This window comes from Enterovibrio norvegicus, from assembly GCF_002876705.1.
Taxonomy (GTDB): domain Bacteria; phylum Pseudomonadota; class Gammaproteobacteria; order Enterobacterales; family Vibrionaceae; genus Enterovibrio; species Enterovibrio norvegicus_B.
The window spans coordinates 1-57,671 of the sequence record NZ_MDAG01000027.1 but is presented as its reverse complement, the minus strand read 5'-3'; the positions used below and the strand labels follow the sequence as shown (position 1 = coordinate 57,671).

The following is a 57,671-nucleotide window of genomic DNA, read 5'->3' as shown; positions in this document are numbered from 1 at the left end:
TCGGGGAGTCGAACAGCCAATCCATCTTGAAATCCAATGTGAGTTTATGACGTTATGATAACGGGTTGTGCTGCCTGTCTCTATCCTCTTATTCACTGAATTTAAACATCTATCGAATGTTTGTAGCGTTGACGTGAATAAAAGAACTGCAGGACTGGGATGTTTACCCCATGACGTTCATGAGATCGAACATAGGTAGGTACATGGCAACAACCAAAGAGCCGATCAATAGACCCAATGTCACGATGATCAGAGGTTCGAGGATTTTACCAAGATTATCAACGGTGTTGTCGACATCAGATTCATAGATCACCGCCACTTTGTTGAGCATGTCATCCAATGCCCCCGACTCCTCCCCGATCATGACCATTTGAGTCATCATGTCCGGAAAGGCGTTTGTTTCTTTGATGGCGCGATATAAAGGTCGTCCGCCTGCGGTTTGTTGATGAACACGCTCGATGACATGCGTGAAGTAGATGTTATTGGTTGTTTTACCTGCAGCGGCTAGCCCGCTTAGGAGGGGAATACCTGCGCTAAAGGTTATCGCAAGTGTTCGGGTAAATCGAGATAGGGTCGCTTTGGTCAACACATCGCCAATGATGGGGATATGCAGAGAGAATTTACTGACTTTCAGTTTAAACGCATCACTCTTGTTGTAACTGGTTTTGAAAGCCAGCACTGACAGTACGGTGACAAGAAAGAGATAATGGCCATAGTTCTGAAGTGCATCAGACACGCTGAGGACCTTCAATGTAAACCAAGGCAGTTCGGCATTAAAGGATGAGAACACATCTTTAAATTGCGGAATAACGAAGATCAACATACCAATGGTTACCAGCAGCGCAATCACGGAAACGATACCGGGGTAGATCATGGCTTTGACCACTTTGGCTCGAGTGGCTTCGCTTTTCTCTCGGTAGACGCAAATTCGCACGAAGATTTGCTCTAAGCGGCCTGTCTGTTCGCCCGTCGCCACGAGGTCGCAATAAAATTGATCAAACAGAGGTGAGCTGTTTTTCATCGCCTGAGATAGCGATGAACCCGCCTCAATGTGTTGGTAGATCTGATTGATGATCAGCCCTAATTCTGCTTTCTTTGCACTTGATTTCAATAGTTTCAGCGTTTCAGTGAGTGGTAGCCCTGCTTCCAACATGGTGGCCATTTGGCGGGTAAACAAGGTGATGTCTTTGTGGTTGGCGGTATTACGACGTTTCACCCAAGACGATGGTGAACGTTGCTTGATTTTTTCGATGCGAATTTGTTGTGCTGCAAGCATGTTTCTCGCTTCGTCTTCACGATACGCCAATAACTGTCCTTTGACTTTTGCGCCTTTGCTTGTGTATCCACGCCAATGGTAAGCGCGAAGCTGCGCTGCTTTCTCGGCCATCCACTGTCCTTCTTATATGCTGATAACGCGTTGTAATTCTCGTAAGCTCGTGACACCTGTATTGAGTTTTTCAATGCCTGAGGTTTGAAGCGTCGACATGCCGTTCTCGACGGCAAGGTACTCTAATTCGGAAGCGCTTGCCCCTTTGCCAATTGCTTCAGCAATCTTGCGTGTGATGGGCATGACTTCATAAATACCGACGCGCCCTATGTAGCCATGGTTGCAATGGTCACACCCTTCAGGGCGTGCATCGAATACGTGATCCATTTTTAGAGAGGGGTAGTGCTGAGCAAGGCTGAGTAAGCGGTGATCATCATTGTCATGGGGGATTTTGCAATGTTGGCAAAGTCGTCGCGCTAAGCGCTGCGCAATAATAAGCGACAACGAGGAGGCAAGGTTGTATGTCGCCACCCCCATGTTGGCCAAGCGCGTGATACTTTCTGCGGCAGAGTTGGTGTGTAGCGTAGAAAGCACCAAATGGCCGGTTTGAGAGGCTTTGATGCCTATCTCTGCGGTTTCCAAATCGCGAATCTCTCCCACCATGACCACATCTGGATCTTGACGCAAAAATGCCCGCAATGCGGTGGCGAACGACAAGCTAATGTCATTGTTCACGCTAACTTGATTAATGCCCGGGAGGTTAATTTCTACTGGGTCTTCGGCGGTGGAGATATTGCGCTCTGGCGTATTGAGGTACTTCAAACCTGTATACAGGGAAACGGTTTTTCCGCTCCCTGTTGGCCCTGTCATCAATATCATGCCTTGAGGTCTATCCAGCGCCGTCAAGTAATCGCGTTTTTGCTGTTCGTTATAACCGAGCGCATCAATGTCTAGCGCGACACTGCCACCATCCAATATCCGAAGCACGACTTTTTCACCAAACAGCGTCGGCAGCGTTGAAACACGCATATCAATCGAGCGTCCATCACCTAAGGCGAGTTTCATGCGGCCATCCAGCGGAATACGACGCTCGGCGATGTTGAGCTTTGACAGAATCTTCAAACGCGTAGAAAGACGGCGAGAGATACCCGCAGGAGGTGAACTGTGCAGTTGCAATATGCCATCAAGTCGAAAACGAATCTGGTAGCTGTGCTCAAACGGTTCGAAATGAATATCCGAGGCTTGCTTACGAACGGCATCTAACAACACTTGTTGGATATAGCGGCTGACGGGGGCATCGTCATTAAGCGCTGCGTCAGATTCTTCATTGTCATCAAGCACCGCGAGAGAGGCCAAATCATCGTCGGAGACGGATTGCGAATCGGATTGATTGCTGGAAATGTGTTTGCCGTAAAGTTTTCGAATAGCACCAGTGAGTTGTTGGTGATCAACGAGAACGGGTTTTATTTGGTAGCCAGTTGCGAAGCGGAAGTCGTCTTGAGCTTCAAGGTTAGCAGGATCACTGACTGCTAACGTTAAAACACTGTTGCTGTATTCGATGGGTAAGACTTGATGAAGAAGTACTAGCTCTCTTCTATTGTTTTGCTTATTAACTTCCTCAAATGGGAAGTTATAAAGAGATTCAATCGGCTCACCAAACAGCTGGCTTAACAAATGAGCTAATTCTTCGCTAGAGTATATCTTCGAATCAATGATGGCAGCAGGTAAAGACAAACCTGTTTTTACCTGCTGTTTATTGATCACTTCGAGTTGCGCATCATTGATATATTTTGCGCGATGAAGCAATAGAAGAGAGTTATTCAAAGGGCTAAGTTATGAAGAAGGCGGAATAGTAAGATCTGTGTCTACTGCGCAGTTACCTACCTTTTCATCAAAGTTTGCAGCATTGTAAGTACATGTCCATTTGCCTGTTGCAGCTCTTGCATAATTAGTAATAAAGATATTCTCTTTAGTTACTTTAAGTGACCCATCGTTTTTTGCAGCACCTGCCGTTACCGTTACTTGGTCGGCAGTAATACCGTATTCACTCGATAGTAAAGCTTGAGTTACGAAACCTTTCCCATCGAGAATATCTGAGTCGATAACGGATTGAAGGTTCTTCATTGTTCCTATTGCCGCTACAACTTCACTTTTTTCTTGGAACTTTTGATACGTCGGCACAGCAATCGCCGTCAATGCACCAATAATCCCTACAACAATCAATAGCTCGATCAAGCTAAAGCCTTTTTGCTTTTTCATTTTGAATCCTCTTCGTTATGCATCTAGGTGCGTTTAAGTGGTCTCAAAATACGACTAATGAAAACAGGGGGATATAGCGATATGTACGAGTTTCGAGTAAAGGTTCAAATTACATGTAACAGTATTGTAAAGTCTTATAGTTCCTGTGATTTCAGGGTCAAAAAAAGCAGGCGATCGCCTGCTTAGCAAATGTTAATTTGCCCTTATTTCAAGGCATTACTTTAAGCGCATTGAGAGGTCCATCGCACGAATATGTTTGGTGAGTGCACCGACGGAAATGAAATCGACACCTGTTTCAGCGTATTCTCTCAGTGTGTCTAGCGTTACGTTGCCGGATACTTCCAATGCAATGCGGCCTTGGTTGAGCGCAACCGCTTCACGCATCATGTCCGTGGTGAAGTTATCCAGCATCACGATGTCTGCACCCGCATCAATCGCTTGTTGCAATTCGTCTAAGCTCTCGGTTTCAACTTCCACAGGTTTCCCTGGGTTAAGCTGTTTTGCGGTTTGCACGGCTTGCTGAATACCGCCACAGGCAATGATGTGGTTCTCTTTTATTAAGTACGCATCATAAACACCGATACGGTGGTTGTAGCCACCACCGCATGACACGGCATATTTCAGTGCGTTACGTAGACCTGGAATGGTTTTGCGTGTATCTAACAGGCGCGTCTTTGTGCCGACGAGCTTTTCGACATAAGTTGCTGTTTCTGTCGCACAACCCGAGAGGGTCTGGATGAAGTTCATGGCGTTGCGCTCACCCGTTAACAGCGTACGGGCAGGGCCGTCTAATTCACACAAGACTTGGTTAGATGCAACCTTGTCGCCATCTTTCACTTTCCACGAAATAGACACCTGATTACCTAACTGACGGAACACCTCATCAGCAAACAACTGACCACAAAAAACGCCATGCTCACGCGTGATGATGGTAGCGGTCGCCATTGAATCTGCTGGGATCAAGCTGGCGGTAATGTCTTGGTCTGCATCCAGCACGCCACCGAGGTCTTCTTTTAGTGCATCGCTAACACAACGCACAACGTCATGTTTTAAATGTTCTTTTAATAGAGAGAGACGTGCGTGGCTATCGTGGATTTGCGGTGTGTTCTGGTGTTCAGACATGGTGGTTCCATCACGGTTTGAGTCAAAGTGTGTTCAGGCAATGCCTGACGCAATTGGCTGCAAGTTTACATGGCACAAATCAAGAATGCGAGGAGAGGCAAGCGTAGATCTTTCAGCCATTCCTCTCTTTATTAGATGCGCTGGTAGATACGCAGGTGTGAACAAGGCATGAAGGAAAGAATGTCGGTTCGCGTTTTTTAGAAAAGAGATCGTGGCCTTTGTCATGGGGGTACGGCGAGAAATCGGCTAACATAATCGCATCCTCGTGATTACAAAACGATAAACGCTATGCTGACGATTTCAGATCACCGCATTGACGGTGCAACCTTTCTTCCTTCTCCTCACTTTAATGAGCGTCCCGAATGTAATGATGTTTCATTGTTGGTTATTCACAACATTAGTTTGCCGCCGGGTGAGTTTGGTGGCCCCTACATCACGCAATTCTTTCAAGGTGAACTAACCTCAAAGGCGCATCCATTTTTCGATGAAATTCGCAGTATGCAAGTGTCTGCGCATTGCTTGATCCGAAGGGATGGCAGCGTGATTCAGTTTGTCCCTTTTGATAAAAGGGCATGGCATGCGGGTGTGTCCTGTTTTGAAGGGCGCGAGCAGTGCAACGATTTCTCGATTGGTATTGAGCTTGAAGGGACAGATGATCTTCCTTACACCGATGCGCAATATCAAACACTGAGTGCGGTGACGGACGCGATTATCCAGGCTTATCCCGCCATCAATATGGCAAGAATTGCGGGCCATGATGAGATTGCACCGGGGAGAAAAACCGACCCAGGGCGCGCGTTTAATTGGTCTAAATTCCGAGCTCTGGTCAGTCCACTTAAAACATCGTAATTCTTGTAACGTACTGATCTGTATGGTTGCAATCGTGATTTCTTTCCGAGAGGAATGTGCCTCGAAGGTTTTCCCTTCGTGATAAAAATGTGATTAAATTAAATGGTCTGACCATTGAGACCCTGCGCGCTGTTTATGCGTCCAACATCTGACTGTAATTTCTATGACGCAAATCAAGTTTACGGTAGACACTTGAGTCACTTAACGGTAAACTTTTAGGTGTTTGGTTATTGGTCTTACCAATTTACAAGGACCAATATTTGGGACAGGACGCGCAGGAATTCCGGCGCCACAAAATAAAGAATAACAATGGCTATACAACGGATCCGTCAACCCAAACTATCAGATGTTATCGAGAAAGAGCTTGAGAGCTTGATTTTGGAAGGGACGCTATCTCCGGGGCAAAAACTTCCCCCTGAAAGAGAGTTAGCAAAACAATTTGATGTTTCCCGCCCGTCAGTTCGTGAAGCTATTCAGCGTTTAGAAGCCAAGAAACTACTGAACCGCAAACAAGGTGGTGGCACCTTTGTTAGCGAGCGTTTATGGCAACGTTTTTCTGAACCTTTGATTGAGTTGCTCGCGGAGCACCCTGAATCTCAATTGGATTTACTGGAGTCTCGTCACGCGTTGGAAGGCATTTCTTCCTACTTCGCGGCGCTACGGGGCACAGATGAAGATTTAACTCGAGTGTGCAAGTGTCACGATAACATTCGAGAAGCTCAGCAACTGGGTGATATAGAAGCCGAAGCCAGTGCCGTCATGAAGTACTTGATTGCGGTGACTGAGGCATCACACAACGTGGTACTGCTGCACATTATGCGCAGTTTGGCCCCCTTGCTTGAGCAAAACATTTTACAAAACTTTGAATTACTCAATCGTCGTGTAGATGTGGTTGAGAAGGTGAGTAAACACAGAGCTAACATTGTGCAGGCGATAACTGCTGGGGAACCTGAACAGGCCCGTCAGGCATCACATGCGCATTTAGCTTTTATTGAGGAAACCTTGCTCGATTTGGGTCGAGAGGCCAGCCGCCGAGAGCGCTCGCTTCGCCGAATTCAGCAACGCAAGGACGAGTTGGAATAACGCTTCCTGACAGCTCATTTACGTATTAGAGCTGTCAGGATGCGTTTTTTTCAGCTGCGACAACATTAGTTTTGTACGAATCAATCAACGAAAGGATAGATCGCCATGTCTGAAGTCATGAAAAATGACGTGGACGCACTTGAAACTCAAGAGTGGTTAGAAGCTCTTGCATCAGTCGTCCGTGAAGAAGGTGTAGAGCGTGCCCAGTTCCTACTTGAAGAAGTGATGGAAAAGGCGCGTCTTGATGGTGTAGATATGCCAACAGGCATCACCACCAACTACGTAAATACCATCCCTGCGGATAAAGAACCTGCATACCCTGGTGATGTAAACCTAGAACGTCGCATTCGTTCTATCATTCGTTGGAACGCGATCATGATCGTGTTGCGCGCATCTAAGAAAGATTTGGATCTGGGTGGCCACATGGCGTCATACCAGTCTGCATCTGCTTTCTATGAAGTTTGTTTTAACCATTTCTTCCGCGCACCTAACGAGGTGGATGGCGGTGATTTGGTTTACTACCAAGGCCACATCTCTCCGGGTATTTACTCGCGTGCGTTTGTTGAAGGTCGCTTGACTGAAGAGCAACTGGATAACTTCCGCCAAGAAGTCGATGGCAAAGGTATTCCTTCATACCCACACCCTAAATTGATGCCTGAATTCTGGCAGTTCCCTACCGTTTCTATGGGTCTGGGTCCTATCTCTGCTATCTATCAAGCTCGCTTCCTGAAATACCTGGAAGGCCGTGGCTTGAAAGAAACTGGCGCACAGCGCGTTTACGCGTTCTTGGGCGACGGTGAGATGGATGAGCCAGAATCACGCGGTGCGATTTCATTCGCTGCTCGTGAAAAACTGGGCAACCTATGTTTCCTCATCAACTGTAACCTTCAGCGCCTCGACGGCCCAGTAATGGGTAACGGCAAGATCATCCAAGAATTGGAAGGTCTGTTCAAAGGTGCTGGCTGGAACGTTGTTAAGGTCGTTTGGGGTAGTGGCTGGGATAAACTGCTGGCAAAAGACACCACCGGTAAGCTTCTTCAGCTAATGAACGAAACTATCGACGGTGACTACCAAACATTCAAATCTAAAGACGGTGCTTACGTACGTGAGAACTTCTTTGGCAAATACCCAGAAACAGCGGCGCTTGTTGCTGACATGACTGATGAAGAGATCTTCGCGCTGAAACGCGGTGGTCACGAGTCTTCTAAACTGTTTGCTGCATTCAAGAACGCACAAGACAACCAAGACCGTCCAACCGTTATCCTGGCTAAAACTGTTAAAGGTTACGGCATGGGTGAAGCGGCGGAAGGTAAAAACATCGCGCACGGTGTGAAGAAAATGGACATGACCCATGTTCAACACCTACGTGACCGTCTTGGCCTGCAAGATCTTGTTTCTGATGAAGACATGAAAGCTCTTCCATATTTGAAATTGGAAGAAGGTTCGGCTGAATACGAATACATGCATGCGCGTCGTAACGCATTGCACGGCTACACGCCACAGCGTCTGCCTAAGTTCACCGAAGAGCTGACTATTCCAGAAGTGGAAGAGTTCAAACCTCTGCTTGATGAGCAGAAGCGTGACATCTCTACCACCATGGCGTTTGTTCGTACGCTGAACATTCTGCTTAAGAACAAAGGCATTGGTAAGAACATCGTTCCTATCATTGCGGACGAAGCACGTACTTTCGGTATGGAAGGTTTGTTCCGTCAAATTGGTATTTACAACCCATCGGGCCAGGAATACACCCCTGAAGACCGTAGCGTTGTTTCTTACTACAAAGAAGCGACCTCTGGTCAGGTTCTGCAAGAAGGTATCAACGAACTGGGCGCAATGTCGTCTTGGGTCGCTGCTGCAACGTCTTACAGCACCAACAACTTGCCAATGATCCCGTTCTACATCTACTACTCAATGTTTGGCTTCCAACGTGTGGGCGACATGGCGTGGATGGCTGGCGACCAACAAGCGCGTGGCTTCCTATTGGGTGCAACGGCGGGTCGTACAACGCTGAACGGTGAAGGTCTACAGCACGAAGATGGTCACAGCCACATTCAGGCGAACACCATCCCTAACTGTATTTCTTACGACCCGACGTTCGCGTACGAGTTAGCGGTAATCATGCAAGACGGTATCCGTCGCATGTACGGTCCAGAACAAGAAAACGTGTTCTACTACCTAACGCTGATGAACGAGAACTACGCAATGCCTGCAATGCCAGAAGGCGCTGAAGAAGGCATTCGTAAGGGTATCTACAAACTTGAGTCTTACGCTGGTGCGAACAAAGTTCAGCTGATGAGCTCAGGCACCATCATGAATGAAGTGCGTAAAGCGGCTCAAATCCTAAGTGATGAGTACGGCGTAGCGTCTGATATTTACTCTGTGACCTCGTTCAACGAGCTAACACGTGAAGGTCAAGATGCTGAGCGCTTCAACATGCTGAACCCAGCAGCAGAGCCTAAAGTGCCTTACATCACGCAAGTGATGGGTTCTGAGCCTGCAATCGCTGCGACTGACTACATGAAGAACTACGCAGAACAAGTGCGTGCGTTCATGCCTTCTGAGTCTTTCAAAGTGCTGGGTACTGATGGCTTTGGTCGTTCAGACAGCCGTGAGAATCTGCGTCGTCACTTCGAAGTGAACGCAGGCTACGTTGTTGTTGCTGCACTAAGCGAGCTAGCAAAACGTGGTGATATCGAGAAATCTGTCGTGGTTGAAGCGATTCAAAAATTCGATATCGATACTCAGAAAGTGAACCCACTGTACGCGTAAGAGGCAGAAATCAATGGCAATCGAAATTAATGTTCCAGACATCGGTGCCGATGAGGTTGAAGTAACAGAAATCCTCGTCAGCGTTGGTGACAAAGTTGAAGAAGAGCAGTCGCTGATCACCGTTGAAGGTGACAAAGCGTCTATGGAAGTACCCGCATCACAAGCGGGTGTGGTGAAAGAAATCAAAGTTGCTGAAGGCGACACGGTTTCTACCGGTTCTTTGATCATGATCTTCGAAGCGGAAGGCGCAGCTGCTCCAGCACCAGTGGCAGAAGCACCTGCTGCAGCGGCTCCGGCTGCTGCACCTGCGGCCGCTGAACTGAAAGAAGTTCACGTTCCTGATATCGGTGGTGACGAAGTTGAAGTCACTGAAATCATGGTGGCAGTTGGCGACAGCATCGAAGAAGAGCAATCTCTTCTGACCGTTGAAGGCGACAAAGCGTCAATGGAAGTGCCAGCACCTTTCGCTGGCGTGCTGAAAGAAATCAAAGTAGCAGCGGGCGATAAAGTATCGACTGGCTCATTGATCATGGTCTTCGAAATCGCGGGTTCTGGCGCTGCTCCTGTAGCTGCCGCTCCTGCAGCTGAAGCACCTGCGGCGGCACCAGCTGTTGCGGCAATGAAAGAAGTTCACGTTCCTGATATTGGTGGCGACGAAGTTGAAGTCACTGAAATCATGGTTGCGGTTGGCGACAGCATTGAAGAAGAGCAATCTTTGATCACTGTTGAAGGTGACAAGGCGTCTATGGAAGTGCCTGCACCGTTTGCTGGCGTACTGAAAGAAATCAAAATCGCTGCTGGTGACAAAGTGTCTACGGGCTCGTTGATCATGGTCTTCGAAGTGGCAGGCTCGCCTGTTGCGGGCGCAGCACCGGCTGCTCCTGTTGCTGCGGCACCTGCTCCAGCAGCAGCGCCAGCACAAGCAGCGACTCCTGCACCAGCGGCTCAAGCAGCACCTGCAGCCGCTGATTTCGTTGAAAACAACGAATATGCACATGCATCTCCAGTCGTTCGTCGTCTGGCGCGTGAGTTTGGCGTTAACCTCTCTAAGGTGAAGGGTTCTGGTCGTAAGAGCCGTATCCAGAAAGAAGACGTTCAAAACTACGTGAAAGAAGCGCTTAAGCGTCTTGAGTCTGGCGCAGCAGCGTCTGCTTCAGGCAAAGGCGATGGCGCAGCACTTGGTTTGCTACCTTGGCCGAAAGTTGATTTCAGCAAGTTTGGTGAGACTGAAACCAAGCCGCTATCTCGCATCAAGAAGATTTCTGGCGCTAACCTGCACCGTAACTGGGTAATGATCCCGCATGTTACACAGTGGGATAACGCAGACATCACTGAACTTGAAGCTTTCCGTAAAGAGCAAAATGCGGTTGAAGCGAAGAAAGACACTGGCATGAAGATCACCCCATTGGTGTTCATCATGAAAGCCGCTGCAAAAGCACTTGAAGCATTCCCTTCATTCAACTCTTCTCTGTCGGATGACGGTGAGAGCTTGATCTTGAAGAAATACGTGAACATCGGTATCGCGGTGGATACACCAAATGGCTTGGTTGTTCCTGTATTCCGTGACGTTAACAAGAAAGGCATCTACGAGTTGTCGGCTGAGCTAATGGAAGTGTCTAAGAAGGCACGTTCAGGCAAGCTAACAGCATCTGATATGCAGGGCGGCTGCTTTACTATCTCTAGCCTAGGTGGCTTGGGTGGTACTGCGTTTACCCCAATTGTTAATGCACCAGAAGTTGGCATCTTGGGCGTATCTAAATCGGAAATGAAACCGGTTTGGAATGGTAAGGACTTCGTTCCTCGCCTTATGTTGCCGCTGTCATTGTCATACGACCACCGTGTTGTTGATGGTGCAGAAGGCGCACGTTTTATTACTTACTTGAACGAGTGTCTTTCTGACATTCGCCGTCTAGTACTGTAAGACGACACCCAGTCAGTGCCTGCCTGCATATGGCAGGTACTGATTTGATGTATAGCTCACAGGCTATGGGTTTTTATTTTTCAGCTTGTTAACACAGTTGTAAAATGTCAGACCAATAATGTGACTCCCTAAGGGGGGACATATCGTGAAACACTATTGTTCCGCTATAAAAATAAACTCTTAGCCTGTCAGGGATATAAGACTACAACGAGGTCAGAATGAGTAAAGAAATCAAAACCCAAGTCGTGGTACTGGGTTCAGGTCCTGCTGGTTATTCAGCCGCTTTCCGTTGCGCAGACTTGGGTCTGGAAACTGTTCTGGTAGAAAAATACAGCACGCTAGGCGGTGTATGCCTAAACGTGGGCTGTATCCCATCGAAAGCCCTACTCCACGTTGCTAAAGTGATTGAAGAAGCTAAAGCAATGGCTGAACACGGTGTTGTCTTTGGTGAGCCAACAACAGACATCGACAAGATTCGTGTTTGGAAAGACAAAGTTGTCACCCAGCTAACTGGCGGTCTTGGCGGTATGGCTAAGATGCGTAAAGTTAACGTGGTTAACGGTTACGGTAAATTTACTGGCCCGAACACCATCGTGGTTGAAGGCGCTGATGGCCCAACAACCATCACCTTTGACAATGCAATCATTGCGGCGGGTTCTCGTCCAATCGAATTGCCATTCATCCCGCATGAAGATCCACGCATCTGGGATTCAACTGACGCACTAGAGCTGAAAGAAGTTCCAGAGAAGCTGTTGGTGATGGGCGGCGGTATTATCGGTCTAGAAATGGGTACCGTATATGACGCACTGGGTTCACAAATCGACGTGGTTGAAATGTTCGACCAAGTTATCCCAGCAGCCGACAAAGACATCGTAAAAGTCTTCACTAAGCGCATCAGCAAGAAGTTTAACTTGATGCTTGAAACCAAAGTGACTGCGGTTGAAGCGAAAGAAGACGGCATCTACGTAACGATGGAAGGCAAAAAAGCACCTGCTGAGCCAACACGTTACGATGCAGTACTGGTTGCGATTGGTCGTGTACCAAACGGTAAGCTTCTGGATGCAGAAAAAGCAGGCGTTGAAGTTGATGAGCGTGGCTTTATCAACGTTGATAAACAACTGCGTACTAACGTTGCTCACATCCACGCGATTGGCGACGTTGTTGGTCAACCAATGCTTGCGCACAAAGGTGTGCATGAAGGTCACGTAGCGGCAGAAGTGATTTCTGGTAAGAAACATTACTTCGATCCTAAAGTGATTCCTTCAATTGCGTACACTGAGCCAGAAGTTGCCTGGGTTGGTAAGACCGAGAAAGAAGCGAAAGCAGAAGGCCTCAACTACGAAGTTGCTACCTTCCCGTGGGCTGCTTCTGGTCGTGCAATCGCCTCTGACTGTTCAGACGGTATGACGAAGATGATTTTCGACAAAGACACTCACCGTGTAATCGGTGGTGCGGTTGTCGGTACTAACGGTGGTGAACTGCTGGGCGAAATCGGTCTAGCTATCGAGATGGGTTGTGATGCGGAAGATATCGCATTGACTATCCACGCTCACCCAACGCTGCACGAATCAGTAGGTCTTGCTGCTGAAGTGTTTGAAGGTTCAATTACTGACCTACCAAACGCAAAAGCGATGAAGAAGAAAAAGTAATTCTTCTGACTGTTTAGTATGAAAAACGCCTCTTTTCAGAGGCGTTTTTTTATGCCTGAAAGGTAAGGAATTGTTCTAGGTCGAAACGTTTGAATAAGTAGGAATCCAGATCAATAAAGTACACCGTTCTTTTTGACTTTAACGTTAAAAATAAGCGTAAATACACTGCTTCAATCCGTTGGCTGCGCTAAGGCTTGGCTCGGCTCGGAGACACAAAGTATCAATGACTTAACATGTTTGGTGGTGAAAGCATTTCTTATGACATTCCTTTCTCGCCCCGGCTTTTAGTCTTGCTCCCGAATCATCTTTCAATCGCATATGAGGGAAGTCATGCGCTTGCTTAATCAACTTTCTTTTCGAACCAAATTGTTTCTGCCGCTTATTTTTGTCTGCTCAGTTTTCACCTTTGTATTGGCCATGTCGTATCAAACGTTTGAACGTCAGGTTGCATCTACAAACATTCTTAACAACGTTATTGATCCCGCCATTTCTAATTTTGATGATGCTTACCGGGATCTCTATCAAGTCATGTCTTCTGCCCAAGGGTTAATTGCTGTTGGTGTGACACCTGAGAACATCAATAAACAGAGAGCGATCTTTGAAGATGATTCAAGTAAGGCGTTGCCTCGTTTGAGAGAGATGCAGTCGCTGATTGATGCAGGTTTATTGCCGCTAAGTCAGCAGTCCAAACTCAATGGTTTGTTGTCTCGTTCAGAGCGCTGGATTGGCGATGTTTCCGTGATGTTTGATGCACCTACCAATGCTCAAGCGTATTTCGATAATAACCACGATAAAATAGATCGTGACTTCGCGCTTATTCGTGAAGATATCGTGTCAATGTTGGACGCTGCTCGCGATGCAGGAACCGTTATTTCTAATGAGTTAACGGCATCGACGATCCTTGCTGAGCGCATCATTGTTGGTGGTACGCTCACTGCGCTTTTAATGGCGTTAGCGGGTGGTGCTTTACTGGCAAAACTTCTGCTGCTGCCTATTCGAGAAATGGGTGATGCTCTGAATGATATCGCGTCTGGTGGTGGCGATTTAACGCAGCGTTTAACTGTGCGTTCTGACGATGAAATTGGCCAGTTGGGGTATTCCTTTAATTTGTTTGTCGACAAAATCCAAACCAGCATTAAAGGTGTTGTCGACGCTGCAAATCATCTACGCCTTCAAACAGAGCATATTGAATCCGCCATAAAGAACAGCGTGTCTGATTCAGAAGGTCAACAACGTGAGAGTGATTTGATTGCCACTGCGGTGCAGGAAATGAGTGCGAGTAGCATGCAAGTGAGCCAAAACGCGGGTGATGCTGCTAACGCCACGAAGAGTGCGACGAAAGAAGTGAGTTCTGCACAAAATAGCATCGCGGATACTGTGGGCGCGATGTCAGGCTTGCGTACGCGTATCGACCAATCCCAAGACATGATCACCGCGTTAAACAAGGATGTAGAGCGTATCGCGTCAATCATTGGCGTTATTCGTGGTATTGCAGAGCAAACCAACTTGTTGGCACTGAATGCGGCCATTGAAGCGGCGCGAGCTGGTGAGCAAGGCCGAGGTTTCGCCGTGGTTGCCGATGAAGTGCGCGTGTTAGCCAATAAGACGCAGCAGAGCACAGAAGAGATCCAAGACATGATTGCGCGTTTAGAAGAAGGAACGCAAAAAGCAGTGTCGTCGATGAATGAAAGCACAGAGGCGAGCAATGAAACCGTGGTTCGCGTTCAGCAAACGTCTGAATACCTCGATGGGGTGTCGAACATGATCATTACCATTAATGACATGAACACCCAGATTGCAGCGGCATCATCGCAACAGAATACGGTCTCGGAAGAGATTAACCGTAACATCCACGGTATTGTGGAGAACGGCGCAAGCATTTTCCAAAACCTTGGCAGCGTGCAAAATGCCTGTCAGGAGCTGGCAGCGAAGAGCCGTCAGCTTGATCAAGTCGTGGGTGGTTTCCGCGTGTAGCGTGGAAGTGGGTAACCTATTCGACATAAAAAACGCCTCTTTTTAGAGGCGTTTTTTCGTTTCGTTAACCGCGTATACCCAGGTGCGGTATTTATAGCGTGAAGCGTTTGACCAAGGTATCAAGTGCATTGGACAACTCACGCAATTCAGCACTGGCGCGCGCCATTTGTTCGGCGGTGTCAGCGGTGTTTTGGGTGGTCTCGTTAATGTCTTCAATGTTGCGGTTGATGTCGGCCACCACGGTGGATTGTTCTTCGGTTGCGGTCGCGACTTGCGTGTTGATGTCTGAAATTCGCACGATCTGATCGTTGATCTGCGCCAAAGCGGCAGAGGCATTTTCAGACGCATTTGCGCCTTCAACCGTGAGAGATTGGCTGGTTTCCATGGCGTCGACGGCGTTTTGCGCTTCTTGTTGAAGCTTGTCGATCATGGTTTGGATCTCATTGGTTGATTCCGCTGTGCGGCTAGCAAGGCTGCGCACTTCATCGGCAACCACAGCAAAGCCTCGACCTTGCTCACCCGCGCGAGCCGCTTCAATGGCCGCGTTTAGCGCCAATAAGTTTGTCTGCTCGGACACACCACGGATCACATCCAAAATACCGCCAATGTGCTGAGTATTATCGGCAAGGTTACGGATGATCTCCGCCATGCCGTTCATGTCTGTCGCGAGTTGATTAATGGTGCGATGGGCGGATGCCACAACGTCTTGGCCAACCGCTGTTTCGTTAGCAGCATGGTTTGCAGAATCGGCTGCGTGTGCCGCATTGCCCGCTATCTCATTAACGGTCGCCCCCATTTGATTAATGGCTGCAACAACTTGCAAGGTTCTGTCGCGCTGAGAAAGGCTATTGTCTTGTGTGGTTTTTGCATGTTCAGCAACGGAGTTCGCTGAATGACTGAGCGAATCATTGGTGGTTGCAACGTCGCTCACAACGCTGTGGATCTTGCTGACAAAACCGTTAAAACCTTGTGCTAATTGACCGATTTCATCTTGACTAGAGGCATCCAGACGCTGACGTAGATCGCCATCACCTTCACCGAGATCGCGGAATACTTTTGCAAGATCAGAAATAGGGCGGGTGATGGTAGAGGCAAGAAACACTGCGCCAACTGCAAATAGAGCACAAACAATGACGGAGATAATGATGAGTTGCTGCGCGGTATTGGTGAGTTCGTCGTACACCTCACCTGACGGTACTTCTGCGACAACAAACCAATTAAGAGAAGGAATGTAGCTAGAGGCCAGCAACACATCGCGTTCTTTTGTTTTGGTGAAGACCAAGTTGAAATCACGTTGATTTAACAAGGATTGGATATTTCCTTGATACATTTGTGAGAGGTTAGTGCCACCCATGTGTTGTGCGTTTCGATGGAGTTGGACTTTTCCATCTGGCGACACCATGTAAACAAAGCCGCTTTGTTCAATTTTAAACTGGTTGAGAAATTGCACCATGTTATCCATTGAACGTGATAAGCCCGCAAGGGTTGCGCCGTTGAGATCTTGGTAGTTCACGAAAAGCTTCAGGTCGCCATTGTCTTCTCGATAAACACTTGTTGTGCGGGCTTTTCCACTATTCACGAGTTTAAAAAACCATGAGCTGTCTTCGGGTTTCAATTGACGAAGAAAACCATCTTGGTTCCAGTAGTCGCCTGTTTTGCGGTTCGCCAATGACGCATCCGTGAGTTGGTATTGTCGTTTTAATGCCACGAGTGTTGCGACGATTTCTTGCTTGCTTTGTGGTTCTGCATCTTCTGTGACGGCAGCAATCGTGAGTGGATTGTTTGCTAATTGTTCTGCTGCTGATGTAAGTTGTTGAACAGATTGTTCTACTTCATTTCGGATGTTTGAGAGCAGAATAGGAAGTTCATTGTCGAGCAAGCGGTGCTCTACCATTGCGTGTGCTTTGGTCAAGCTTTGATAACTGATGATGGCCGTGGAAGCGATAACTGCGGTGATCATCGCCATGATGAGCTTTTGTTTAATGGTTAACTGCATGGGTTTCGTACTTCTTCCGTTGCGCCGCTGATTGTTGCGGATGTGACTTTTGCGCTTAAAACATCAAATTTGCAAGGCAGCAGAAATGTTAATAAGGCTTATTACAGGCAGGTTGGTAACTGCAGTACTGGTTGTGTCGGCAGTACTGTCCAGTTCTTTAGTGATCGCACAAGAAAAGTCTTCTCGACCCACCGTTGGATTGGTGCTTGGCGGCGGCGGTGCAAAAGGCGCTGCCCATGTTGGTGTACTTAAAGCACTGGAAGATTTAAAAATTCCTGTCGATTACATCGCGGGAACCAGTATGGGCGCGTATGTAGGTGGCCTGTATGCCGCAGGCATGAGTGCGGGCGAAATTGAAGCCATGATGGAATCCATTGATTGGAACGCGGGCTATCAAGATCGCGTTTATCGTGGTGATCGTCGTGTAAGAGAGAAAGCGCACGAAGACAAATACAACATTTCCACCAACCTTGGGTTTGATTTTAAAAGCCTCAAAACGCCACAAGGGATCGTGCAAGGCCAAAACATGATCCGCATTCTTCGTGATTCCACGGGGAACATGCCCGCGTTTCCTACCTTTGATAACCTTGTGATCCCTTTTCGCGCGGTGGCGACAGATATTGAGCAATTGGTGCCCGTGGTGATTGGTGATGGCCAGTTAACCGAAGCCATGCTTGCCAGTATGTCTGTGCCTGGCGCGCTGCCGCCTGTTGAGCTTAACGGGGCATTCTTGGTTGATGGCGGTGCCGTGAACAACATGCCCGTCGATGTTGCCAAAGCATTGGGCGCTGACATCGTCATTGCCGTCGATATCAGTACCGATTACAGCCCAGCAGAAGAGCTGGGATCGTATTTATCGGTAATGAACCAGTTGGTGAACTTCATGGTGCGTAACAGTACCCGCCAACAGATCGCCAATATGTCGGATGATGATGTGTTGCTGACCCCTGATGTTGGTGACATGGAGACCACTGAGTTTGACCGAATGCCTGAAGCATTTGATGAAGGTTACTCCATTACGCTCCAGTCAAGAGACAAGCTTGCAGGCTTGGTGATGACTTCTGGCGAATACCAAGAATACATCGAGCAAAAACAGCTTCGCCGCCGCACACTGCGCTACGGTGATCAGATGGCAGTAGACCGTATCATCCTCAATAACGACACCAGTTTTGCGGATGAAGTGCTAGAGAAACGCCTCGCGCTTGAACCTGGGCAGATGGATTCCAAACTGCTTGAGCAATCAGTGCAAAATCTCTATGCGTTAGATCGCTTTGAAACCGTGCGCTACCACCTAGAAAGCATTGGCAAAGAAACCGTGCTGGTCGTGGATGTGAAAGAGAAAAGCTGGGGGCCAAACTTCATCGATTTCCGCTTTGCCATTGAAGATAACTTTGACTCTCAAACTGACATGTCGGTGGGGTTGAGCATTAATACCACGGGTATATCTGATTACGGTGCAGAACTGCGTACAACCATTGAAGGTGGTAATGACCGATTAGTGCAATCGGAGTTGTACCTGCCGTATACCGCAGACCAACAATTCTTTACCACGTTACGCGGCGCGTATGAAGTGAGAGATCGTGTGAGCTTCGGCGGTGAGCCTACCATTGAAAATTCAGGTATCCGTGCCAATGTCAGACGAAGTGAATGGCAGGGGGAAGTCTCGTTCGGTTGGCAGCCTCAATTGTGGAGTGAGTTTAAAGTCGGGTATAAATATGTTGATGGGCATGAGGACTTACTCGGCAATTTCAATCAAACGGCTTATACACGATCTATTCCATATGCTTCGGTGACTTTAGATACGTTGGACAGCCATGTTTTCCCGAGTTCTGGTAGCTTCTTTGAAACCTCTTTTGGTTTTAATAGAGACACCGCCCTGAATGAAACGTCGGGGGCATCCAATGAGCAGAAAACCCATTCAACACAGTTTGATCTTGAAGCATTGCATGCGTCGAGTTGGGGCAAACACACGGTTTATGGCAAATTACGCTATGGCGAATTGCACCATGAAATTGATGGGTTCGTTATCGCCCCCAAGGAGCTTGGTGGCTTCTTGAACCTTTCTGGTGTACCTAAGAATTCACTGTCTGGCAATAACTTAGCCTTTGGTGCGATGGTGTATCGCTACCGATTGCTTGATAACGATTTTGGCCTGTTCCAATCACCTGTTTATATCGGCGCATCATTGGAATACGGCGGAGTGTGGAATGACCCAGATTTTTCACTCAAAAATGTGCCGCTTTATGCTGCGGGAAGTATATTTGCTGGGATCGACTCCCCATTGGGGCCTATTATCGCCGCGTATGGCCGCACGGAAAGTGACCATGACGCAGTGTATCTAATTGTCGGATCGCCCTTTTAAAATGTTAACCAGACGCGGTCACAGGCCGCATCTTGTTTATGAAGTTGATGTTTCATCCCATGGCCGTAATTTAAAATTTGGTTAAAAAGTGATAACATAACCGCCTCGTCATGCAGGGCACTCTGGAAGATAACGCATCCCTACACGTCATCTTGTGTCCGCACGCTGAGCTTTATTCCAAGGATGTCTGGCCGTGATGGTTGGACCGCAATATGAGGAAACACGTCGTGCTTGAAGCCTACCGTAAACACGTCGAAGAACGTGCTGCTCAGGGGATTGTCCCTAAACCGCTTGACGCGGAACAAGCCGCAAGTCTTGTTGAACTGCTCAAGAACCCGCCTGCTGGTGAAGAAGAAATCCTGATTGATTTGCTAGAGAATCGCATCCCTCCAGGTGTTGATGAAGCTGCATATGTTAAAGCTTGTTTTTTGGCCGCGGTTGCCAAAGGCGAAGCGAACTCTCCACTGGTTAGCAAAGAGAAAGCTGTCGAATTGCTAGGCACCATGCAAGGTGGCTACAACATCGAATCGCTGATTGGTTTGTTGGAAGACGAAGCGCTAGCGCCAATTGCTGCAAAAGCGTTGTCTCATACGCTGTTGATGTTTGATTCTTTCTATGATGTGGAAGAAAAAGCGAAAGCGGGCAATGTCCACGCGAAGCAAATCATGCAGTCTTGGGCAGATGCTGAATGGTTCCTGTCTAAGCCAAACGTGCCAGAAAAAGTCACGCTAACTGTATTTAAAGTCACTGGTGAAACCAATACCGATGACTTGTCACCAGCACCTGATGCATGGTCTCGCCCTGATATTCCTCTGCACGCACTGGCGATGTTGAAGAATGCTCGCGATGGTATCGAACCAGACCAGCCCGGTGTGATTGGCTCTATCAAGCAAATTGAAGCGCTGAAAGAAAAAGGTCACCAGCTTGTTTATGTGGGTGATGTTGTGGGTACGGGGTCTTCTCGTAAGTCTGCAACTAACTCCGTGCTTTGGTTTATGGGTGATGACATCCCTAACGTACCGAACAAACGTGCCGGTGGTTACTGCCTAGGTGGTAAAATTGCGCCAATCTTCTTCAACACAATGGAAGATGCAGGTGCGCTGCCAATCGAATTGGACGTCGCTAAGCTGGGCATGGGCGATGTGATTGATGTGTATCCGTTCAAAGGTGAAGTTCGCAGCAACGCATCAGACGAAGTGCTTTCTACCTTCTCTCTGAAAACTGACGTGCTTTATGATGAAGTGCGTGCGGGTGGTCGTATTCCTTTGATCATCGGTCGTGGTTTGACGGATCGTGCGCGTGAAGCGCTAGGTCTTGAAGCATCAGATGTCTTCCGTCGCCCTCAACCTGTTGCTGATTCAGATAAAGGCTATACGCTAGCTCAGAAAATGGTCGGTAAAGCATGTGGCGTTGAAGGTATCCGTCCGGGCACCTATTGTGAGCCTAAGATGACCACCGTTGGTTCTCAGGACACCACGGGCCCTATGACTCGTGATGAGCTGAAAGACCTTGCATGTCTTGGCTTCTCTGCCGATTTGACGATGCAGTCTTTCTGTCACACGTCTGCATACCCGAAACCTGTCGATGTGGTGACTCACCACACGCTACCTGATTTCATTCAGAACCGCGGCGGTGTTGCTCTTCGTCCGGGTGATGGTGTTATCCACTCATGGCTAAACCGTATGCTACTGCCTGATACCGTCGGTACTGGCGGTGACTCGCACACCCGTTTCCCGCTGGGCATTTCGTTCCCTGCAGGTTCTGGTCTGGTTGCGTTTGCAGCAGCGACAGGCGTTATGCCGTTGGATATGCCAGAATCTATTTTGGTGCGTTTTAAAGGCGAAATGCAGCCGGGTATCACGCTACGTGACTTGGTGCATGCGATCCCTTACTACGGTATCAAGCAAGGTCTTCTGACCGTTGAGAAAGCGGGTAAGATCAACGCATTCTCTGGACGTGTACTTGAAATCGAAGGTGTTGAGCACTTAACGGTTGAGCAAGCGTTCGAACTGTCTGATGCATCGGCAGAGCGTTCAGCGGCAGGTTGTACGGTTAAGCTGTCTCAAGAGTCTGTGTCTGAATACCTAAGCTCTAACATCGTGATGTTGAAGTGGATGATCAGCGAAGGCTACGGCGACCGCCGTACCATCGAGCGTCGTGTTTCAGCGATGGAGTCGTGGTTAGCGAATCCAGAACTGATGGAAGCGGACAAAGATGCAGAATACGCAGAAGTGATCGAAATCGATTTGGCTGACATTAAAGAGCCAATTCTGTGTGCACCAAATGACCCTGATGATGCACGTCTGCTTTCTGATGTTGCGGGCGACAAGGTTGATGAAGTCTTCATCGGTAGCTGTATGACCAACATTGGTCACTTCCGTGCTGCGGGTAAACTGCTTGAGAAATTTGGTGGTACGCTAGAAACACGTCTGTGGGTTGCACCTCCAACGAAAATGGACCGTGACCAGCTAACGGAAGAAGGTTACTACAGTATCTTCGGCCGCGCAGGTGTTCGTATCGAAACACCAGGGTGTTCACTGTGTATGGGTAACCAAGCGCGTGTTGCTGATAAAGCGACCGTACTGTCTACCTCTACCCGTAACTTCCCGAACCGACTGGGTACAGGTGCGAACGTTTACCTGTCTTCTGCGGAACTGGCATCAGTCGGCGCGATCATTGGTCGTATCCCAACGTTTGAAGAGTACTTAGAGTTTGCGAAACAAATCGATGCAACAGCAGCCGATACGTATCGCTACCTGAACTTCCACCGGATGGATCAGTACACCAAGAAAGCGGACGATGTGATCATCCAAGCTGCGGTTTAAGCCTTAGAAGCGAGTCTCGAGCATTGAGTTTCGAGATGACAGCTTGAAAAGACAAAAAGCCTCCAGAGTTGGAGGCTTTTTTGTATCTAAGGACAATGAGTCCTGGGTCCTAGGGGCTGTGTTTCCTAGCACCCTAGCGACAGCGTCCTCGCTACGTTCTGGGCGGTCAGTTCAACGTTTTCTTTCGCATTCGTGAGCGCATCTTCCAACGTACATGCGCCGGATACCACGCTAAACAGCACATCAATGCCGTGGTCATACACTACGACGCTGTCTTGGGTGATGCTGCCTGCAATACCAATCACTGGCAGGCCAAATGTTTTCGCGCAACGTGCAACACCAATAGGGGTTTTGCCGTGAATGGTTTGGCTGTCGATGCGACCTTCGCCGGTGATCACCAAGTCGGCATCTTTCAGGTGTTCAGATAAATTAACTGCATCCATGACGATGTTGATGCCCGGACGTAAATCTGCATCAAACAGACCCAATAGCGCTGCGCCCATGCCACCTGCAGCACCAGCACCAGCACGGTCTTTCACATCACTGTTGAGCTGAGATTTCATGATCTGAGCGTAGTGTGCGAGGTTACTATCTAAGGTGCTCACCATCTCTGGCGTTGCGCCTTTTTGAGGGCCAAACACGGCAGATGCCCCTTTCTCACCACACAGCGGATTATCCACGTCACACGCTACTTCGAGCTTAACGTGAGCGAGGCGTGGGTCGATACCTGAAGTATCAATGGTATGCAAAGTACTCAGTGCGCCACCGCCGAATGCAATGGGGTTACCTGATTCATCCAGCAGTTTAGCGCCCAATGCTTGCGCCATACCTGCGCCGCCGTCGTTGGTTGCACTGCCACCAATGCCGACAATCAGGTGTTTCACACCCAAATCCAGTGCGGCTTTGATGAGTTCACCAGTACCAAAGCTGGTGGTCAGCAACGGGTTACGCGATGCAGTAGGAACGAGGTGAAGGCCTGATGCTGCGGCCATTTCAATGACTGCGGTTTCGCCATCACCAAGTAGGCCGAAGAATCCCTCAACGGGAGCACCTAAAGGGCCGGTCACTGTCACATCAACGAGTCGACCACCAGTCGCATCAATCATGGATTGAACGGTGCCTTCACCGCCATCTGCCATTGGAAGTTTCACTATGTGTGCATCAGGCATGATGTGTTTAAAGCCCGTTTCGATTGCGGTTGCAACGTCCATGGCAGACAAACTTTCTTTGTAAGAATCTGGAGCAATAACAATTTTCATCAGTAACGTCCTTATACAAACAGGCCAAACACACCAAAGATCAGTGTAGAGATGAGCGCGATAACGAAACCAACCGCGGATTCGTAAGGAATAAGCTTCAAACGTTCTTTCATGTCCATGTGCACCGCGCCGCCGGTAGCATGGAAGAAGCTGCCGTGCGGCATGTGGTCAAATACCGTTGCACCAGCGTGGATCATCGCAGCGCCAGCAAGGGCAGGAACGCCAAGTTCAAGGATGGTGTTAGCAAACACGCTACTCGCAACAGCCGTACCTGCGGTGGTGGAAGCGGTCGCAAGCGACATCAGCGCACCGGAGAACGGTGCCAGAAGATAAGATGGCAAGCCTGACGTGGTCAGCAGGTCAATCAAGCCGTTTTTGAGGCCTGAGTTAGCAATGATGCCGGCGAGTGTGCCAGTACCGAGGAGCATAACGGCAACTGGTGCCATACGGTTTAGGCCAGAAACTGCGAAATGGTTCGTGTCTTTACCACGGCGCATCGCTAGTGCGCCCAGCAGGCCACCTAAAGGAAGAGCGATCAGCGGATCGATATTGATACCCGCGATCGGGCGAAGTGCCAGTAATGAAATCGCCACCAATGGTGCGACCATCGCGGCGGCAAAAGAAGGCAGCCGACTCATATCGACATCAACCACTTCGTGGGCTGCGACTTTGCTACCACGATTTTTCAGTTTCAAAGCGATGAAGTATGCCGCCATCATGCCGCACAAGCCGGGGATAACACCCGCTGCCATCACTGACGTTAACGGCACATTGAAAGCATCGGCGGCTGCAATGGCATTCGGGTTTGGTGACATCACGTTGCCCGCTTTACCGCCGCCTACCATGGCAAGCAAAATCGCCATTTTCGACAGGTCAGCGCGACGCGCAATGGCCAGTGCAATGGGTGCGACGGTAATAACAGCAACATCCACGAACACACCCACCGCGGTGAGGATCATGGTGGCGACCGCCAGCGCGAGAAGGGCACGTGTTTCGCCCACTTTCTTCACGATGGTTTCAGCAATGGTCGTTGCTGCGCCTGACTCAATCAGCACGCCTGCAAGAATACCCGCCGCAAGAATACGAAGTACCGCCGTGACAATACCCTGTGCGCCGCCAATCATTAGGGTCACGGTATCTGTCAAAGACACACCACCGACGATACCGCCCACGAGGGCACCAATGATCATGCCGTAGGCTGGCGGTACTTTTCTTAAAATCAGTGTAATGGAGACGATCAGCGCCGCAAGCGCGCCTAGCGTGGATACTTCAGTCATTTCTTTATTTCTCGGAGGAAACGAATACTGCCGGCACTTTACGCTGCAAACGTTGAGGAGGCTTTAGGCGGTTGACCAAAGATTATAGGTGATGATTGAAACTAAATTGTGCGTTTGCACAATTTTAGATTTCTTGCTGCCATTTAAGAAAGGACAAATACAGTTGGGTTTTATCTTCTAACTTATTGATATTTAATGATGTGATCTCACTGATACGTTGCAGTCGGTACCGTAGTGTATTTCTATGAATGTGGAGGCTTTCGCACGTTTGAACTAAATCACAGTTCTGATCAAAAAAGGCGATGAGGGTTTTACGCAGTGTGCCTCTGTTGTCTTTCCTTGCCAACACCATCATAGGTTCATGGAGTTGTTTGGTACGCCAATCATCATCAGGCATGGCGCTTAACAGCACCGGCAGGGTGTGATCTTCAAAGAACATCACGTCTTTTTGATGCTGGCCTGCAGCCAATGTAGCACTGGCTGTTTGATAGGAATTGGCCAAACCATGTAGTGAAGGAAAATAGCCGCCGTAGGCAATTTTGATGGTGAAGGCTTTTTGTTCTGAGACGCGTTTTAGCAAGGCGCGTAGCTTTTTTTGTTCAAGCTGGCGAGACCATTCACCGTGTTCGATAGTGATGGGCTTAAGCACCACGATTTCATGACGAGACACGGACGTGATACCCACAAGGTTGTCTCTTTCAGGGTACTCAAGTAGGTGGACCATGGATTGTAAATGCTCAAGAGAAAGGGCATCAGCTTTGAGTGGCATCAGTTTAATGACCGCCGCGACTCTTGGTTGCTCTAAATCCAAATCCAAGCGCTGTGCAATGGACATGAGTTGCTGTTCGTTGAGTTCAGACTCAGAGATTAACTGGAGTACGAGCTCTTCGCGATGGCGTTTGTCCCATTGTAGCTGTGAAATGAGCGCCGCTTGCTCAACAATCAGTTCCGCGGTCATTTTTACCAGTTCGCCATATCGTCGCACCTGAGATGGCAGGCCGGAAATGCCGACCACGCCAATGGCTTTGTTATTAAACACCACGGGTAAGTTAATGCCGGGCTTTACGCCTTTCAGAGAATTAGATGTTGCTTCATCAATTTCAACTATCCGGTTCTCTGTCAGTGTCAATAATGCGCCTTCGTGCCTTTGATGCAAACGACTTGGATCACCCGAGCCTATAATTAGGCCGCGTTCATCCATGACATTGACGGAATGACCGATGATTTTCATCGTTCTCTCGACGATCTGGCGTGCGATCATGGTATTGAGTTGCATTGGGTCTTTAGATCCTGAAAATGGGCACACTTTTATAACTTGTCAGCTTAGCCATAACGGTTAACAACTGGCAATGCAGTGATATCGAGGATACCACGTGGACTATGAATTTCGACGCAATACTTTAGACGACAGTTTTCATGCGGAATTGCCAATGGGGCACGAAGCGCTAGGTCGTTGGTTGATTGATGAGTTGGGCACGGATCATGCTGAAATTGATAATGTTCTAACCCATTTGCAAACAGTGATGGAGCAGGGCGGAGAATGGAATCGAGCGGGCAAAGTGTTCCATCTTCAGCTCACCCAAGAAGAGGCGTTGGTGCAAGCCAATGTGTTGATAGAAGGTTACGAAGAAGAGATGCCAGAAAGCGATTTTCATGCTTATGAAGAAGAAAGCGTCTCGCTTTGCGGGCCCGAGGATCTCGCTGTGCTGCTCGAAGCATGGCAGGACTTCATTCGTCGTTATGGTCGATAATCCCAAATTTATTTGACGGTTGCGGAAATGGAATCCCGCATACTCAACATATAATATTCCCTGTCATATTTTCTGTGTGCCACTCAATGGTGCAGAATTTTATACCTCTCAATACTCTGCCTAAAAACAGTGAATCCTATGCACCAACTTGGTGCTCAAAAATTCACCCACCCCGTATACTTATTTTAAGTAATTGATAATAAATAAAAATAAAACTTGGCACGTGATTTGTTACTCCTTGTGCAGAACATCTTATTTTTGGTTCAAGGAGACGGGAATGAAATTGATCAATGCGATTATTAAGCCATTTAAGCTCGATGACGTGCGTGAAGCACTCGCAGACGTTGGCGTTGACGGTATGACCGTGTCAGAGGTCAAAGGCTTCGGGCGTCAGAAAGGCCACACAGAATTGTATCGAGGTGCAGAATATCAAGTCGATTTTCTGCCAAAGGTGAAATTGGAAATCGCAGCGCATAGCGAAAATGTGGATGAAATTATCGAAGCAATCAGCAAGGCGGCACAGACCGGCAAGATTGGTGACGGAAAGATTTTTGTGTACGACCTCCAGCAAGCGGTACGTATTCGTACTGGCGAAATGGATGCGGAAGCAATTTAAGGGCTAAGGGAGAATTCAACATGGAACTAGCAACCACTGTGACAGAGCTGCGATACGCACTCGATACGTTTTTCTTCTTGATTTCAGGTGCACTGGTAATGTGGATGGCCGCGGGCTTTGCCATGTTAGAAGCGGGCCTGGTTCGTTCAAAAAACACCACTGAAATTCTCACTAAAAACATCTGTTTGTACGCCATTGCTTGTACCACTTACTTGCTGGTGGGTTATAACATCATGTACGTCGATAACGCCGAGGCTGGCTGGTTGCCATCATTGGGTATGTTGATTGGCACACAAAGCGAAGGCGCGGATCACTCTCTGGCTTCTGACTTCTTCTTCCAAGTTGTCTTCGTTGCGACTGCGATGTCTGTCGTGTCTGGTGCGGTTGCTGAGCGTATGAAGCTTTGGGCGTTCCTAGCGTTTTCTGTGGTACTGACAGCCGTTATCTACCCAGTTGAAGGTTACTGGACGTGGGGCGGTGGCTTCTTGTCAGAAGCGGGCTTTAGTGACTTTGCGGGCTCAGGTATCGTTCACATGGCGGGTGCAGCTGCTGCACTTGCTGGCGTATTACTGCTGGGCGCACGTAAAGGAAAATACGGCAAAAACGGTCAAATCTACCCAATTCCAGGCTCAAACATGCCGCTAGCAACCTTGGGTACCTTTATCCTTTGGTTCGGTTGGTTTGGTTTCAACGGTGGCTCACAGTTGATGGTGTCAGACTTTGAAAACGCAACGGCAGTGGGCGAGATTTTCTTGAACACCAATGCGGCAGCGGCCGCAGGTGCATTGGTTGCACTGGGTGTCTGTAAAGCAGCATGGGGTAAAGCAGACCTCACTATGGTATTGAACGGCGCATTGGCGGGTTTGGTTGCTATCACTGCTGATCCATTATCCCCTTCTCCTGTTGCTGCGCTTGTAATTGGTGGCTTGGCGGGTGCATTGGTTGTTATCAGTATCGTTGGTCTCGACAAAGTGAAGATTGATGATCCCGTGGGTGCGATTTCAGTACACGGCACCTGTGGCCTGTTCGGTTTGCTAGCGGTACCTTTCAGCAACGCAGATGCGACCTTTGGTGCGCAAATCTTCGGTGCAGCCGTTATCTTTGCGTGGGTATTCGGTGCGAGCTTCGTTGTTTGGGGTGTCCTGAAGGCCACAATTGGCATTCGCGTAACCGAAGAAGAAGAGCTAGAAGGTATGGATTTCCACGATTGTGGTGTAGATGCTTACCCAGAGTTTGTTAGCGTGAAATAAATCAGACAAATAACAAAGTAAGAAAGCCCCACATCCTCGCGATGTGGGGCTTTTTTTTGTTTAGGTTTTATGTGGTTAACGTTGCACACCATTTGTTGGTGTACGCATTAATCGATCCGATCAACGTGATCACTGTGTGACAATTTCTGGTCCCATAAATGTGTTGGGCAAGAAGGTTGAAAGCCATGGGATATAGGTGACCATGATGAGGAAGACGAACAAGACAGCCAAGAATGGAAGTGATGCCTTTACGACCCGCATCATCGGCATGCCCGCCACCCCTGAGGTCACAAATATATTGAGCCCAACCGGGGGCGTAATCATTCCGATTTCCATGTTCACGACCATGATGATGCCAAGGTGAATGGGGTCAATCCCCAGTTGAATGGCGATAGGGAACACCAAGGGGGCAACGATAACCAGCAAGCCTGACGGTTCCATAAACTGACCACCGATCAAGAGGATCACGTTGACAACAATGAGAAAGACAACCGGACCAAACCCTGCAGATAACATTGACTCCGCTATCTGTTGTGGGATTTGCTCATCTGTCAGCACATGTTTCAGGATCAGTGCGTTTGCAATGACAAATAGCAATGTCACTGCCAGCTTGCCGCCTTCAAACAGTGTTTTCTGTGTGTCTTTGTGGAAAAGGGCCGTGATTAAGGTCTGTGGTTTCTTCCAGACACTGTCACCGCTTTCAGCCAATGGCCCCATATCTTTATAAATGAATGTCGCGATGAAATAGGCATAAACGGCAGCAACGGCAGCGGCTTCTGTTGGGGTGAAAATACCGCCATAGATACCGCCGAGAATGATAACGATCAGGAATAAGCCCCAACCCGCTTCTCGTGCTGAATCAAAAACTTCTTTCCAACCCTTCCATTCTCCTTTGGGCAGGTCTTTCACTTTGGCAATCACGTAAATGGTGAGCATCAACATGAAACCCGCTAGCAATCCAGGAATAACACCTGCCAAGAACATACGCCCAACCGACACCTCCACTGACGCGGCATAAACAACCATGACGATGGAAGGCGGGATCAAAATACCCAATGTCCCCGCGTTGCAGATAACGCCAGCAGCAAAGTCTTTTGAATAACCCACCTGACGCATCGCAACAATCACAATGGAGCCAATGGCAACAACGGTAGAAGGCGATGAACCTGAAAGTGCAGCAAACAACATACAGGCAAAAACACCCGCAATGGCTAGACCACCTGGCAAATGACCCACACAGGCGATAGAGAAGCGGATAATGCGTTGGGCAACGCCCCCTGTCGTCATAAAGGACGAGGCGAGAATAAAGAATGGGATTGCTAGAAGGGTGTAATGACCTTCAAAGGCCGAAAACAGTGTTTGCCCAACAGAGGCTAGCGAGCTATCTGAAAACCAGAGCAGGAACAGAATTGAGGACATTCCCAGTGAGACGGCGATCGGTACACCGACAAGCAGAAGCCCAATTATCAAAATAAATAGTAATGCGACGTCCATTAGTCTGCTTTCCCCACTTGTTCGCGAATTTCTTCAAGTTCATCTTCCACTTCATGGCTCGCAATAATGCGGTCCGTTTTACCCGTCCAGATCATCCAAAATGCCTGGCAAAAGCGCACCAAGAGGAGAAACATGGAAAGAGGTAATATCAAGTAAGGAATAAAGCGTGGGATTTTTTCATAGGGTTCGCCTTCATTGAAAATGTCGGCCAACCATGCAAAGGTTTCCGGCATGGGAATGTCATTCACTTCATACCACCCTTTTTCTCTGAATTTATCTTCAAACCCTGTGGGGAACCAGCGCCCCTCAGTAGCGGGTAAGTTGGCAAAGTTAGCCCAATAATCCCAACTGCCCTTCAAGAGCAAAAAGGCAAAACCAATACAGGTAAATGCAGCAAACAGACCCAGTGCTCTTCTTACTTTTTCGGGGAATAAATTGATGAGAACATCGACGCCAAGGTGTGCCCCTTTTTTGACGGCGTAAGATGCGCCAAGCAGAACTAACCAGGCGAAGAGAAAGACAGTGAGCTCTAGGGCCCACAAGATATTCGAATTAAATACATATCGTGCAATAACATTGGAGAACGTCAATACTGTCATTAGACCTAAAATGCCAGCGATAACTTTTTCTTCGACAACGTCTGTAAAACTGGATTCTGTTTTCATAACAGTACTCCTGAAAAAGACAGGGGGAGTCCTAGGACTCCCCCTTAAATCGAAGACTAATATTTGGCGTTGATTTGTTGGGCGGTATCAATACTGTCCTGACCAACGTCTTTTGCAAATTGTGTCCAAACTGGCTTCATGGTATCGACCCATTCTTGGCGTTGCGCCTCAGTCAGCTGACGGATTTCTTCTCCGGTATTCAACACGTGCTGGCGAGCAGCTTGGTTGACTTTATAGCTCTCAGAATTCCTTTGGTCGGTGACTTCCTGCAGGATTTGCAAGAACTGAACGCGCGTTCCTTCATCAAGGCTATCTAACCAGTCAACGGATGCCACAACGAGGTAGTCGAGAACGCCATGGTTGGTTTCAGTGATGCCATCTTGCACTTCAAAAAATTTCTTACCGTAGATGTTTGACCAAGAGTTCTCCTGACCATCAACCACGCCTTGTTGAAGGGCGCCATACACTTCAGAGAACGCCATTTTCTGAGGAGATCCCCCGATAGCTTTCATTTGCGCGACTAGCACGTCAGATGACATAACACGGAATTTTAGGCCGTCAGCATCTGTGGGGGTGATAAGCGGTTTATTCGCTGACATCTGTTTCATGCCGTTGTGCCAGAATGTTAACCCCTGAAGACCACGGCGTTGCATGCTGTCTTTGAGCTTCTGACCCGTTTCAGAGGATTGAAACTCATCCACTGCCTCAATGTTCTTAAACATGAATGGCAGATCAAAGATGCGGAATTTTTTTGTGAATTTTTCAAACTTTGAAAGAGAAGGGGCAGCAAGCTGGACGTCACCTTGCAAGAGCGCTTCCAATACTTTGTCGTCATTGACCAAGGTAGAATTCGGAAAGACCTTCATGCAGGCTATGCCATTCATTTCCTCATTGACACGCTTTTCTAACAAGGACGCTGTAATGCCTTTTGGGTGACGGTCTGTGTTGGTTACGTGTGAGAATTTAATGACAGTTTCGCCACTGTCACATTCTGCAAATGCGTCTGTTGCACCTAAAGAAAGCGTACCTGCGACGAGTGCGAAGATAAATGTTCTTTTCATTTTGACCTCCCTGGTCATTTCTCAACAATCAACGTTGGCCTCTAGGTCAGAGGCCGGATTCTGTTTGGAGACATCTCAAAAGTAGCAACAGGGAGAGAGAACGTTAAGTCGTTTAAACTGTTCAGTTATTACGAATAATAACCGCCTATAGTTTTGTTATTGTTGTTAGTGTCAAAGATGGCAACAAAGGCAAAATTATGTTTGATGGCTTCACGGAAGAATATGTAAATACAGCACACGTCCGACTATTTGTGCGTCGGGGAGGACTCAAATCTGCCCCCCCATTGGTTTTGCTGCATGGTTATCCGCAAACCTCTGCAATGTGGCACTTGGTTGCTCCTCTTCTCTCTGACTTTTATCAGGTTATTTGCCCAGACCTTCGCGGCTACGGGCGCTCGGACAAACCAGAGACAGATGATCAACACCTGACGTATTCCAAGCGTGCGATGGCCAATGACATTGTGCAGCTCATGGCTGAGTTGGGGCATGATGAATTTTATGTTGGTGCCCATGACCGTGGGGCTCGGGTTGCGCACCGTTTAGCGCTGGATCACCCAGATAAAGTCAGGGCAATGGTTCTTCTGGATATTGCGCCAACACGGGAAATGTATGCCCATGCGGACAGTCAATTTGCTAAGGCATATTGGCATTGGTATTTCCTCACACAGAGTGATCCCTTCCCTGAAACATTGATCGGAAATGATCCTGAAACTTTCTGGAAACTGAAATGTTTCAATCAGGCGGGTGGGGATAATCCATTTGCACCTGAAGCACTGGCTGAATACCTCGCAGCATTTAATGACCCTGCAGCAATTCATGCGAGCTGCGAGGATTATCGCGCTGGTGCGACGATCGATATCGATCATGACAATGAAGATGACGGACGGAAGCTCAGTGTTCCCACTGAAGTGCTCTGGGCAAAACATGGCGTCATTGAGCGTTGTTTTGATGCAATGGATCTTTGGGATAAACGAGCGTCTCACATCAGTGGTCGCGCCGTTGATGCTACGCATTATATGGCAGAAGAGATGCCCCACGAGATTGCCGATAGTTTCATTTCTTTCTTCAATCAATTTTCAAATGAGCGAAAGGACATCGCACAATGAATAAAACCCTGTATGACAAACTGGTCGACGCACATACCGTATGTGAACTGCCCGATGGCGACTTACTGGTCTATGTCGATTTTCACATTATGAACGAATACACCAGCCCACAAGCCTTTTCGGGACTCGCTACCAAACATATTGGTGTGCGTAAACCCGAAGCGCACCTCGCTGTTGTTGATCATGTCAATGCGACGAAGAGCCGGGAACATCATGATGAAGCGTCAAAACTGCTGATCGAAAATCTAGAAAAGAACTGTAAAGACCATGACATCGCGTTTTATGGACTGGGTGATCCTCGTCAGGGCATTGAGCATATCGTTGTTCCTGAGCAAGGGTTGGTTGCGCCAGGAATGCTTATCGCCTGTGGTGACAGTCATACCACGACATATGGTGCGTACGGTGCGCTAGGTTTCGGCATTGGTACGTCGGAAGTGGAACATGTGCTTGCCACGCAAACGCTTAGATACAAGCGATTGAAAACCATGCGGGTAGATATCGATGGTGAAACTCAACCTGGCGTTACTGGCAAAGACATCATCATGCATGTAGTGAAAGTCATTGGTGCTGGTGGTGCAAATGGCTATGCCGTTGAATTCTCAGGTGCTGCAATCCGTGATTTGGAAATGGCCGGTCGGATGACAGTGTGTAACATGGCCGTAGAGCTAGGTGCACGTGCAGCATTGATTGCAGCAGACGAGAAGTCTTATGAGGCAGCCAATGGAAAACCGCAAGGCGCTAACCTTAAATATGATTCTGAAGAATGGTCTTCTGATTGCGGTGCTGAATTTGACAAATATGTCACCATTGATGCCTCTGACATTTCTCCGTTGGTGACGTGGGGAACAAGCCCAGACCAATCTGTTTCTGTCAGTGGAACTGTGCCCACAGAAGATGATATGCCTACACCCAAGGCGAAAGCTGGCCTTAAGCGCGCGCTTGAATATATGGGGTTAACTCCGGGTCAGAAGGTCAGTGATATCGAGATCAATACCGCCTTTATTGGATCATGTACCAATAGCCGAATTGAAGACCTTCGCAGTGCGGCTGCGGTTGTTAAAGGACGTAAGGTTGCGAAGGGTGTAGAGGCCATTGTGATTCCCGGCTCTGCATTAACACGTTTTAATGCAGAAACAGAAGGCTTGGATAAAATCTTCATTGATGCAGGGTTTGACTGGCGACCAGAAAGTGGATGCTCCATGTGTCTGGCCATGAACAATGATATCGCCAGAGATGGCGAGCGCATTGCTTCATCCACCAACCGAAACTTTGAAGGCAGGCAAGGGCGGGGTGCTCGCACCCATTTGATGGACCCAGCTTTGGTGGCAGCCTCCGCCATTGCAGGGCGTTTAGTGGATGTTAAAACGTTAGAAGAAATGGGTGAGTGAGATGAATATTAAAGGACAAACCGCGCCTCTACCGATGGCAAATGTAGATACCGACGTCATCATGCCCAAGCGTTTTTTGATCACCATTACTCGCGAAGGACTCGCAGACGGAGCATTTGCTGATTTGCGTTTTGATGATAACGGTGCCCGTCGCCCTGAATTTGTCTTAAATAAACCGGAATGGAAGAATGCGTCGATCTTGATTGTGGGCGATAACTTTGGTTGCGGGTCTAGTCGTGAACATGCGGTATGGGGAATGATGCAACTGGGGGTCAAGGCCATTATCGGCACCGAGTTTGCCGGCATTTTCTACGACAATGCGCGTAAAAACGGCTTGGCTTTGCCAATGGTAACGGCTGAGGAACGTGACAAATTGATTGAACTGGCTTCTAATTCAGAAGGTTACGATATTGAAATTGATGTTGCTTCCCTCAAGATTATCGGTGAAAACGTGGATGTTGATTTCACCATGGATCCAGCAACTCAGCGAGGGTTGATCGAAGGTCGTGATGATACGTTGGATACGCTGAAATTGGTGTCAGACATTCAAGCCTATGAAGCAAAGCTGAATGACAATCAGCATGTCAGCGTTCAACAATAAATAAGTAAACGGGATAGGTGGGGCTATTGGATATTAGGCAATTAGAGTGTTTTGTGGCTGTTGCTGAAGAGCTACATTTTCGCCGTGCTGGCGAACGTCTTGGGCTAAGCCAATCAGCGCTGTCTGAACGTGTTGCTGCACTGGAATACGAAATTGGCGCACCGCTGTTTTTCCGTACCACGCGACAAGTCAGCCTGACGCAAGTAGGTGCGGTCTTTCTTGGCGATGCCAAACGTATTTTGAATGATGTTGAAACGTCACTTTCTAAAGCAAAGCACAACGTTGGGGCTGCGTTAAAAAACATTAGAGTGAGCGGTGTAGATGAAGCTATCTCGATGATTTTACCACGAGCATTGCTCGAGTTTAGGAAAACAAACCCAGATGTTCATGTACAGGTATTAGAGATTTCATCCTCTGATAAACATACACAAGAACTGGTTAATCATCGCACCGATATTGCTTTTGTACGCACACCACCCGATGACGAATATATCACCAGTGAGTTGCTTCAACGCCAAGAGGTGATGGTTGTTTTATCGAATAGCAACCCTCTGTCAAAAGCAAAGTCACTTAAGACAACCGATTTGGTTGATGAAGCATTTGTTGGTTACCCTAAACATGCGCGACCTATTCTTCACAATATGTTGTGGCACAATTTTCGTAAAATTGGCGTTCAGCCAAAAGTCACCTGCGAAATAATCGATAAATCGACCATGCTTCAGTTTGTCATCAATGGCCTCGGTATTGCTTTGACCCCTGCATGGGTTAAAAGTATTGCACCAAAAGGCGTCTCCTTCGTTCCATTTGATGCTGATGACGAAAAAATCGAGCTGTATGTCGCCTATCGAAAAGCGAGTAACTCGCCAACAATCGAAGATTTTTTGAAGGCGGTAAAAGTCGTGATCTGATTTAAGCTGTTCACTGAATCCCTTGCTCAAATTTGCCGCTAGCAACCTTGGGTATATTTATTCTGCGTTTGGTTGGGTTGGTTTTAACGGTGATTCACCGTCGAGCGAAAAGGCATGGATTTCCACGACTGTGGTGTCGATGCTTACCCTGAGTTTGTGAGCGTGAAATAACAATACTCAGTTATAAGACACAAACCGTTACAAATTTCGACAGTTAAAAAGCCCCACATCGAAGAGATGTGGGGCTTTTTTCATCTATCTGAAAAAAGCGAGTATTGCGAACAAATCCGTAACATGTATACTAACGATACTGATAAACGTTCTCATTACAGTTTCGGTTTAGGAAGGGAAGAAAATGAAAAAATTGTTGTCAGCATCTGCGTTGGTGCTTGGAGTTGTAGGTACTACTGGTGTTGCGAATGCTGCGGAAGAAGTGAATGTATATTCTTACCGTCAGCCATTTTTGATTGAACCGATGCTAAACGAGTTCACCAAGGAAACCGGCATTAAAGTAAACGTGAAGTTTGCGAAAAAAGGCATGGCTGAAAAGGTTGAGCAAGAAGGTGAATACAGCCCTGCAGACGTTCTGCTAACGGTTGATATCTCTCGTCTGATGGAACTTGTAAACAAAGATTTGGTTCAATCTGTTGATAGCAAAATCATTGATGAGAACGTTCCTTCACAATACCGTGACAGTGAAGACCGTTGGGTCGCACTGACCACACGCTCTCGTTCTGTTTACTCTTCACGTGATCGTGTGGGTAAATTGGGCGACGACTTTGACTACATGGATCTTGCAAAGCCTGAGTGGAAAGGAAAAATCTGTACACGCTCTGGTAAGCATCCGTACAATGTATCGTTAGTTTCTGCTGTTATCGCAAACCACGGTGAAGCAGAAGCAAAAGCTTGGTTGGAAGGCGTAAAAGCTAACCTAGCACGTAAGCCGCAAGGCAATGACCGTGGCCAAGTGAAAGCAATCTCTGAAGGCCTGTGTGACGTGTCACTGGGCAACAGCTATTACCTTGGTAAGATGCTGGCAGATGAAGAGCAAAAAACATGGGCTGACAGCGTATACCTGAACTACCCGGGCAAAAACGCGAACGGTACTCACGTAAACATCAGCGGCATGGCAATGGCGAAATACGCGCCGAACAAAGACAACGCGCAAAAACTGATGGAGTTTTTGACGTCAGACGTAGCACAGCAAATGTACGCGGAAGTGAACTTCGAAGAGCCAGTTAAGCCGGGCGTTGCACGCTCTGAGCTTGTTGCTTCTTGGGGTGAATACACCGCAGACGATTTGCCGCTAGAAACTATTGCAGAGAATCACACCAAGGCGATGAAACTTCTTGATGAAGTGAAGTTCGACCTGTAATCGTTTCATTCTGTAATAGTAAGGGGGAATAACATTCCCCCTTATGCTATCTGACGCCATGATGTAGTAGGCAATGTTAGAACAGAACCGATTTTTGAAAACCAGTAGCTGGGTGTTTTCCCTGCTGCTGGTTTTGCCGATTTTAGCGATCTTCTATACCGCAGTCGGCGAAAGTGATGATGTGTTTGGTCACCTGATGTCTACGGTGATGGGAACGTACACGCTAAATACTGTGCTGCTGGTTGCGGGTACTGTCTTTTTATCCCTTCTGATGGGGATCCCCTCAGCTTGGCTTATGGCCAATTATTGCATTCCCGGTGACCGTTGGTTGCAATGGGCACTTGTTTTGCCGCTCGCCATGCCAGGATACATCGTCGGGTATATCTACACCGATTGGTTCGATTATGCGGGACCCATTCAACTCTTCTTGCGTGATGTCACCGGTTGGACGAGCGCTGCACAATACTGGTTCCCCGATCTTCGCACCCTTCCTGGGGCATCTTTTGTTCTGGCGTTGGTGTTGCACCCTTATGTTTACCTGCTTGCACGTGCTGCATTCATGGAACAGAACCTGACGCTGACACAATCCGCCCGATTACTTGGCTGCTCGCCAATGCAAAGCTTCATGCGTGTTTCGCTTCCGCTGGCAAGACCTGCGATTGCGGTTGGCGCATCGTTAGTGGCGATGGAAGCCTTAGGGGATTTTGGTACCGTGAATTATTTCGCGGTCAGTACGCTCACGACGGCGGTATACGATACGTGGCTTGGCTATTCCAACCTGAACGCCGCCGCGAAAATCTCTGCCATCATGTTGGTAGTGATATTCCTGCTTATCAGCAGTGAGCGATACAGTCGCCGCAAACAAAAACTCTTTAGTCAAAATGTCAGTGCCGACAAAATTGCCAAAGCGCCACTGCAAGGGAAGTATAAGGTGCTTGCCACCGTTTGGTGTTGGGGGCTTTTTGCTATTGCCTTCCTTGCGCCACTCGGTCAGTTGTTGATTTATGCGTGGGATTATCACTCGTCTAGCTCGATTGAAGACTTTATCCAATACAGCTTTAACAGCTTGTATGTGTCTTCCATTGCCGCAGTTATCGCGCTGGTGATAGCACTGCTAGTGAATTTCTACCGCCGTTTCTCAGCCACACCAGCGAGCAATGTGCCGCTGCGTATGTCTTCATTGGGATATGCCGTTCCCGGCACTGTGCTTGCGATTGGCGTGTTGATCTCACTGACCAGTATCGACCACGCCATTAATGATGTTGCAAAAGCCATGGATTGGGGAAGACCGGGATTGTTGTTCTCAGGCACCATGTTTGCCTTGCTGACAGCATTTGTGGTGCGCTTCAGTGCTGTTGCGATTGGTAGCGTTGAATCAAGCCTTGCCAAGGTATCACCGTCTCTGGATATGGCAGCCCGCACCATGGGATGTAATGCGAAAAGCATCATTAAACGTGTGCAATTGCCGTTAATTCGTCGTGGTTGTTTGATTGCGATGTTGCTGGTGTTTATCGAATCGATGAAAGAGCTCAATGCGGCTTTGTTGCTGCGACCTTTTAATTTCGAGACCTTGGCGACCTACGTTTTTAACTATGCATCTGATGAACATCTGGAATACGCGGCGCTGCCTGCTATATTGTTGGTCGTCGTGGGGCTGATTCCACTTATCATGATTAACCGTTCTTTGGAGCAAAGCCACTCATGAGTAATGCGCTTTCCGTCAGTGATTTGATTTGTCGTTATAACGGCCAAGCCGTGCTGAGCGATCTATCGCTGGATGTTGAAAAAGGCGAAATTGTCTGTCTTCTTGGGGCGAGTGGTTGCGGTAAAACGACGCTACTAAAAGCGATTGCAGGCTTACTACCGCTTGATGGCGGCAAGATGACGATTAATGGTCGTAAGATCATTGATGAGAAGTGTAATGTGCCGCCAGAGCTTCGTAATGTTGGCATGATTTTCCAAGATTATGCATTGTTCCCGCACCTTACCGTGGGAGAGAACGTTGCATTTGGTCTGACAGGTTGGGACAAATCCCACATCACTGAGCGTGTGAAAGAGATGCTGTCGCTTGTAAAGCTTGATGGCCTAGAAAACCGTTATCCTCATCAGTTGTCAGGTGGTCAGCAACAACGCGTTGCGATTGCGCGCGCATTGGCCAGTAAGCCAGATCTGTTGCTGTTGGACGAGCCTTTTTCGAACATAGACACGCAAGTGCGTCACAGCTTAATTCAAGAAATCCGTAAGATTTTTAAGCAGCAAGGTGTCACTGCAATTTTCGTTACGCACAGCCGTGAAGAGGCGTTTGCCTTTGCAGATAAACTGGCGGTGATGAACCAAGGTGTGATTGAGCAGTACGGTAGCGCCACAGATCTATACTACCGTCCAAGCAGCCGATTTGTTGCCGATTTTCTCGGCCACGGTTCTTACGTGCCTGTTTCTTTGAATGATAACGAGAGCATGACGACGCCGCTGGGTGATTGGCCGGTTGAACAAAAAGCCAATGGCCATGATCTAGAATGGTTGATACGCCCTCAGAACCTGACAATACTTCCTGATGACACGGGTGATGGTGTGGTATCTGAAGCCCAATTTATGGGCGACAGTTGTCGTTATTTGGTGGAAGTGAACGGTCAAACCTTGATGGTGTATTCCAATCAATTGCTGGATGCTGGCGACAAAGTGAAATTGGACATTCGTCCTCATCCTCCCATCTTGTTTAGCGTTGAATAGTCCTGAACTTGAAGAAGAAAAAACCGGCGAATTCGCCGGTTTTTTTATGTTTCTTAACTGAAAGCTACGAGCACAACATATCGATGTAGCCGTCAGCTTGGCGCGCCAATGCATCTTTATCTGGTTGCTGATGCGTTTGCAGATAAAGAATGTAGCAAATGCCATCGAACATACGGGCCAACTCAAGTGGCGTATGTGTCGTTTCTAGCTCTTTTGACTCAATGCCTTGGGCAAACAAGATAGTGAAGCGATCAAGCACCACGTTTTTACCTTGTACAAAATTCGGCCAAATGTCTTCGCGAATGGATGTGCTCCATTCGAACCAGACTTTCAGCCAATCTTTGTCTTCCAAAGCAGCATCAATGAGTTGCAAAGCAACATGAGAAAGCGTGCTCCTAACATTTTGATGCTCGACGTTGGTGCTTTCGAGAATTAATTGGTGAAACTCGCGTTCTGCTTCATTCAGAACGGCATCAACCAACTCTTCGCGGGTAGAGAAATAATTAAAGACGGTTGCCACCGATACATGCGCCATGTCTGCGATGTCAGCGTGTCCAGCTCGGCCAATTCCTCGTTTAGAAAACGATTCTAAGGCGAACTTTAATAGCTGTTCTTTTCGCTGTTCGGGCGATAATCGGGTGCGTGTGCGTCCACTTGAAGTAGCCATCCTAGCTCCTGCCAACTTTACGGTAACTGAGTGTTTTTGCTTTATTTTTTATTTGTTTGCACATGTAAATGTACATGTGTGTGTAAAGTGTACAACAGCAACTGGTTGCTTAACAATGTCATCCCCGACGTTATGCGACGAAATTTTGACAATTTTCGAGAGTAGGATCGTAGATTGCTCAGTGATAGAATGTCCGACCTCAGTGACACAGGTAGTTAGACGGGAATACCGTCGAGGTTGATAATGAAACATACCGTAGAAGTAATGATTTCAGAGCAAGAAGTACAACAACGCGTAAAAACGTTGGGCGCTGAAATCACAGAGCATTACAAAGACTCCAATGATTTGGTCATGGTTGGCCTATTGCGTGGTTCATTTGTGTTTATGGCGGACCTTTGTCGTGCCATTGACTTACCGCACGCTGTCGACTTTATGACTGCATCAAGCTACGGCAATACGATGGAAAGCAGCCGCGATGTGCGTATCCTGAAAGATCTGGATGATGACATCAAAGGCAAAGACATCTTGCTGGTTGAAGACATTATCGATACAGGTAATACACTGGATAAAGTGCGTGAGATTCTGTCGCTGCGCGAGCCTAACTCTATCCGCATTTGTACTTTACTGGACAAACCTGAGCGTCGAGAAGTTGACGTTCCTGTTGATTGGTATGGTTTCAAAATCCCTGACGAGTTCGTTGTGGGTGTGGGTATCGATTACGCGCAGAAGTATCGTCACCTGCCATTTATCGGCAAAGTTGTACCACTGGAAGACTGATTCTGGTGTGTCATTACAGGTTGGTATCCGGTTCGAGTAACCGGGTACGAGCGATGGAATGACAAACTTGCCGATACAAAAAAAGCGACCGTCATGGTCGCTTTTTTTATGTCTATTTGTTGTGTCGCTTAGTCAGCTGGCGGCACATATTTCGACATGGCGTTGTGGTATCCCGACTCCAGCGTTTCAATACTATTTGATGTCATCGCGAGATCTTTAAGCACGCCATCGCTGATGTCATAAAACCAGCCGTGGATTTTAATGTCCTGACCGCGATCCCATGCGTTTTTCAAAATGGTTGAGCTACCGAGGTTATACACTTGCTCTGCAACGTTGATTTCGCAAAGCAGATTGCCTTGTTCTTCCAAACTAAACGGGCTGAGGTATTTGCTGTGCTTACGGTACAAATCACTGATGTGAAGCAGCCAGTTATTAATCAGACCCAAGTTGGGGTTTTCGATAGAAGCATGGACACCGCCGCAACGGTAGTGGCCACATATAATGATGTGTTTAACGCGAAGAACATCGACAGCATATTGCACCACAGACAGACAGTTTAAGTCTGTATGAATGACCTGATTAGCGACGTTTCGATGAACGAATAGTTCACCTGAATCCAGCCCAGTAAGGCGCTCCGCGGGTACGCGGCTATCTGAACAACCAATCCAAAGATACTCAGGGTGCTGAGATTTTGCGAGGTCTGAAAAATACTCTGGATTGTCTTCCTTGATGGTTTTCGACCATTTCTGGTTATTTGCTAAAAGCTGCTTAATCTGTCCCATTGCGCCCCCAAATGCTCTAACTGGCGGAACACTATACACCACTAAAGATCATCATTAGATACAATTTAACACTTCGTCCTCAATATTTTAGCTCCTCTTACCACCTTGTACATTGGTATAACTATTTCAATTCGCCATTCGTTTTTATTGATGTCTGGTTATAGGCTTAACCCCGCTATCTATGCGGTATATCGCGCACCCTATCTAAAAATGACTATCTACATTCATTTTCCTGAAATGGGTTCATCAATACATGATCTTCACGTGTATTACGCCAGCGAAGTAAAAAGGCTGTTCTGATGTGGATTTGTATCGAGTGGAACGCATGGATGGCCGCTGCAATCACACATTATCAGGTTGTTTGAGTATACCCAAACAACCTGATGATGCTCGATGTCAGAGGCCCTCAGAGTGTTCAATTCAAGGCAAATTCTTGTAGGAATAGTCATTCTATTTCACAGGGATTTAACGATGAAGTGGACGCTCTGAGGGCCTCCCTTCGGGCGAGTTTACTGACGCCATGCTCGGTGTTGTCCCTTTTTGATGGAGCGCACTACATCGGCAAAGGGACGCCTTGACCATAACATCAGTAAAGCTCGCTGAATCCGGCATCTTCAAGTTGTTTGGGTATATAATAGCGGCGCAGTTCGGTGGCTTGCCGAAAAAGGAAGTACAACACAGGGAGCAAGTAGTGAACTTTGACCGATTTAAGCATTGGAGCCTAAAAGGCGACATTTTTGGTGGTGTGACGACCGCAATCATTTCTTTGCCCTTGGCGCTGGCCTTTGGTGTTGCTTCGGGCGCGGGTGCAGAAGCGGGATTGTGGGGCGCAATATTAGTTGGCTTATTCGCGGCCTTATTTGGCGGCTCGTCCTCACTGATCTCAGAGCCAACCGGCCCGATGACCGTTATCATGACGGCGGTATTAACCTCCATGATGGCGCGCTACCCAGAAACGGGCATGGCAATGGGGTTCACCGTTGTGATGATGGCGGGTGCATTTCAGGTATTGCTGGGTACGCTAAGGCTCGGAAAATACGTCACCCTGATGCCCTACAGTGTGATATCCGGCTTTATGTCAGGTATCGGTGTGATACTGATATTGCTACAAATCAGCCCATTGATGGGACATCCCGCACCTGCTGGTGGCGTAATAGGAACGCTACAAGCCTTCCCTGACACCGTGTTAAACCTGAGTTTTAAAGAGCTTTTGTTAGGGGTGTTGACCCTCGCCATCCTTTTCTATTTTCCCAATAAATACCGTCGTTATGTCCCGGCGCAGCTTGTCGCTTTGGTGTTGGTGACGCTGCTTTCTTTATTGATTTTCGATCTCGACAGCATTCGACGCATTGGTGAAATTCCGACAGGGTTGCCGTCACTTGTGCTGCCTACCTTTACACCCGAAATGCTCACCACCATGGTTATCGATGCGTTGGTGCTGGGTACGTTAGGGTGTATTGATACCTTGCTAACCGCAGTTATCGCAGATTCGTTGACGCGTGAAGAGCACAATTCGGACAAAGAATTGCGCGGGCAGGGTATCGCAAACATGGTGTCAGGCTTATTCGGTGCATTGCCTGGTGCAGGCGCAACCATGGGCACTGTGGTCAATGTTCAGGTGGGGGCGAGATCTCCCTTGGCTGGCATAGTGCGCGCACTGATTCTTGCGGCTGTCGTGCTGGTGGCGGGCTTCTTAACCGCCCCTATTCCGATGGCTGTGCTGGCAGGTATTGCACTGTATGTCGGTATTAATATTCTCGATTGGAGCTTCTTGCAGCGCGCCCACAAGGTGAGTAAGCACCAAACCGCCATCATGTATGGCGTGATGATCTTGACTGTCTTTGTGGACTTGATTGTGGCGGTGGGACTCGGCGTCTTTATTTCTAACATTATCGTGATCGAGCGTTTGAGCCGCGAGCAAGCAAAACAAGTACGCGCAATCAGCGATGCGGACGATGATGATGTGCCTCTTTCCGAAGACGAGCGCGCTTTATTGGATGAGTCTGATGGAAAGGTATTGTTTTTCTATCTGTCAGGCCCGATGATCTTCAGCGTTTCGAAAGCGATCTCGCGTCAACATGCGAAGATCGGCGAATACCGCGTCATGATCCTCGATTTGAGCGATGTACCGCTCATCGACATGACCGTAGGGTTGGCGCTTGAAAACGCCATTAAAGATGCGCGAGAAGCGAACTGTACTGTCTTCTTGTTATGCCCTCATCAGCAAACCAAAGAACAATTAGAGAGACTTCACGTTGGAGATTGGATCAGCGATCCACATGTCTTCGACTCGCGTCATGATGCATTGCATGCAGCGAAACGGCTCACTGAAGTGATGCCTTAAACACATATTCAGGGAATTATGAAAGCAATCGAAATCGATAATCTGGTCAAAGTGTATGGCACAGATACAAAAGCGCTGAAAGGGGTTTCTCTTTCGGTGCAGCAAGGGGATTTCTATGCCTTGCTAGGCCCTAACGGGGCGGGGAAATCAACCACTATCGGCATCATCAGTTCCTTGGTCAACAAGACCTCAGGCAAGGTGAAGATTTTTGGTTATGACATCGACACCGATCTTGTTGAAGCCAAAAAGCAGCTGGGTCTCGTGCCGCAAGAATTTAACTTCAACCAATACGAAAAAGTTGAGCAAATTCTGCTAAACCAAGCGGGTTACTACGGCGTAGAACGTGCTGAAGCAAAAGTACGTGCGAAGAAATACCTGTCGTTGCTGGATTTGTGGGAAAAACGCGATGAGCCTTCTCGCACGCTTTCTGGCGGGATGAAGCGTCGATTGATGATCGCGCGTGCCTTGATGCATGAACCTAAACTTCTCATTCTTGATGAGCCAACAGCAGGCGTGGATATTGAATTGCGCCGCTCAATGTGGACGTTTTTGAAAGACATCAACGCGCAAGGCATCACCATTATCTTGACGACCCATTACCTTGAAGAAGCGGAAATGTTATGTCGCAACATCGGCATCATTAACCGTGGTGAGTTGGTGGAAGACACCTCGATGAAGGCGCTACTGAAAAAGCTGGATGTGGAAACCTTTGTGCTAGATCTGGCTCCAGACAGCAAGGTGACACATCTCGAAAACGTAAAATGGCTGCAAGTGGATGATCATACCTTAGAGGTGGAAGTGCACAAAGACACGGGATTGAATACGGTGTTTGCACAGTTGTCAGAACAAGGCATCCAAGTACTTTCTATGCGAAACAAAGCAAACCGATTGGAAGAACTCTTCGTGAATCTCGTGCGTAACAGCGAGGAGGCATCAGCATGAACAAAGCCTATTGGGTTGCATTTAAAAGCCTACTGATTAAAGAAATTACCCGTTACAGCCGTATTTGGGTACAAACATTGGTACCACCAGCCATCACCATGACGCTGTATTTTGTTATTTTCGGTAACCTCATTGGTAGCCGTATTGGTGAAATGGGAGGCTTCAGCTACATGGCATACATTGTGCCGGGTCTGATCATGATGTCGGTGATCACCAACTCTTACTCCAATGTGGCCTCGTCATTTTTTAGCACTAAAATGCAGCGTAACATTGAAGAGCTGATGGTGGCACCCGTGCCAAACTACATCATTATCGCGGGCTATGTGGGCGGCGGTGTGAGCCGAGGTTTAGCGGTCGGGTTTATCGTATCGATGGTATCGATGTTTTTTGTCGACCTGCACATCGCGCACTTGAGTGTGGTTATCGCGACCGTGTTGCTCACATCGATTGTGTTTTCGCTTGGCGGCTTGATCAATGCGGTGTATGCAAAAACATTCGATGACATCAGCATCATTCCAACGTTTATCCTGACGCCATTGACCTACTTGGGTGGTGTGTTTTATTCGCTGTCACTGTTACCCGAGTTTTGGCAGGGCGTGTCGAAGCTGAACCCGATTGTTTATATGGTCAATGCCTTCCGCTATGGCTTCCTTGGCGTGTCGGATGTCAGTATCGTGACGTCATTTTCGGTACTGGTTGCGTTTATTGTTGCGCTGTATTCGGTGGCTTGGTATCTGATCAGTCGCGGTATTGGGCTAAGAACGTAACAGCCGCGCTTTTGCGTGAGAAGAAAAACCATTATAAAAACAAAAAAACCGCCATTGGCGGTTTTTTTTATTCAGGCAAAAAGCAGGCACCAATGTGTTTGTGTGCTTATTCTTCGCTGCTTTCTTCGGTTTGTGCAACAGTCAGTTCAACCATCAAGTTATCAATCAAGCGAACTTGGCCCAGCTTCACTGACGCAAGGATAACGGCTTTCGACGTTTGTTCTGTCACCGGTTGCAGCGAGTGAGCATCACGAATGAAAATTTCATCCGGCTCAAGCCCTGCCGCGCGAAGCTGATCGTTACCATCAAGCACCAATTCGCTGTAATCATTACGACCACCGCGCATCTGGCTGCTGATCCAGCGTAGCGTTTTCGCAAGCACTGGCGCGCGCTGACGTTCATCTACCGTCAGACGAGAGTTGCGGCTGCTCATCGCAAGGCCGTCCATCTCGCGAACTGTAGGAACGGGAACGATGGTAATGGGTAACGCTAAATCTGCCACCATCTTGTTGATCACAGCAAGTTGTTGGAAGTCTTTTTCGCCAAACAAGGCAACATCAGGCTGAACGATATTGAACAGCTTGCTGACCACCGTCGCTACACCTTTAAAGTGACCTGGGCGAGATGCACCTTCAAGAATGTTTGAAAGAGAAGGTACTTCAATCGAAACGTGGTTATCCATGCCTTGTGGGTACATAACGTCTGCACTTGGCGTGAAAAGCACATCGATTGCTTCTGCATTGAGTTTGGCTGTGTCTTCTTCCAAGGTGCGAGGGTACGCCACAAGGTCGTCGTTTTTATCAAACTGCATTGGGTTAACGAAAATGCTAACAACAACGACGTCCGCGTTTTCACGCGCCTTTCTGACAAGGGTCAAATGCCCGTCGTGAAGGTGTCCCATGGTCGGAACAAATGCGATTCGCTGCCCCTCGCGACGCCATTGAAGGATCTGGTCACGTAGTGGAGCAATCTCAGCGATCACTTGCATAATTTCAGCATTCCTTAATTAAACGTCTGCTCTGGGCCAGGAAACTCACCAGTTGCAACTTCTTCGATATAGCGTGTAACGGCTTGACGTAAGTCACCCGTTTCCGCGAGGTAGTTTTTTGAAAAACGTGGAATGTAGTTCGCCGAAATACCAAACATGTCATGCATCACAAGGATTTGGCCATCGGTAGCATTACCTGCGCCGATACCAATAACCGGTACGCGAACCGCGTCAGTAATGCGTGCTGCAAGTGCTTTGGGTACACACTCAAGCAAAATAATTTGGGCGCCTGCCGCTTCAAGGGCAAGGGCATCTTGTAGCATTTGCTCTGCTTGTTCTTCGCTACGACCTTGTACTTTAAAGCCGCCGAAAATATTGACCGACTGTGGCGTTAAACCAAGGTGGGCACAAACAGGCACGGCGCGTTGTGTCAGCGTAGTAATGGTTTCTGCTAGCCAGCGTCCGCCTTCTACCTTCACCATGTTGGCGCCAGCTTTCATCAGCACGGCCGCATTTTCACAGGCTTGTTCTGGGGTAGAGAAAGACATAAATGGCATGTCAGCCATTAACAAGCAGCTTGGACTGCCTGCACGGACACTGCGCGTGTGGTAGGCGATTTCTTCAATCGAGACTGACAGCGTGTCACTCTTACCTTGAAGCACCATACCCAAAGAATCACCGACCAGCAGTAGTGGCATTTCTTGTTGTTCGAAAAGCTGCGCAAAACTCGCATCGTATGCGGTTGCGGTAGCAAACTTACGCCCTTCCTGCTTCCATGTCATTAGGGTGTTTATCGTAATCTTTTTCATCTTGTCTCCCAAACCCTGCTTACTGTCTGAAAGGCGGCTTCGCCTTGTGGTCACGCGATAGCGGTAAGGCCGTTTCTATTAGCGACGGCCACTAAATCGGTGACTGCACTCCCATCGGGCAGATGTAAGTCAGGGGCAATTTCGGCGAGAGGGTAAAGCACGAACTCTCGCACTTTCATCCCGTAGTGTGGAACGGTCAACCGTTCACTGTTTATTTGCAGGTCACCAAAGAGGAGGATATCCAAATCCAACGTCCTTGGTCCCCAGCGCTCGTCCTTACGCTCACGACCAAACTCCAGCTCAATTCGCTGTGTCTGGTCAAGAAGATCTAACGGTTCGAGCAAAGTGTCAACAATTGCGACTGCATTAACGTAATCTGGCTGGTCTGAAGGTCCCATTGGTTTGCTGCTATACAGCGAGGAACAACAGACAAATTGTGTGTTCGGTAGCTGCTTTAACGCATCAATCGCCAAAGAGGCTTTTTCTACCGGATTGCCAAGATTACTGCCAATCGCAATGTAAACACGGATCATGATTCTTGGTTCGACTGCGGTTTACGACGACGTGGTTTCGCTTTGCGACGACGGCGTACCTTTTTCGTTGAGCTGGCTTTGTTCAGCACTTGAACCATGTCGTTTCGATCATCACGGTCTGCACGCTGGAAGTCATTCCACCATTGCGCTAACTCACTCAACTGACCGCCTTCGACCTTGCCACGCATATCAAGGAAGTCGTACGCTGCGCGGAACTTTTGTTGTTCTAGCAGTTTGTATGCACGGGTTCCTGAGCGGCGGCTTAAGCGAAGCTGCAATTGCCAAATGTCGCGGATCATCGCGGTAAAGCGACGAGGGATTGCAATCGACTTCACTTGTTCATCAAGGATGTCATTTGCAGCGACCATAAACGCATCGTAGTAGCTAAGACCACTTTCGAAGGCGATTTCTTCCGCGCGCGTTTCCAATGGGTACCAAAGCATTGCCGCATACATGAATGCTGGGTTAATGCGTTGTTGGGTCGCGATGCGTTCGTCCGTTGATTTCAGCACGAGTGCCATCATCTGCTCACACTTGCTGTTACGATCTTCAGTGAAGTGTTCTTCTAAGATCGGGAACAGTGGTGAAAACAGGTTGTACTCTCGAAGCATGACATAGGTGTCATAACCGTGACCTGATTGAAGCAGTTTTAGGCTTTCTTCAAACAGACGGGCTGACGGAATATCACGCAGCAAATGTGCCAGCGCTGGAATTGGCGCGGCAGTGGCTGCATTGATTTCCATGTTTAGCTTCGCTGCAAAACGCACAGCACGCAGCATGCGCACTGGGTCTTCGCGATAGCGTGTTTCAGGATCACCAATAAGACGGATCACGCGATTTTTAAGGTCTTCTACACCGCCTGCGTAATCACGAACAGAGAAATCATCAATGTTGTAATACAGGGCATTTACGGTGAAATCGCGGCGCTGTGCATCTTCGTCGATCGTGCCATACACGTTATCGCGAAGCAGCATGCCATCATTTGATTGTGATTGGCTCGCGTTTTTATCGCCTTTGCTTTCGCTTTTTTCACCTGAATGGTGACCGCGGAAGGTGGCGACTTCAATGACGTCGCGACCAAATAAAATGTGTGCCAAGCGGAAGCGACGACCAACGAGGCGGCAATTGCGGAACAATTTGCGCACTTCATCAGGGGTCGCGTTAGTGGCGATATCAAAGTCTTTAGGTTCTGTTTCTAACAACAGATCGCGAACACCGCCGCCAACAAGATAGGCTTCATACCCGGCTTTATTCAGGCGATAAAGTACCTTCAGCGCATTTTCGCTGATATCTTTTCTTGATATACCGTGCTCTTGGCGAGGAATGATTTCAAGCTTCAGGTCATCGATCTCGCGCACTTTATTATCGCGATTCAATACCTTACGGCAAAAGCTGGTAACTCGATTAAAGATAACTCACCTCGTATGTGACAGGTCGGGCCATAAAAACGACGGCATATCATATATCACGGCCCTGTATTTTAGAAAGCTGTAATAACTTCCGTTGCTGCTGGCAGCTTCTCGATCTGCCAATTTTCTATCCCCCAACCCAACAATGTTGGGATAGGGGCACCTTGTAATTCTATGGGTACTGGATGACCTAAAAAGGCCAATGCCGCTTCAATAGCGGGGCCTGGACGCGTGTTATCGATCGCAGGCGCGTGGTTTTGCTTAGAAAGCTTATTCCCGTCAGCATTGAGTGCAAGCGGCAAGTGTAAATAGCTGACCGGTTCTGCGCCCAACTTTTGATACAAAGAGACTTGTCGCCCTGTTGGCTCAATTAAATCTGCGCCACGAACCACTTCAGTGACACCTTGTTCGATGTCATCAAGTACCACGGCTAAATTATACGCGAAAAGGCCATCTCGGCGCTTAATGATAAAGTCTTCGCTCGCCATCGCGCTATCGAGGGGCATGATGCCGTGACGCACGTCAACGAACTCAGTGATGGGATTCTCTATACAAACGCGTACAGCCGCTTCTGCCGACGATAATGCACGATGACGACAGATACCGGAATAGACACCACCAGAATCTTTGATTTGCTTGCGAGTACATTGGCAATAGTAGGCTTGCCCTGTCTTTAACCAAGCTTCAATTTGCGCTTGATAGGCATCGCTGCGGGTGTGCTGATAGAGCACGTCACCGTCCCAGTGCAACCCGAATGCATCCAGTGTTTTCAAGATAGCATCAGATGCTCCCGCGATTTCACGCGGCGGATCGATATCTTCAATGCGTACCAGCCATTGTCCATGATGGGCGCGTGCTTGAAGGTAACTGCCGAGCGCAGCAATGAGCGAACCGAAATGAAGCGGGCCGGATGGCGAAGGGGCAAATCGCCCTATGTATTGCGTGTTTATCATAACCAAGGTTTACGTGTTTGTTTGGACACTGAAGTTTCACCTGAAACGAAAAAGGAAAAAGGGAGCCAAAGCTCCCTTTTTGCCATTATTCGCTGGAAAGCGTAAACCTTAGCCGGCCATTTGCTTTTCTTTGATTTCTGCGAGCGTTTTGCAGTCAATGCAAAGATCAGCAGTTGGGCGAGCTTCAAGACGGCGTACGCCAATCTCAACACCACAAGAATCACAAAAACCGAAATCGTCATCTTCTAAACGTTGAAGGGTTTTTGCGATCTTTTTGATCAGCTTGCGTTCACGGTCACGGTTGCGTAGTTCAAGGCTGAATTCTTCTTCCTGAGCTGCGCGGTCGACAGGATCTGGGAAGTTTGCGGCTTCGTCCTGCATGTGGTGAACGGTGCGATCAACTTCTTCACGAAGTTGGTTGCGCCACGCTTCAAGGATTTTACGGAAATGATCAACTTGCTGATCATTCATGTACTCCTCGCCAGCCTTTTCTTGGTAAGGTTCTAACCCGGCGGTAGCCAGGATGCCCAGCGATTTTTTTACTTTGCTTTCTGGCATGTAAGCGTTCTCCTAAATACACCCTGACCTGCTCGGTCAAAAGAGGGCGGTATCTATATCAGAAACCTATATACGAGGCAATCTTTGTTTTCGCCTTGCGTAACCCCATTGTGAACATGTCAGCATTTTTTCTCAGATCCGGTAAAACGGGACCTTGTTTTTTATGCTTATTTGGGCAGATGACAGCGCAGCTTGGTAGCAGATAATGTCTACTCCTGATGACGCTGCTTCTATAAGTAACTGATTATAGACCGCATCTATATGTTTTGCTGCGGAAACCTTCTCGATCCCTGAATGCAGGACCGCGAAAAACAGGACCGCACGCTTCCCTTGTTGCGCCAATGTAGCCAACTCTCGCAAATGTTTTTGTCCACGCGTTGTGACTGTGTCGGGGAAAAATCCCTGCCCATCTTTATCGAGTAATGTGACGCTTTTTACCTCGATGTAGCAATCTTCCCGACCTTCTGACTGCAACAATATATCTATGCGGCTTTTCTCTTCGCCGTAGGGCACTTCGGTTCGAAGTGTGTCATAACCCACGAGTTCTTCCACCACGTCATGACGTATGGCTTCAACCACAAGTCGGTTTGCCTGCGCGGTGTTGACACATATGACATGCCCATGTGCCGTTTCAGTCACTTCCCAACTGTTAGGATATTTTCTTTTTTCATTATCAGACGTGGAATACCACACGGTATCGCCGGGTGTTGCACACCCTGTCATTGCGCCAGTGTTGGCACAGTGAATGGTACGTTCCGTGCCATCAGGCAGTTGGACATCGGCCAGAAAACGTTTGTAACGTCGTATCAAGGTGGCAGGTTTCAATGGTGGATCAAAGTTCATGGTCATCCTTTAGCGAATAAGACGGAAAATCGGATTTTGGTGTTGGCTTGGCGATAGAAAGAGGCCAGGTGTTTAAGCAGGTATATTGCACGCCTTTATGTGTTGGATGAGGCGCCGATTGATAAAGGCCAAAACGCTGCACCGTCAGTGATGAAGACTCTCCCTCTTTATACGCATCTGAAATCGTATCAATAGCACCGGGTTCAACCTGTCGAAGCAGGCTTATATGGGGCAAGAAGTTTGGCGTGTTGGGCGTATCGCCTTTGTCTATGTTTAGTACGGCTCGGCTGAGCGTATTGATGGTTTCAGCCAAACGTTGAAGCTCGTCGGAGGGGTGAATACCCAACCAGAGTATTTGAGGCTTATTAAAGTACCCAAGAGATGCAGTGCGAAGTGAAAAGGCTGAGGCGTCTATTTTGTCTGCGGCGCGGCAGAGCGCGAGGTAATCTTGCTGCGAAACATTCCCGAGAAAAGCGAGTGTGAGGTGCAGGTTGTCATTGGGCACGGGTTGACCAAGCGGTGAAAGAGTGTGCTTAAGCCTAATGATCTCTGCTTTCGCCTGAGCGTTCTCTGGTGTTGAAAAATCTAATGCAAAGAACAGACGGCGTGTGCGTTCCATTCACTTTATCCTCATCAGTAAAAGCGATCGGCTTATGGGGGCTCTGGTGCCTTCATATCAGGCGCTGAATCCTGCATCTTGGGATTGTTTGGGTATACAATGCTCGCAGGTAATTCTGACACAAAGGCTTTTGATTTGTCACAGCTCCCCATCGACAGTGTGCTCGACGACATTATTTCGGCATTGGCTGAACACCCTCAAGTCATCCTCAAAGCGCCACCCGGTGCGGGTAAATCAACACGACTTCCTCATGTATTGTTAGAACGCGGTGTGTTCGACGGCAAAATCATTTTGCTAGAGCCTCGCCGATTGGCGGCGCGAAATATTGCGACTTTTTTGGCGAAAATTCGTGGTGAGAAAGTCGGAGAAACCGTGGGCTTACGTGTTCGTGGGGAGACCCGTGTCAGTGACAAAACCAGACTGGAGATTGTCACTGAAGGTGTGCTGACGAGAATGATCCAAGCCGACCCAGAATTGCCGGGTGTGGATCTGGTGATCTTTGATGAATTTCATGAGCGAAGTTTACATGCGGATCTCGCGTTGGCGTTGTCTTTAGATGTTCAGCAAGGCCTGCGTGATGATCTGACGCTTCTCGTGATGTCCGCTACCTTGGATGACAGTGCGCTCTCGGGGATGTTGCCTGACGCGGCCTACCTTGAGTCAGAAGGGCGCAGTTTTCCTGTTGAAGCACGCTATCAAACAGTGCCACGTCAATATGGCTACGAGAATGTGGTCGCAAGTGCAGTTGCGCAATTGCTTGAGAAAGAATCGGGCTCTGCTTTGGTGTTTTTGCCCGGTGTTGGCGAAATACAGCGCACTGCTGACGCGTTGCGCGACAGAGTATCAAGTGATGTGTTGATTTGTCCTTTGTACGGTCAGCTTACGGCCAAAGAGCAACAAGCCGCTATCGCCCCTGCGCCAAACGGTCAGAGAAAAGTGGTGCTTGCCACCAATATCGCTGAAACCAGTTTGACCATTGAGGGGATTCGTTTAGTGGTGGACAGCGGCATAGAGCGTGTCGCACGATTTAATCGAAAAACAGGCATCACCAAACTTGATACGATTCAAATAGCGCGCTCGTCAGCCGTGCAGCGCGCAGGCCGTGCAGGGCGTTTGTCTGACGGTGTGTGTTTGCGCCTTTACAGTGAAGAAACCTTTCAACGCATGCGCGCAGTGCCGGACCCTGAAATGACCACCAGTGACTTAACGCAGTTGGTGTTGGAGCTGGTGCAATGGGGATGCTCACCGCAAGACTTGCAATGGCTTGACCTGCCACCAACGCAGCACTGGCAGCAAGCCGTTAACCTATTAATGCAGCTGGGTGTGCTGGAGATATCTGGCGGGCTAACCGCTAAAGGTAAACGCGTTGCGGCACTCGGTACGGATGCCCGTTTAGGTGCGATGCTGGTGACTGCCGCAGGCTTTGATGCCTCAGCCTTGTCGACAGCGGCTTGGCTAGCTGCATGGGCGGAAGAGCCGCCAAGAGGAAATAGAGACCCAGACCTTCGCTTACAACTGATGAGCTTGGCGGGGCGCAAAGGGCCGCATTTGCAACGCGCCCAACAATTGGCGGAACGTTTGAATGGACGTTTGAATGGACGTTTGCCGTTAGATATTAAGGCTGATTGGCTACCTGTGTTGGCAGCCTCGGCATGGCCAGACAGGGTGGCGCAGTCGCGCGGCACGGATGGGCGGTATTTATTGAGTAATGGCCACGGTGCCAAGCTTGATGACCAACACCCAATGTCTGATGAAAAATGCCTGATTGCGATCGATCTGATGAGCGTCTCCCAAGGAGATAGCCGCATCTTTACCGCCTGCCGTGCTGACATGGATGATCTGCAAACCCAGTTACCTTCACTGTTTTCTCAACGAGAGTGGGTAGACTGGGACGATAAGAAAGGCGCGTTGGTGGCGGAAAAGCGGGTGTGCTGTGGTGACATCATTGTCTCTCGTACCCCGATCACCAACGTGAGCGACGAACACCGAACACAAGCATTGCTGCAAGCGGTGAAGCGAAAAGGCCTGTCATGCTTAACCTTGTCGGATAAGACACAGAGCCTGTTAACCCGTGCACGTTGTGCCATCGCATGGGAACTTGCTATTGCGCTGCCAGACATGGATGAAGAGAGTTTATTGCGCGAGCTGGATGACTGGTTTGCGCCGTTCATGAATGGCGTAAAAGGGATGAGCGGCCTAAAGAACGTGGATGTGTACAGCGCCCTCGAAGCACGTATTGGATGGGACAAGACAAAGCTACTGAATCGCTTGTTACCTGAAACCTACCAAGTGCCGACGGGGTCAACATACCGTATTCGTTACCATGCCGACCAAAAGCCTGCACTGGCCGTGAAAATGCAAGAAATGTACGGGCAGGCATCATCACCCACCATTGCGGATGGGCAAGTGACACTGGTGGTGGAATTGCTCAGCCCAGCGCAGCGACCATTGCAAATCACACAAGACTTGGCGGGATTTTGGCAAGGTGCTTACCGCGAAGTACAAAAAGAAATGAAAGGGCGATACCCCAAGCATGTGTGGCCAGATGACCCAGCAAATCATCAGCCTACCAAGCTGACGAAACGCCACTTTAAACCGGAATCTTGAACGACAAATCAATGACAAAACAAACACCAAAAAAAACGACGTCACGAACGCGTTCAAAACCCGCAGCCGCTAAATCTCCTGCTTCTAAGCGAGGCACGAAGAAAAGCCCACCGTCAAAAGGGTGGGGACGCCGCCTTTTATCATTGGGTTTCAAACTGGCATTGGTTGGTATTGCTGCGCTGGCCATTTTGGGGATTTACCTTGATGGGAAAATCCAAGAGCGCTTTGAAGGACAAATCTGGCAACTGCCTGCGGTCGTCTATGGTCGTGTTCTGCACCTCGCACCGGGAGAGCCCGTCGATATTTCAACGCTCAAACGAGAGTTGGATTTGCTTAATTACAACAAAGTGCGAAATCCGCAGCGCCCTGGGGAGTACTCCTCGTCGAAAACACGCGTGGAGTTAGTGCGTCGTCCTTTCGAGTTTGAAGATGGACCGGAACAAGCACAACACGTCATGATTTCCTTCAAAGATGGCGGTGTCAGTGCTATCAAGCAGTTAGACAGTGGCAAACAACGTGGTTATCTGCGTATAGAACCTAAGCTGTTGGGCATGATGGAATCTAACACTGACGAGCAGCGTATATTCCTTCCTCGAGAGCGTTTTCCTGAATTTCTTGTTGATGCCTTGCTGACGACTGAGGACCGTGATTTCTATCATCACGATGGTGTCTCTCCAATGGCGATAGCCCGTGCGCTTGTTGCGAACATTCGGGCAGGGCGAACAGTGCAAGGTGGTTCTACCTTGACGCAACAGTTGGCAAAAAACCTCTTCCTCACCCGTGACAGAACCTTGTGGCGAAAAGTGCAGGAAGCGTATATCGCCATCATTTTGGATTACCGTTACAGCAAAGACCGCATTCTCGAAGCCTACCTTAACGAAGTCTATTTAGGACAAGCGAGGGGACAGGGTGTACATGGTTTCCCGCTGGGGGCGCGTTTGTATTTCGGCCGTCCGATTGAAGAGCTTCGTATTGACCAATTGGCGTTGCTGGTGGGCATGGTGAAAGGACCGTCTTACTACAACCCTTGGCGATACCCCGAACGCGCTCAAGAGCGTCGAGATCTCGTGCTACGCATGATGATGCAAGGCAATGTACTGACCGCCAACCAATACGCGCAAGCGGCGGCGCGTCCGTTAGATGTTCAACAATCACCGAGTTTGAATAGCCGCCAGCCCGCTTACTTTGAGCAGCTAACCCGAGAAATTCGCGAGCGTGTTGGCAATCAATTTAATCCGGAAAGCGGACTACGCGTGTTCAGTACGCTCGATCCGTTGTCTCAGTCCTTGATTGAAAAGACGGTGGTGAAAAAGGTCAAAGAACTGCGCAAGGTCGCGGGTGACAAACTGGAAGCGGCGGTGGTGATTGCCGATCGTCAAAGTGGTGAAATTCGGGCCATGGTGGGTGGAAGCCGTCCGGGATATGCGGGTTTCAACCGCGCGTTGAATGGCAGTCGTCAGATTGGTTCGCTTTCAAAGCCTGCTGTATACCTTGCGGCGCTGTCTGAACCTGAGAAGTACAACCTTGCCACACCATTAGATGACAAACCTGTCGTGTTAAAAGGCGATCAAGGCAGTGAATGGCGTCCTCGTAACTATGATCGCAAATACCGCGGGCAGGTTCCTTTGCTCAAAGCATTGGCAAACTCTTACAACGTACCCACGGTGAACCTTGGTCTCGCACTGGGCCTGAATACCGTGATTGATACCTTTGATGACCTTGGTGTCGACCCCGCACAAATTACCCGCGTACCGTCTCTGTTGTTGGGCGCATTTACGCTCACGCCAATGGAAGTGACCCAGATGTTTCAAACGCTGGGCAGTGGTGGTCGCAAAGCGCCATTAACGGCGTTGCGTGCCGTGGTGACACAGCAAGGGCAGGTCCTTTATCGCAATTGGCCGAAGGCAAGTCAAACAGTCTCCGAGCAAGCGAGTTGGTTGACGATTTACGCCATGAAAGATGTGGTCAAATCAGGGACAGCGCGTTTCTTGCAGCCGTCTTTTGGATGGGCCGGACTTGCGGGTAAAACCGGTACAACAGACAACAATCGCGACAGTTGGTACGTAGGTATTGATGGGCGAGAGGTGGTGACTGTGTGGTTGGGGCGTGATGACAACAAATCGACCAAACTCACCGGCTCGTCCGGTGCATTGCGCGTTTATGCGGATTACATGACAGCGCGTCAGCCTGAGCCGCTCAATGTAAGTTGGCCTGCGAATTTGACCACGGTGCCGTATACGGTAAAAGACGGTCAATTTTTGACGGATTGTTTCAGTAAGTCAAAGCTACCAATGTGGGATCCGACGGGTGCATGGCGTAAGCGTTGTGATAAACCCGATCCTGTGGGTTGGTTTAATAGTTTGTTTAATTGATTTGTTAGAACAGAACGCGAGTATTGAGAGACGAGTTGCGAGATAAGAGGAAGAGCAGAAGTGCAAAGCGAAAGAGAATACGGATTAATTCTTGGTGCTCAGCTAACGCCGAACACACACTGATTCGCAATCTCGCAATCTCGC

General features: G+C 48.5%; 46 protein-coding genes (1 of these 46 running past the window's edge). 24 read left to right on the top strand and 22 right to left on the bottom strand.

Annotation, left to right across the window (positions count from 1 at the left end; all coding sequences use genetic code 11):
• The 5 genes from BCT27_RS15130 to nadC form a co-directional block, all read right to left on the bottom strand.
• A protein-coding gene (locus BCT27_RS15130) for a prepilin peptidase (RefSeq protein WP_102396154.1) crosses the window boundary here: on the bottom strand, positions 1 to 25 show its beginning. It extends 845 nt beyond the left edge of the window; only the first 25 of its 870 coding nucleotides appear in the window; its start codon is at positions 23 to 25; its stop codon lies beyond the left edge, outside the window.
• Positions 26 to 163: 138 nt separating this feature from the next.
• Entirely contained in the window at positions 164 to 1,387 is a 1,224-nt protein-coding gene (locus BCT27_RS15125) for a type II secretion system F family protein (RefSeq protein WP_102396153.1), read from the bottom strand.
• A 12-nt stretch (positions 1,388 to 1,399) separates the two neighbouring features.
• Complete coding sequence (pilB, locus tag BCT27_RS15120) at positions 1,400 to 3,091, bottom strand: type IV-A pilus assembly ATPase PilB (RefSeq protein WP_198597573.1); 1,692 nt, start codon at positions 3,089 to 3,091, stop codon at positions 1,400 to 1,402.
• Positions 3,092 to 3,100: 9 nt separating this feature from the next.
• A complete protein-coding gene (locus BCT27_RS25975; protein ID WP_102318517.1) occupies positions 3,101 to 3,526 on the bottom strand; it encodes a pilin in 426 nt (141 codons plus the stop codon).
• Between the two features lie 216 nt (positions 3,527 to 3,742).
• Positions 3,743 to 4,648 carry a carboxylating nicotinate-nucleotide diphosphorylase gene (gene nadC / locus BCT27_RS15110; protein ID WP_102390634.1) on the bottom strand — a complete coding sequence of 302 codons (906 nt, stop codon included), beginning with the start codon at positions 4,646 to 4,648 and terminating at the stop codon, positions 3,743 to 3,745.
• A gap of 288 nt (positions 4,649 to 4,936) precedes the next feature.
• On the opposite strand from nadC, the gene ampD reads away from it, so the two are divergent.
• The 6 genes from ampD (at position 4,937) to BCT27_RS15075 (ending at position 14,893) form a co-directional block, all read left to right on the top strand.
• Positions 4,937 to 5,497 (top strand): 1,6-anhydro-N-acetylmuramyl-L-alanine amidase AmpD, encoded by a 561-nt coding sequence (gene ampD / locus BCT27_RS15100; RefSeq protein ID WP_102390633.1) that lies wholly within the window; start codon positions 4,937 to 4,939, stop codon positions 5,495 to 5,497.
• A 309-nt stretch (positions 5,498 to 5,806) separates the two neighbouring features.
• Positions 5,807 to 6,580, top strand: coding sequence for a pyruvate dehydrogenase complex transcriptional repressor PdhR (gene pdhR, locus BCT27_RS15095; protein WP_017008201.1), 774 nt, complete (start codon positions 5,807 to 5,809; stop codon positions 6,578 to 6,580).
• 105 nt (positions 6,581 to 6,685) lie between these two features.
• Positions 6,686 to 9,349: a pyruvate dehydrogenase (acetyl-transferring), homodimeric type gene (gene aceE / locus BCT27_RS15090; protein ID WP_102396151.1), complete on the top strand. Its 2,664-nt coding sequence runs from the start codon at positions 6,686 to 6,688 to the stop codon at positions 9,347 to 9,349.
• A gap of 13 nt (positions 9,350 to 9,362) precedes the next feature.
• Entirely contained in the window at positions 9,363 to 11,270 is a 1,908-nt protein-coding gene (gene aceF / locus BCT27_RS15085) for a pyruvate dehydrogenase complex dihydrolipoyllysine-residue acetyltransferase (protein WP_102318513.1), read from the top strand.
• A gap of 218 nt (positions 11,271 to 11,488) precedes the next feature.
• The gene (lpdA, locus tag BCT27_RS15080) at positions 11,489 to 12,919 is read left to right on the top strand and encodes a dihydrolipoyl dehydrogenase (RefSeq protein WP_102318512.1); all 1,431 of its coding nucleotides are present in this window, start codon (positions 11,489 to 11,491) and stop codon (positions 12,917 to 12,919) included.
• A 330-nt stretch (positions 12,920 to 13,249) separates the two neighbouring features.
• The gene (locus tag BCT27_RS15075) at positions 13,250 to 14,893 is read left to right on the top strand and encodes a methyl-accepting chemotaxis protein (RefSeq protein ID WP_102318511.1); all 1,644 of its coding nucleotides are present in this window, start codon (positions 13,250 to 13,252) and stop codon (positions 14,891 to 14,893) included.
• Between the two features lie 91 nt (positions 14,894 to 14,984).
• On the opposite strand, the gene BCT27_RS15070 is transcribed toward BCT27_RS15075, so the two are convergent.
• The gene (locus BCT27_RS15070; RefSeq protein WP_102396150.1) at positions 14,985 to 16,889 is read right to left on the bottom strand and encodes a methyl-accepting chemotaxis protein; all 1,905 of its coding nucleotides are present in this window, start codon (positions 16,887 to 16,889) and stop codon (positions 14,985 to 14,987) included.
• An 85-nt stretch (positions 16,890 to 16,974) separates the two neighbouring features.
• Between BCT27_RS15070 and BCT27_RS15065 the strand changes: the two genes are divergently transcribed.
• Positions 16,975 to 19,251: a patatin-like phospholipase family protein gene (locus BCT27_RS15065; RefSeq protein WP_102396149.1), complete on the top strand. Its 2,277-nt coding sequence runs from the start codon at positions 16,975 to 16,977 to the stop codon at positions 19,249 to 19,251.
• A 227-nt stretch (positions 19,252 to 19,478) separates the two neighbouring features.
• Positions 19,479 to 22,076, top strand: coding sequence for a bifunctional aconitate hydratase 2/2-methylisocitrate dehydratase (gene acnB, locus BCT27_RS15060; RefSeq protein WP_102396148.1), 2,598 nt, complete (start codon positions 19,479 to 19,481; stop codon positions 22,074 to 22,076).
• Positions 22,077 to 22,201: 125 nt separating this feature from the next.
• Here the strand turns inward: acnB and BCT27_RS15055 are convergent, their stop codons facing one another.
• The 3 genes from BCT27_RS15055 to BCT27_RS15045 form a co-directional block, all read right to left on the bottom strand.
• On the bottom strand, positions 22,202 to 23,335 hold the full coding sequence (locus BCT27_RS15055) for a glycerate kinase (RefSeq protein WP_102396147.1): 1,134 nt from the start codon (positions 23,333 to 23,335) through the stop codon (positions 22,202 to 22,204).
• Between the two features lie 11 nt (positions 23,336 to 23,346).
• On the bottom strand, positions 23,347 to 24,612 hold the full coding sequence (locus BCT27_RS15050; RefSeq protein ID WP_102318506.1) for a GntP family permease: 1,266 nt from the start codon (positions 24,610 to 24,612) through the stop codon (positions 23,347 to 23,349).
• Between the two features lie 124 nt (positions 24,613 to 24,736).
• A complete protein-coding gene (locus BCT27_RS15045; RefSeq protein ID WP_102396146.1) occupies positions 24,737 to 25,888 on the bottom strand; it encodes a sugar diacid recognition domain-containing protein in 1,152 nt (383 codons plus the stop codon).
• A gap of 97 nt (positions 25,889 to 25,985) precedes the next feature.
• On the opposite strand from BCT27_RS15045, the gene BCT27_RS15040 reads away from it, so the two are divergent.
• The 3 genes from BCT27_RS15040 to BCT27_RS15030 all read left to right on the top strand — a co-directional run bounded on the left by BCT27_RS15040 (position 25,986) and on the right by BCT27_RS15030 (position 28,229).
• Positions 25,986 to 26,363, top strand: coding sequence for a YacL family protein (locus BCT27_RS15040; RefSeq protein WP_102396145.1), 378 nt, complete (start codon positions 25,986 to 25,988; stop codon positions 26,361 to 26,363).
• Positions 26,364 to 26,640: 277 nt separating this feature from the next.
• Positions 26,641 to 26,979, top strand: coding sequence for a P-II family nitrogen regulator (glnK, locus tag BCT27_RS15035; protein WP_028023060.1), 339 nt, complete (start codon positions 26,641 to 26,643; stop codon positions 26,977 to 26,979).
• Positions 26,980 to 26,999: 20 nt separating this feature from the next.
• Positions 27,000 to 28,229, top strand: a complete 1,230-nt coding sequence (locus BCT27_RS15030; RefSeq protein ID WP_102396144.1) for an ammonium transporter — start codon at positions 27,000 to 27,002, stop codon at positions 28,227 to 28,229.
• 129 nt (positions 28,230 to 28,358) lie between these two features.
• Here the strand turns inward: BCT27_RS15030 and BCT27_RS15025 are convergent, their stop codons facing one another.
• Genes BCT27_RS15025 through BCT27_RS15015 form a run of 3 tightly spaced genes read right to left on the bottom strand, consistent with a single transcriptional unit; the run spans position 28,359 to position 31,449 of the window.
• The gene (locus BCT27_RS15025; protein WP_102396143.1) at positions 28,359 to 29,723 is read right to left on the bottom strand and encodes a TRAP transporter large permease; all 1,365 of its coding nucleotides are present in this window, start codon (positions 29,721 to 29,723) and stop codon (positions 28,359 to 28,361) included.
• Positions 29,723 to 30,388 carry a TRAP transporter small permease gene (locus tag BCT27_RS15020; protein WP_102396142.1) on the bottom strand — a complete coding sequence of 222 codons (666 nt, stop codon included), beginning with the start codon at positions 30,386 to 30,388 and terminating at the stop codon, positions 29,723 to 29,725. Before BCT27_RS15020 ends, BCT27_RS15025 begins: the two co-directional genes overlap by 1 nt.
• Before the next feature lie 56 nt (positions 30,389 to 30,444).
• Positions 30,445 to 31,449: a DctP family TRAP transporter solute-binding subunit gene (locus BCT27_RS15015; protein ID WP_102396141.1), complete on the bottom strand. Its 1,005-nt coding sequence runs from the start codon at positions 31,447 to 31,449 to the stop codon at positions 30,445 to 30,447.
• A gap of 197 nt (positions 31,450 to 31,646) precedes the next feature.
• On the opposite strand from BCT27_RS15015, the gene BCT27_RS15010 reads away from it, so the two are divergent.
• The 7 genes from BCT27_RS15010 (at position 31,647) to BCT27_RS14980 (ending at position 39,557) form a co-directional block, all read left to right on the top strand.
• Positions 31,647 to 32,555, top strand: coding sequence for an alpha/beta fold hydrolase (locus tag BCT27_RS15010; protein WP_102396140.1), 909 nt, complete (start codon positions 31,647 to 31,649; stop codon positions 32,553 to 32,555).
• Positions 32,552 to 33,943: a 3-isopropylmalate dehydratase large subunit gene (gene leuC / locus BCT27_RS15005; RefSeq protein WP_102396139.1), complete on the top strand. Its 1,392-nt coding sequence runs from the start codon at positions 32,552 to 32,554 to the stop codon at positions 33,941 to 33,943. The genes BCT27_RS15010 and leuC overlap by 4 nt, the downstream gene beginning before the upstream one ends.
• A gap of 1 nt (position 33,944) precedes the next feature.
• Entirely contained in the window at positions 33,945 to 34,544 is a 600-nt protein-coding gene (gene leuD, locus BCT27_RS15000; protein ID WP_102396138.1) for a 3-isopropylmalate dehydratase small subunit, read from the top strand.
• Between the two features lie 26 nt (positions 34,545 to 34,570).
• The gene (locus BCT27_RS14995; RefSeq protein ID WP_102396137.1) at positions 34,571 to 35,452 is read left to right on the top strand and encodes a LysR family transcriptional regulator; all 882 of its coding nucleotides are present in this window, start codon (positions 34,571 to 34,573) and stop codon (positions 35,450 to 35,452) included.
• 355 nt (positions 35,453 to 35,807) lie between these two features.
• The gene (locus BCT27_RS14990) at positions 35,808 to 36,827 is read left to right on the top strand and encodes a Fe(3+) ABC transporter substrate-binding protein (RefSeq protein ID WP_102396136.1); all 1,020 of its coding nucleotides are present in this window, start codon (positions 35,808 to 35,810) and stop codon (positions 36,825 to 36,827) included.
• Positions 36,828 to 36,900: 73 nt separating this feature from the next.
• On the top strand, positions 36,901 to 38,532 hold the full coding sequence (locus tag BCT27_RS14985) for an ABC transporter permease (RefSeq protein ID WP_102318501.1): 1,632 nt from the start codon (positions 36,901 to 36,903) through the stop codon (positions 38,530 to 38,532).
• A complete protein-coding gene (locus BCT27_RS14980) occupies positions 38,529 to 39,557 on the top strand; it encodes an ABC transporter ATP-binding protein (RefSeq protein WP_102318500.1) in 1,029 nt (342 codons plus the stop codon). Before BCT27_RS14985 ends, BCT27_RS14980 begins: the two co-directional genes overlap by 4 nt.
• Positions 39,558 to 39,621: 64 nt before the next feature.
• On the opposite strand, the gene BCT27_RS14975 is transcribed toward BCT27_RS14980, so the two are convergent.
• Entirely contained in the window at positions 39,622 to 40,224 is a 603-nt protein-coding gene (locus tag BCT27_RS14975) for a TetR/AcrR family transcriptional regulator (RefSeq protein WP_102396135.1), read from the bottom strand.
• Between the two features lie 243 nt (positions 40,225 to 40,467).
• Between BCT27_RS14975 and hpt the strand changes: the two genes are divergently transcribed.
• Positions 40,468 to 41,001, top strand: coding sequence for a hypoxanthine phosphoribosyltransferase (hpt, locus tag BCT27_RS14970; protein WP_017014310.1), 534 nt, complete (start codon positions 40,468 to 40,470; stop codon positions 40,999 to 41,001).
• Positions 41,002 to 41,129: 128 nt separating this feature from the next.
• Here hpt and can read toward each other — a convergent pair whose 3' ends face one another.
• Positions 41,130 to 41,783 (bottom strand): carbonate dehydratase, encoded by a 654-nt coding sequence (gene can, locus BCT27_RS14965; protein WP_102318498.1) that lies wholly within the window; start codon positions 41,781 to 41,783, stop codon positions 41,130 to 41,132.
• A gap of 691 nt (positions 41,784 to 42,474) precedes the next feature.
• Between can and BCT27_RS14960 the strand changes: the two genes are divergently transcribed.
• The 3 genes from BCT27_RS14960 to BCT27_RS14950 are packed head-to-tail and all read left to right on the top strand — an operon-like array spanning position 42,475 to position 45,836.
• Positions 42,475 to 44,127, top strand: a complete 1,653-nt coding sequence (locus tag BCT27_RS14960; RefSeq protein WP_102396134.1) for a SulP family inorganic anion transporter — start codon at positions 42,475 to 42,477, stop codon at positions 44,125 to 44,127.
• A gap of 18 nt (positions 44,128 to 44,145) precedes the next feature.
• Positions 44,146 to 45,069, top strand: a complete 924-nt coding sequence (locus BCT27_RS14955) for an ABC transporter ATP-binding protein (protein WP_102318496.1) — start codon at positions 44,146 to 44,148, stop codon at positions 45,067 to 45,069.
• On the top strand, positions 45,066 to 45,836 hold the full coding sequence (locus BCT27_RS14950; RefSeq protein ID WP_102396133.1) for an ABC transporter permease: 771 nt from the start codon (positions 45,066 to 45,068) through the stop codon (positions 45,834 to 45,836). Before BCT27_RS14955 ends, BCT27_RS14950 begins: the two co-directional genes overlap by 4 nt.
• 106 nt (positions 45,837 to 45,942) lie before the next feature.
• Here BCT27_RS14950 and panC read toward each other — a convergent pair whose 3' ends face one another.
• The 8 genes from panC to thpR form a co-directional block, all read right to left on the bottom strand.
• Positions 45,943 to 46,824, bottom strand: a complete 882-nt coding sequence (panC, locus tag BCT27_RS14945) for a pantoate--beta-alanine ligase (protein ID WP_102318495.1) — start codon at positions 46,822 to 46,824, stop codon at positions 45,943 to 45,945.
• A 14-nt stretch (positions 46,825 to 46,838) separates the two neighbouring features.
• Positions 46,839 to 47,633 carry a 3-methyl-2-oxobutanoate hydroxymethyltransferase gene (gene panB / locus BCT27_RS14940; RefSeq protein WP_017008349.1) on the bottom strand — a complete coding sequence of 265 codons (795 nt, stop codon included), beginning with the start codon at positions 47,631 to 47,633 and terminating at the stop codon, positions 46,839 to 46,841.
• A gap of 50 nt (positions 47,634 to 47,683) precedes the next feature.
• Positions 47,684 to 48,166, bottom strand: coding sequence for a 2-amino-4-hydroxy-6-hydroxymethyldihydropteridine diphosphokinase (gene folK / locus BCT27_RS14935; protein ID WP_102396132.1), 483 nt, complete (start codon positions 48,164 to 48,166; stop codon positions 47,684 to 47,686).
• Positions 48,163 to 49,578 carry a polynucleotide adenylyltransferase PcnB gene (pcnB, locus tag BCT27_RS14930; protein ID WP_083256718.1) on the bottom strand — a complete coding sequence of 472 codons (1,416 nt, stop codon included), beginning with the start codon at positions 49,576 to 49,578 and terminating at the stop codon, positions 48,163 to 48,165. The genes folK and pcnB overlap by 4 nt, the downstream gene beginning before the upstream one ends.
• Before the next feature lie 68 nt (positions 49,579 to 49,646).
• Positions 49,647 to 50,528 carry a tRNA glutamyl-Q(34) synthetase GluQRS gene (gene gluQRS, locus BCT27_RS14925; protein WP_102396131.1) on the bottom strand — a complete coding sequence of 294 codons (882 nt, stop codon included), beginning with the start codon at positions 50,526 to 50,528 and terminating at the stop codon, positions 49,647 to 49,649.
• 108 nt (positions 50,529 to 50,636) lie between these two features.
• Positions 50,637 to 51,086, bottom strand: coding sequence for an RNA polymerase-binding protein DksA (dksA, locus tag BCT27_RS14920; protein ID WP_017008353.1), 450 nt, complete (start codon positions 51,084 to 51,086; stop codon positions 50,637 to 50,639).
• A 132-nt stretch (positions 51,087 to 51,218) separates the two neighbouring features.
• Positions 51,219 to 51,929 (bottom strand): DNA/RNA nuclease SfsA, encoded by a 711-nt coding sequence (gene sfsA, locus BCT27_RS14915; RefSeq protein ID WP_102396130.1) that lies wholly within the window; start codon positions 51,927 to 51,929, stop codon positions 51,219 to 51,221.
• Entirely contained in the window at positions 51,919 to 52,548 is a 630-nt protein-coding gene (gene thpR / locus BCT27_RS14910) for an RNA 2',3'-cyclic phosphodiesterase (RefSeq protein ID WP_102396129.1), read from the bottom strand. Before thpR ends, sfsA begins: the two co-directional genes overlap by 11 nt.
• Positions 52,549 to 52,647: 99 nt before the next feature.
• Between thpR and hrpB the strand changes: the two genes are divergently transcribed.
• Complete coding sequence (hrpB, locus tag BCT27_RS14905; RefSeq protein WP_102396128.1) at positions 52,648 to 55,155, top strand: ATP-dependent helicase HrpB; 2,508 nt, start codon at positions 52,648 to 52,650, stop codon at positions 55,153 to 55,155.
• An 11-nt stretch (positions 55,156 to 55,166) separates the two neighbouring features.
• Positions 55,167 to 57,527 (top strand): penicillin-binding protein 1B, encoded by a 2,361-nt coding sequence (mrcB, locus tag BCT27_RS14900; protein WP_102396127.1) that lies wholly within the window; start codon positions 55,167 to 55,169, stop codon positions 57,525 to 57,527.
• Positions 57,528 to 57,671: the final 144 nt, after the last annotated feature.

Bases quoted from the DNA above. Each gene is read 5' to 3' on its own strand.
- BCT27_RS15125 (WP_102396153.1), bottom strand. From the start codon at position 1,387: ATGGCCGAGAAAGCAGCGCAGCTTCGCGCTTACCATTGGCGTGGATAC.
- BCT27_RS25975 (WP_102318517.1), bottom strand. From the start codon at position 3,526: ATGAAAAAGCAAAAAGGCTTTAGCTTGATCGAGCTATTGATTGTTGTA.
- nadC (WP_102390634.1), bottom strand. From the start codon at position 4,648: ATGTCTGAACACCAGAACACACCGCAAATCCACGATAGCCACGCACGT.
- ampD (WP_102390633.1), top strand. From the start codon at position 4,937: ATGCTGACGATTTCAGATCACCGCATTGACGGTGCAACCTTTCTTCCT.
- pdhR (WP_017008201.1), top strand. From the start codon at position 5,807: ATGGCTATACAACGGATCCGTCAACCCAAACTATCAGATGTTATCGAG.
- aceE (WP_102396151.1), top strand. From the start codon at position 6,686: ATGTCTGAAGTCATGAAAAATGACGTGGACGCACTTGAAACTCAAGAG.
- aceF (WP_102318513.1), top strand. From the start codon at position 9,363: ATGGCAATCGAAATTAATGTTCCAGACATCGGTGCCGATGAGGTTGAA.
- lpdA (WP_102318512.1), top strand. From the start codon at position 11,489: ATGAGTAAAGAAATCAAAACCCAAGTCGTGGTACTGGGTTCAGGTCCT.
- BCT27_RS15075 (WP_102318511.1), top strand. From the start codon at position 13,250: ATGCGCTTGCTTAATCAACTTTCTTTTCGAACCAAATTGTTTCTGCCG.
- BCT27_RS15070 (WP_102396150.1), bottom strand. From the start codon at position 16,889: ATGCAGTTAACCATTAAACAAAAGCTCATCATGGCGATGATCACCGCA.
- BCT27_RS15065 (WP_102396149.1), top strand. From the start codon at position 16,975: ATGTTAATAAGGCTTATTACAGGCAGGTTGGTAACTGCAGTACTGGTT.
- BCT27_RS15055 (WP_102396147.1), bottom strand. From the start codon at position 23,335: ATGAAAATTGTTATTGCTCCAGATTCTTACAAAGAAAGTTTGTCTGCC.
- BCT27_RS15050 (WP_102318506.1), bottom strand. From the start codon at position 24,612: ATGACTGAAGTATCCACGCTAGGCGCGCTTGCGGCGCTGATCGTCTCC.
- BCT27_RS15045 (WP_102396146.1), bottom strand. From the start codon at position 25,888: ATGCAACTCAATACCATGATCGCACGCCAGATCGTCGAGAGAACGATG.
- glnK (WP_028023060.1), top strand. From the start codon at position 26,641: ATGAAATTGATCAATGCGATTATTAAGCCATTTAAGCTCGATGACGTG.
- BCT27_RS15030 (WP_102396144.1), top strand. From the start codon at position 27,000: ATGGAACTAGCAACCACTGTGACAGAGCTGCGATACGCACTCGATACG.
- BCT27_RS15025 (WP_102396143.1), bottom strand. From the start codon at position 29,723: ATGGACGTCGCATTACTATTTATTTTGATAATTGGGCTTCTGCTTGTC.
- BCT27_RS15020 (WP_102396142.1), bottom strand. From the start codon at position 30,388: ATGAAAACAGAATCCAGTTTTACAGACGTTGTCGAAGAAAAAGTTATC.
- BCT27_RS15015 (WP_102396141.1), bottom strand. From the start codon at position 31,449: ATGAAAAGAACATTTATCTTCGCACTCGTCGCAGGTACGCTTTCTTTA.
- BCT27_RS15010 (WP_102396140.1), top strand. From the start codon at position 31,647: ATGTTTGATGGCTTCACGGAAGAATATGTAAATACAGCACACGTCCGA.
- leuC (WP_102396139.1), top strand. From the start codon at position 32,552: ATGAATAAAACCCTGTATGACAAACTGGTCGACGCACATACCGTATGT.
- leuD (WP_102396138.1), top strand. From the start codon at position 33,945: ATGAATATTAAAGGACAAACCGCGCCTCTACCGATGGCAAATGTAGAT.
- BCT27_RS14990 (WP_102396136.1), top strand. From the start codon at position 35,808: ATGAAAAAATTGTTGTCAGCATCTGCGTTGGTGCTTGGAGTTGTAGGT.
- BCT27_RS14985 (WP_102318501.1), top strand. From the start codon at position 36,901: ATGTTAGAACAGAACCGATTTTTGAAAACCAGTAGCTGGGTGTTTTCC.
- BCT27_RS14980 (WP_102318500.1), top strand. From the start codon at position 38,529: ATGAGTAATGCGCTTTCCGTCAGTGATTTGATTTGTCGTTATAACGGC.
- BCT27_RS14975 (WP_102396135.1), bottom strand. From the start codon at position 40,224: ATGGCTACTTCAAGTGGACGCACACGCACCCGATTATCGCCCGAACAG.
- hpt (WP_017014310.1), top strand. From the start codon at position 40,468: ATGAAACATACCGTAGAAGTAATGATTTCAGAGCAAGAAGTACAACAA.
- can (WP_102318498.1), bottom strand. From the start codon at position 41,783: ATGGGACAGATTAAGCAGCTTTTAGCAAATAACCAGAAATGGTCGAAA.
- BCT27_RS14955 (WP_102318496.1), top strand. From the start codon at position 44,146: ATGAAAGCAATCGAAATCGATAATCTGGTCAAAGTGTATGGCACAGAT.
- BCT27_RS14950 (WP_102396133.1), top strand. From the start codon at position 45,066: ATGAACAAAGCCTATTGGGTTGCATTTAAAAGCCTACTGATTAAAGAA.
- panC (WP_102318495.1), bottom strand. From the start codon at position 46,824: ATGCAAGTGATCGCTGAGATTGCTCCACTACGTGACCAGATCCTTCAA.
- panB (WP_017008349.1), bottom strand. From the start codon at position 47,633: ATGAAAAAGATTACGATAAACACCCTAATGACATGGAAGCAGGAAGGG.
- folK (WP_102396132.1), bottom strand. From the start codon at position 48,166: ATGATCCGTGTTTACATTGCGATTGGCAGTAATCTTGGCAATCCGGTA.
- gluQRS (WP_102396131.1), bottom strand. From the start codon at position 50,528: ATGATAAACACGCAATACATAGGGCGATTTGCCCCTTCGCCATCCGGC.
- dksA (WP_017008353.1), bottom strand. From the start codon at position 51,086: ATGCCAGAAAGCAAAGTAAAAAAATCGCTGGGCATCCTGGCTACCGCC.
- sfsA (WP_102396130.1), bottom strand. From the start codon at position 51,929: ATGAACTTTGATCCACCATTGAAACCTGCCACCTTGATACGACGTTAC.
- thpR (WP_102396129.1), bottom strand. From the start codon at position 52,548: ATGGAACGCACACGCCGTCTGTTCTTTGCATTAGATTTTTCAACACCA.
- hrpB (WP_102396128.1), top strand. From the start codon at position 52,648: ATGCTCGCAGGTAATTCTGACACAAAGGCTTTTGATTTGTCACAGCTC.
- mrcB (WP_102396127.1), top strand. From the start codon at position 55,167: ATGACAAAACAAACACCAAAAAAAACGACGTCACGAACGCGTTCAAAA.